The 54,749-nt window shown below is 46.4% G+C and carries 41 protein-coding genes; 32 read left to right on the top strand and 9 right to left on the bottom strand.

Going from position 1 to position 54,749, the window contains the following annotated elements; all coding sequences use genetic code 11:
* The 3 genes from QUB52_RS15850 to QUB52_RS15840 all read left to right on the top strand — a co-directional run.
* The coding region (locus QUB52_RS15850) for a CHAT domain-containing protein (protein ID WP_332976210.1) at positions 1–2,464 on the top strand (2,464 nt) is incomplete at its 5' end.
* 652 nt (positions 2,465–3,116) lie between these two features.
* Entirely contained in the window at positions 3,117–5,012 is a 1,896-nt protein-coding gene (dnaK, locus tag QUB52_RS15845) for a molecular chaperone DnaK (protein WP_332973877.1), read from the top strand.
* 325 nt (positions 5,013–5,337) lie between these two features.
* Positions 5,338–5,850, top strand: a complete 513-nt coding sequence (locus QUB52_RS15840) for a DUF4112 domain-containing protein (RefSeq protein WP_332973876.1) — start codon at positions 5,338–5,340, stop codon at positions 5,848–5,850.
* Between the two features lie 348 nt (positions 5,851–6,198).
* On the opposite strand, the gene QUB52_RS29270 is transcribed toward QUB52_RS15840, so the two are convergent.
* Positions 6,199–6,360 carry a GIY-YIG nuclease family protein gene (locus tag QUB52_RS29270; protein WP_375339792.1) on the bottom strand — a complete coding sequence of 54 codons (162 nt, stop codon included), beginning with the start codon at positions 6,358–6,360 and terminating at the stop codon, positions 6,199–6,201.
* A 577-nt stretch (positions 6,361–6,937) separates the two neighbouring features.
* Here QUB52_RS29270 and QUB52_RS15835 point away from each other — a divergent pair.
* Positions 6,938–7,966, top strand: coding sequence for a hypothetical protein (locus QUB52_RS15835; RefSeq protein WP_265234560.1), 1,029 nt, complete (start codon positions 6,938–6,940; stop codon positions 7,964–7,966).
* A 187-nt stretch (positions 7,967–8,153) separates the two neighbouring features.
* Here QUB52_RS15835 and QUB52_RS15830 read toward each other — a convergent pair whose 3' ends face one another.
* Together QUB52_RS15830 and QUB52_RS15825 are read right to left on the bottom strand one after the other, a co-directional pair.
* The gene (locus QUB52_RS15830; protein WP_265234561.1) at positions 8,154–8,411 is read right to left on the bottom strand and encodes a transporter suffix domain-containing protein; all 258 of its coding nucleotides are present in this window, start codon (positions 8,409–8,411) and stop codon (positions 8,154–8,156) included.
* Between the two features lie 186 nt (positions 8,412–8,597).
* On the bottom strand, positions 8,598–9,416 hold the full coding sequence (locus QUB52_RS15825; protein ID WP_265234562.1) for a carbohydrate ABC transporter permease: 819 nt from the start codon (positions 9,414–9,416) through the stop codon (positions 8,598–8,600).
* Positions 9,417–9,597: 181 nt separating this feature from the next.
* Here QUB52_RS15825 and QUB52_RS15820 point away from each other — a divergent pair, with 181 nt between their 5' ends.
* From QUB52_RS15820 to rdgB, 7 genes are all read left to right on the top strand, one after another.
* Positions 9,598–10,290 (top strand): aldehyde oxygenase (deformylating), encoded by a 693-nt coding sequence (locus QUB52_RS15820; protein WP_265234563.1) that lies wholly within the window; start codon positions 9,598–9,600, stop codon positions 10,288–10,290.
* Positions 10,291–10,433: 143 nt separating this feature from the next.
* Positions 10,434–11,453: a long-chain acyl-[acyl-carrier-protein] reductase gene (locus tag QUB52_RS15815; protein ID WP_265234564.1), complete on the top strand. Its 1,020-nt coding sequence runs from the start codon at positions 10,434–10,436 to the stop codon at positions 11,451–11,453.
* Positions 11,454–11,746: 293 nt separating this feature from the next.
* Positions 11,747–12,727, top strand: a complete 981-nt coding sequence (gene accA / locus QUB52_RS15810) for an acetyl-CoA carboxylase carboxyl transferase subunit alpha (RefSeq protein ID WP_265234565.1) — start codon at positions 11,747–11,749, stop codon at positions 12,725–12,727.
* Positions 12,728–12,971: 244 nt separating this feature from the next.
* Entirely contained in the window at positions 12,972–13,697 is a 726-nt protein-coding gene (locus QUB52_RS15805; protein ID WP_265234566.1) for an SDR family oxidoreductase, read from the top strand.
* Positions 13,698–13,888: 191 nt separating this feature from the next.
* Positions 13,889–14,623 (top strand): GTP cyclohydrolase I FolE, encoded by a 735-nt coding sequence (gene folE, locus QUB52_RS15800; RefSeq protein ID WP_265234567.1) that lies wholly within the window; start codon positions 13,889–13,891, stop codon positions 14,621–14,623.
* A 275-nt stretch (positions 14,624–14,898) separates the two neighbouring features.
* Complete coding sequence (locus QUB52_RS15795) at positions 14,899–16,326, top strand: phosphoglucomutase/phosphomannomutase family protein (protein ID WP_332973875.1); 1,428 nt, start codon at positions 14,899–14,901, stop codon at positions 16,324–16,326.
* A gap of 307 nt (positions 16,327–16,633) precedes the next feature.
* Positions 16,634–17,224, top strand: coding sequence for an RdgB/HAM1 family non-canonical purine NTP pyrophosphatase (gene rdgB, locus QUB52_RS15790; protein ID WP_332973874.1), 591 nt, complete (start codon positions 16,634–16,636; stop codon positions 17,222–17,224).
* Between the two features lie 201 nt (positions 17,225–17,425).
* Here the strand turns inward: rdgB and QUB52_RS15785 are convergent, their stop codons facing one another.
* The gene (locus QUB52_RS15785) at positions 17,426–17,764 is read right to left on the bottom strand and encodes a P-II family nitrogen regulator (protein ID WP_265234570.1); all 339 of its coding nucleotides are present in this window, start codon (positions 17,762–17,764) and stop codon (positions 17,426–17,428) included.
* 352 nt (positions 17,765–18,116) lie between these two features.
* On the opposite strand from QUB52_RS15785, the gene QUB52_RS15780 reads away from it, so the two are divergent.
* From QUB52_RS15780 to QUB52_RS15735, 10 genes are all read left to right on the top strand, one after another.
* Positions 18,117–19,409 (top strand): MFS transporter, encoded by a 1,293-nt coding sequence (locus tag QUB52_RS15780; RefSeq protein ID WP_332973872.1) that lies wholly within the window; start codon positions 18,117–18,119, stop codon positions 19,407–19,409.
* A 338-nt stretch (positions 19,410–19,747) separates the two neighbouring features.
* Positions 19,748–21,583: a biosynthetic-type acetolactate synthase large subunit gene (gene ilvB / locus QUB52_RS15775; protein WP_332973871.1), complete on the top strand. Its 1,836-nt coding sequence runs from the start codon at positions 19,748–19,750 to the stop codon at positions 21,581–21,583.
* Positions 21,584–21,774: 191 nt separating this feature from the next.
* Positions 21,775–22,950 carry an FAD-dependent oxidoreductase gene (locus QUB52_RS15770; protein ID WP_332973870.1) on the top strand — a complete coding sequence of 392 codons (1,176 nt, stop codon included), beginning with the start codon at positions 21,775–21,777 and terminating at the stop codon, positions 22,948–22,950.
* Positions 22,951–23,249: 299 nt separating this feature from the next.
* A complete protein-coding gene (locus QUB52_RS15765; RefSeq protein WP_332973868.1) occupies positions 23,250–25,199 on the top strand; it encodes a serine/threonine-protein kinase in 1,950 nt (649 codons plus the stop codon).
* Positions 25,200–25,270: 71 nt separating this feature from the next.
* Positions 25,271–25,573 carry a DUF433 domain-containing protein gene (locus tag QUB52_RS15760; protein ID WP_332973866.1) on the top strand — a complete coding sequence of 101 codons (303 nt, stop codon included), beginning with the start codon at positions 25,271–25,273 and terminating at the stop codon, positions 25,571–25,573.
* Positions 25,570–25,935 (top strand): DUF5615 family PIN-like protein, encoded by a 366-nt coding sequence (locus tag QUB52_RS15755; protein WP_332973865.1) that lies wholly within the window; start codon positions 25,570–25,572, stop codon positions 25,933–25,935. The genes QUB52_RS15760 and QUB52_RS15755 overlap by 4 nt, the downstream gene beginning before the upstream one ends.
* 12 nt (positions 25,936–25,947) lie before the next feature.
* Positions 25,948–26,193 carry a type II toxin-antitoxin system HicB family antitoxin gene (locus QUB52_RS15750; RefSeq protein WP_332973864.1) on the top strand — a complete coding sequence of 82 codons (246 nt, stop codon included), beginning with the start codon at positions 25,948–25,950 and terminating at the stop codon, positions 26,191–26,193.
* 84 nt (positions 26,194–26,277) lie between these two features.
* Positions 26,278–27,561, top strand: a complete 1,284-nt coding sequence (locus QUB52_RS15745; protein WP_332973862.1) for an FGGY-family carbohydrate kinase — start codon at positions 26,278–26,280, stop codon at positions 27,559–27,561.
* Between the two features lie 173 nt (positions 27,562–27,734).
* On the top strand, positions 27,735–28,079 hold the full coding sequence (locus QUB52_RS15740; RefSeq protein ID WP_265234578.1) for a hypothetical protein: 345 nt from the start codon (positions 27,735–27,737) through the stop codon (positions 28,077–28,079).
* Positions 28,076–28,276, top strand: a complete 201-nt coding sequence (locus QUB52_RS15735) for a hypothetical protein (RefSeq protein ID WP_265234579.1) — start codon at positions 28,076–28,078, stop codon at positions 28,274–28,276. Before QUB52_RS15740 ends, QUB52_RS15735 begins: the two co-directional genes overlap by 4 nt.
* 122 nt (positions 28,277–28,398) lie before the next feature.
* On the opposite strand, the gene QUB52_RS15730 is transcribed toward QUB52_RS15735, so the two are convergent.
* The 3 genes from QUB52_RS15730 to QUB52_RS15720 all read right to left on the bottom strand — a co-directional run bounded on the left by QUB52_RS15730 (position 28,399) and on the right by QUB52_RS15720 (position 31,566).
* Positions 28,399–28,563, bottom strand: a complete 165-nt coding sequence (locus tag QUB52_RS15730) for a hypothetical protein (RefSeq protein ID WP_265234580.1) — start codon at positions 28,561–28,563, stop codon at positions 28,399–28,401.
* 15 nt (positions 28,564–28,578) lie between these two features.
* Positions 28,579–30,924 carry a DNA helicase PcrA gene (gene pcrA, locus QUB52_RS15725; protein WP_332968577.1) on the bottom strand — a complete coding sequence of 782 codons (2,346 nt, stop codon included), beginning with the start codon at positions 30,922–30,924 and terminating at the stop codon, positions 28,579–28,581.
* A gap of 258 nt (positions 30,925–31,182) precedes the next feature.
* Positions 31,183–31,566 carry a YkvA family protein gene (locus QUB52_RS15720; protein WP_265234582.1) on the bottom strand — a complete coding sequence of 128 codons (384 nt, stop codon included), beginning with the start codon at positions 31,564–31,566 and terminating at the stop codon, positions 31,183–31,185.
* A gap of 122 nt (positions 31,567–31,688) precedes the next feature.
* Here QUB52_RS15720 and QUB52_RS15715 point away from each other — a divergent pair, with 122 nt between their 5' ends.
* Entirely contained in the window at positions 31,689–32,423 is a 735-nt protein-coding gene (locus tag QUB52_RS15715; protein ID WP_265234583.1) for an SIMPL domain-containing protein, read from the top strand.
* 55 nt (positions 32,424–32,478) lie between these two features.
* Here QUB52_RS15715 and QUB52_RS15710 read toward each other — a convergent pair whose 3' ends face one another.
* Both QUB52_RS15710 and QUB52_RS15705 read right to left on the bottom strand, forming a co-directional pair.
* On the bottom strand, positions 32,479–32,628 hold the full coding sequence (locus QUB52_RS15710) for a hypothetical protein (RefSeq protein ID WP_265234584.1): 150 nt from the start codon (positions 32,626–32,628) through the stop codon (positions 32,479–32,481).
* A 323-nt stretch (positions 32,629–32,951) separates the two neighbouring features.
* Positions 32,952–34,037 carry a hypothetical protein gene (locus QUB52_RS15705; RefSeq protein ID WP_265234585.1) on the bottom strand — a complete coding sequence of 362 codons (1,086 nt, stop codon included), beginning with the start codon at positions 34,035–34,037 and terminating at the stop codon, positions 32,952–32,954.
* 730 nt (positions 34,038–34,767) lie between these two features.
* Here QUB52_RS15705 and QUB52_RS15700 point away from each other — a divergent pair.
* From QUB52_RS15700 to QUB52_RS15655, 10 genes are all read left to right on the top strand, one after another.
* On the top strand, positions 34,768–35,949 hold the full coding sequence (locus QUB52_RS15700; protein ID WP_332973861.1) for a F420-0:Gamma-glutamyl ligase: 1,182 nt from the start codon (positions 34,768–34,770) through the stop codon (positions 35,947–35,949).
* A gap of 301 nt (positions 35,950–36,250) precedes the next feature.
* A complete protein-coding gene (locus QUB52_RS15695) occupies positions 36,251–37,567 on the top strand; it encodes a GNAT family N-acetyltransferase (protein ID WP_332968582.1) in 1,317 nt (438 codons plus the stop codon).
* Between the two features lie 235 nt (positions 37,568–37,802).
* Positions 37,803–38,270 carry a Holliday junction resolvase RuvX gene (ruvX, locus tag QUB52_RS15690; protein ID WP_332968583.1) on the top strand — a complete coding sequence of 156 codons (468 nt, stop codon included), beginning with the start codon at positions 37,803–37,805 and terminating at the stop codon, positions 38,268–38,270.
* A gap of 302 nt (positions 38,271–38,572) precedes the next feature.
* Positions 38,573–39,148 carry a DUF3727 domain-containing protein gene (locus QUB52_RS15685; protein ID WP_265234589.1) on the top strand — a complete coding sequence of 192 codons (576 nt, stop codon included), beginning with the start codon at positions 38,573–38,575 and terminating at the stop codon, positions 39,146–39,148.
* Positions 39,149–39,755: 607 nt separating this feature from the next.
* On the top strand, positions 39,756–40,880 hold the full coding sequence (gene mltG / locus QUB52_RS15680; RefSeq protein WP_265234590.1) for an endolytic transglycosylase MltG: 1,125 nt from the start codon (positions 39,756–39,758) through the stop codon (positions 40,878–40,880).
* Positions 40,881–41,022: 142 nt separating this feature from the next.
* Complete coding sequence (locus QUB52_RS15675; RefSeq protein ID WP_265234592.1) at positions 41,023–41,544, top strand: YqeG family HAD IIIA-type phosphatase; 522 nt, start codon at positions 41,023–41,025, stop codon at positions 41,542–41,544.
* A 712-nt stretch (positions 41,545–42,256) separates the two neighbouring features.
* The gene (locus tag QUB52_RS15670) at positions 42,257–43,153 is read left to right on the top strand and encodes a helix-turn-helix transcriptional regulator (protein WP_265234593.1); all 897 of its coding nucleotides are present in this window, start codon (positions 42,257–42,259) and stop codon (positions 43,151–43,153) included.
* Positions 43,154–43,741: 588 nt separating this feature from the next.
* Positions 43,742–51,463, top strand: a complete 7,722-nt coding sequence (locus QUB52_RS15665) for a DUF7948 domain-containing protein (RefSeq protein ID WP_332973860.1) — start codon at positions 43,742–43,744, stop codon at positions 51,461–51,463.
* Positions 51,464–51,687: 224 nt separating this feature from the next.
* Entirely contained in the window at positions 51,688–52,185 is a 498-nt protein-coding gene (locus tag QUB52_RS15660) for a hypothetical protein (RefSeq protein ID WP_332968587.1), read from the top strand.
* 71 nt (positions 52,186–52,256) lie between these two features.
* Positions 52,257–54,749, top strand: a 2,493-nt coding sequence (locus tag QUB52_RS15655; protein WP_332973859.1) for a beta strand repeat-containing protein, incomplete at its 3' end; no start/stop codon positions are given.

Raw genomic sequence — 54,749 nt, 5'->3', positions numbered from 1 at the left:
CAGAATCTCCCAACCGCAAGAAGCATTGAAATACTATAACCAAGCTTTACCAATTAGGCGGGAAGTGGGCGATCGCTCTGGGGAAGCTGCTACTTTGAGTAATATCGGTTTAGTGTACGACAGAATCTCCCAACCGCAAGAAGCATTGAAATACTATAACCAAGCTTTACCAATTAGGCGGCAAGTGGGTGATCGCTCTGGGGAAGCTACTACTTTGAATAGTATCGGTGCAGTGTACGACAGCATCTCCCAACCCCAAGAAGCATTGAAATACTATAACCAAGCTTTACCAATTAGGCGGGAAGTGGGCGATCGCTCTGGGGAAGCTCGTACTTTGAATGGTATTGGTGCAGTTTACGACAATATTTCTGAACCACAAGAGGCATTGAAATACTTTAACCAAGCTTTACCAATTATGCGAGAAGTAAAAAATCGCGCAGGCGTTGCTACTACTTTGAATAATATTGGTGTAGTTTACCAAAAAATTGGACAACACCAAGAAGCATTGAAATACTTTAACCTAGCTTTACCAATTCTGCGAGAAGTGGGCAATCGCGCAGGCGTTGCTACTACTTTGAATAATATTGGTGCATTCTACGACAGCATCTCCCAACCCCAAGAAGCATTGAAATACTTTAACCTAGCTTTACCAATTCTGCGAGAAGTAAAAAATCGCGCAGGCGTTGCTACTACTTTGAATAATATTGGTGCATTCTACCAAAAAAATAGACAACCGCAAGAAGCATTGAAATACTTTAACCAAGCTTTACCAATTACGCGGGCAGTGGGCGATAGCTCTGGGGAGGCTACTACTTTGAATAATATTGGTGCATTCTACGACAGCATCTCCCAACCCCAAGAAGCATTGAAATACTTTAACCAAGCTTTACCAATTCTGCGGGCAGTGGGCGATCGCGCGAGGGAAGCTATTACTTTGAGTGGTATTAGTTTAGTGTACCGAGATACGAAGCAACCAACTCAAGCGATCGAATATTTGGAGCAATCCGTAAATATTACCTTAGAAATACGGAGTGGTTTACAACGGGAAAATAGGCAAAAGTTTTTAGAAGATGAAAGAGGAAGCGCAGTTGCCCTCACATCTCTCCTCATCGACCAAAACCAAGCCGATCGCGCTTTTGAATGGGTCAACATCGCCACCACAGCAGACCTCGCCGACTACACCCGCCTCATCGACGCCAAAGTCGCCAACCCCCAAGCACAAACAGCAATAGACGAATGGAATCAAAAAAATCAACAACTGCAATACCTCCAGCGCCAACTCCAAGACAAATTCTCAGAAAATCTCTCCCGACAAATGCGGGAATTGGAAACAGAAGTCAACCGCCAAGCAGAACAAATCTCCCGCAGTTTCCCAGAAGTCGCCGAACTATTTGAAACCAAACCCAAAGACATCGCCCAACTGAAAGCAAGTATCTCACCCGGAACCGTAGTCATTCAACCAGTTTTACTCACAAATTTCAAAAATGTTCCCAATACCGTCGCCATATTTGTCTTGACAAAAGATAGTTTAAGTGTTAAAAAGATTGCGATAAACCCTGAAGAATTCGACAAACTCATCACTCAATACCGCGAACAACTGTCAAGCGAAACAGATTACACAGAAACTAGCCACAAACTATACGACATCCTGATTCGCCCAGTAGAAGACCAAATACAGGCATTCTCTCCCAAACAATTGAGCATCATCGCCACAGGAAAGTTGCGTTATATCCCGTTTGAAGCCCTTTTAGACAAGCAAACCAATAAATACTTAATCCAAAAATATCCCGTCAACTATCTCACCCGCATTTCAACCAGGTCAATTCCCGATTCGACATTACAAGGCGCAGTCTTAGCATTAGGAAATCCCGTCACCCGCGACCCCTACAATTTACCAGCTTCGCCAGATGAAGTTAAAAACATTACCCAAATATTTCCCGGCAGTTTATCCTATATCGGCAATGTCGCCACCCTCGACCAATTCAAAACCCAAGCCTCCCGCTTTCCCTTTCTGCACCTAGCAACTCACGGCTGCTTCCAACCCGAAGGTTGCTGCTTGCCTAACTCTCCAAATTGTCGCAAACCCGACAGAGTGGATTTAGAACCAAATACTATCCTTTTTGCTAATAATGAATTTTTGAATATTAGAGATGCGGCGTTATTAGGATTGCAAAACACCAGACTCCTCACGTTAAGCGCGTGTCAAACAGCTTTGCAAGCGAATTCCAACGGCGAAGAAATATCGGGAATTGCCTATATTTTTGAGCGTGCGGGCGCGAAAGCTGTGATGGCGAGTCTCTGGAGTGTTGATGATTCAGCTACTCAAGAATTGATGGTGGCATTTTATCAAAATATCAATCAAGGGATGAGCAAAGGAGAAGCTTTGCGGCAAGCTAAATTGAGTCAAATCACTCGCCATCCTTATTATTGGTCGCCGTTTATTTTGATTGGCGATGCGCGGTAGTCAGGGCGAACACGGCGGTTGAAACCGCGTCGATACAAACAAAACCCGCCTCCGCGGGTTGAAGACTAGACGGTTAAAATTACGCTATCTTCCTCAGTCCGCGGAGGCGGACATCGTTTGTGTAGACGCGGTTTCAACCGCCGTTTTATCTATCTTCCTCAGTCCGCGGAGGCGGACATCGTTTGTGTAGACGCGGTTTCAACCGTACGTCCTATCTTCTGTGTAGACGCGGTTTCAACCGTACGTCCTATCTTCTATTGGCCATCCAAAAGATCCTATCCCGTAGGGAATCGCCCAAAGGGGCCCAACCAAATTTATACACACAAGACGGCAAATACAACACAACGTATACGGTTTGCCACAATGCCCAAATCGATCGCACGCCGTACATTAGGAAGAGTAAACAAAAGCAGTCCAAAGCTGTAGCAGTAAAAGCCTCACCGATGCAACCGTCCCCCAACAGGTTCGGTAAATACACCTTCATCGCAAGGTCTAACCGCCCGCAGTATAGAGATAAGTACCCTATCGAAGACTGTATTAAAGCAGAACTGACTACCCGTAAACCGCGAGGTAGAATCGCAGTCCTGAATAACCAGACTATCACACAGATAGAAAACCAAAATTTTGTAGATATTGGAGCCGGAACACCCCTATGGGAAAAGTAGTTGGAATTGACTTAGGTACCACAAACTCCTGCGTCGCAGTTATGGAAGGCGGCAAACCCACCGTCATAGCCAACGCCGAAGGGGGTCGCACCACACCTTCCGTAGTAGCCTATGCTAAAAATGGCGATCAACTCGTCGGACAAATCGCCAAGCGTCAAGCCGTGATGAACGCCGAAAACACCTTTTACTCAGTAAAACGGTTTATCGGGCGTCGGGTTGACGAAGTAACCCACGAAACCACTGAAGTTTCCTACAAAGTCCTGAAAGTCGGCAACAGCCTCAAACTAGACTGTCCAGCCCGCGGCAAACAATTTGCTCCCGAAGAAATTTCCGCGCAAGTGTTGCGTAAACTCGTAGAAGATGCCAGCAAATACCTCGGCGAAACTGTTACCCAAGCGGTAATTACAGTCCCCGCGTACTTCAACGACTCCCAGCGCCAAGCTACTAAAGATGCTGGAAAAATTGCCGGTATTGAAGTTCTACGGATTATTAACGAACCTACAGCAGCCGCTTTAGCCTACGGATTAGATAAAAAAAGCAACGAAACCATCCTCGTATTTGACTTGGGCGGCGGTACTTTCGACGTATCGATTCTCGAAGTCGGCGACGGCGTATTTGAAGTGCTAGCAACTTCTGGAGACACTCACCTCGGTGGTGACGACTTCGACAAAAAAATCGTCGATTTCATCGCTAATGACTTCCAAAGAGCCGAAGGAATTGACCTCCGCAAAGACAAACAAGCACTGCAACGCCTGACGGAAGCAGCCGAAAAAGCCAAGATTGAACTGTCGAGTGTTACTCAAGCAGAAATCAACTTGCCGTTTATTACTGCGACTCAAGACGGACCAAAACACTTGGACACCACCTTGACTCGCGGCAAGTTTGAAGAGCTTTGTTCTGATTTGATCGATCGCTCTCGCATTCCCGTAGAAAACGCAATCCGCGACGCCAAACTCGACAAATCTGCAATTAACGAAGTCGTCTTAGTTGGTGGTTCTACACGCATTCCAGCCGTGCAAGAGCTTGTCAAAAAGATCCTCGGCAAAGACCCCAACCAAACGGTAAACCCGGATGAAGTGGTCGCAGTCGGTGCAGCAATTCAAGCTGGCGTGCTCGCAGGCGAAGTCAAAGACATCTTGTTGCTCGACGTTACCCCGCTGTCTCTCGGTGTCGAAACCTTGGGCGGCGTGATGACCAAAATCATTCCCCGCAACACCACAATTCCTACCAAGAAGTCGGAAACATTCTCGACTGCTGTAGATGGCCAAACTAACGTGGAAATTCACGTTTTGCAAGGCGAACGGGAAATGGCCAATGACAACAAGGATTTAGGCACTTTCCGTTTAGATGGAGTTCCCCCAGCCCCCCGTGGCGTACCTCAAATTGAAGTTACATTTGATATCGATGCTAACGGTATTTTGAATGTAGCTGCTAAGGATAAAGGTACTGGCAAGGAACAATCGATTAGCATTACTGGTGCTTCTACTTTGCCCAGCAATGAAGTCGATCGCATGGTGAGAGAAGCCGAATCGAATGCGGCTGCTGACAAGGAACGTCGCGAACGGATCGATCGCAAAAACCAAGCAGACTCCTTAGCTTATCAAATTGAGAAGCAGTTGGCAGAATTGGGCGATAAGGTTCCTGATGCTGACAAGACTAAGGTTGAAGGCTTGATCAAAGACTTGCGGGAGGCCGTCGAAAAAGAAGACGACGCAGCCATCAAGACGCTGACAACCGAGTTACAACAAGCGTTCTACGCAGTCAGCAGCAGCCTGTATCAGCAAGCAGACGGCTCCACTGGCGGCCCGACTGGCGGCCCAACTGGCGGCCCGACTGACGGCGGCGATGACGTGATTGATGCTGACTTTACTGAAGGCAAATAGATCGGGCTTTCCCGGTTAAACTGACCACAGGCAGCTAGAAGCAAGAAACCCGGTTTTGAAGAAAAACCGGGTTTCTGTTTATGAAAAATCATGCAATATTATTTGTAGGGTGCGTCGCCATAAAAAATCCCTAAATTTAATCGACAATCTCATAGCGACGCACCAAGCGACAATAGTTGAGAAAACAAGCCCCAAAAATGTTTTGTTGTAAGACTTGTCATAAATATTATTAGAAAAAATCTTGCTTGAGACATAGTAAAAAAGCTATAATATGCTTCAATAAAAATCATAAAATAGCAGTAATATCGCAATCGAGAGCAATCAAATGTCACGTTCTCCCATACAAACTCCCGCCACAAATACACTCAACAAATCCCAGATTGCATCCTTGCGCCGTCTCCGCCGCATCAGCCACTTACTCGACAATGCAATTCCCATTCCCGGCACCCGTTACCGCATCGGACTCGATCCGATACTAGGACTTATACCGGGCGGTGGCGATTTAATCGGATCAATTTTTGCAGGTTATGTTGTGTTTAAATCCGCGCAACTCGGAGTACCGCAAGAAACCCTAATCCAAATGGCTGCTCACATCGTATTTGATACAGTTGCCGGCACTGTACCGGTTGCTGGAGACTTATTTGATGTTGCTTGGAAAGCTAATGTCAAGAATATAGAATTGCTAGATGCTCATTTAGGTAGCCCGGAACCTAGTAAAAAAGCTGACTGGTTATTTGTCGCGGCTTTGCTGTTAGGTTTGACGTTAATTGTCGGAGGCGTGATTTTCTTGAGTGTGATGCTTTTAGGGTGGTTATTTAGGGCACTGACAGGCGGTTGATTTTGGGGTTTAGGTTATGATTACATCTCAATGTCATTGTGGGCTGTGCGTCGCTATCGCATCACCTTAAAATAGTAAGGCAGAGCCGTCAATGACACAATACGGTTTACTTAAGACGATCCAGGCGGTAAAAAATTATGAAAAATAAATACTCTTGTTTGCTTCGTTCCTCTCTTCGGACAATCTTAAGTGAACCCTATTGGTCAATGACATACAAAAATTTCAAAACTCATCATACAGATCTTGCCATTGTTTGTTGATACTATTAACTAAATCAATTTTCTTTTGTCTAGAACCAGCTTTAATCTGTTTCTCTCGTTCGATCGCGTCATATACATTTTCAAAGATTTAGCAGTAAACTAACTTCGTGATATTGTATTTTTTAGTAAATCCATCTATTAACTTTTCTTTGTGTTCGTAAACTCTTCTCTTTAAATCACTGGTTACACCTGTGTAAAGCACCCTGTTATGCTGATTCGTCATGATGTACACATAATATTGTTTGCTCATAACTGTCGATCAAAGGATGAGTTTTCAGCTTATACTATAGCCTCTGCGATTGCTTCGCGCGGACGCTCGCAATGACAGTTAAGTGATGATGTCATTGCGAGCTCACGAGCGTTGCAATCGCAGGGACTTGAGATTGCCACCGACAACTCGCAATTACAAACATAGTATAATAATTTTTCGATCGCCATTCAGGGCTCTGAGATTGCTTCGTGGGTACATTTGCAATGATAGTTAGGTAATGATGTCCGAAGAGAGCGTCCTCGCGAAGCAATCGCAGGGACTTGAGATTACCACCGACAGGTCGCAATCACAAATACGTAATCATAATTTTTGTGTCTGCGTTTAAGCTTCTGAGATTGCTTCGCGCGGACGCTCGCAATGACAGTTAGGTAATTATAGCCCGTTAGTGAAGCCGTTGAAGCCGATCGCCCTTCATCGTGCAATAATGATATAACCTGCACAAAAACTCTATCAGTAGTGTCAGCCTTGTCACCTTACTACTACAGATAGCGTCTCAAATCTCAACTTGTGCAAATTCCCAATTAAACCGGCTGTCGCTCTACACAATTTTCTCCTAATGGCTGAAGTCCCCCAATCTCCCGCAGAACTTGCCGAAGCCCTCAAAGGCTTGACCGATATCAACTTCCAATTACCAGACCCCGAAGACGAACAAATACCAGACTTCGACTTTGACAATCAGGTTGACAATGCCTGGAAAGTGTGCGATCGTTTCGACTTACAAACCGACATCTGGCGCGGACGCATTCTCCGAACAGTCCGAGACAGAGAAAAAAAAGGCGGCGACGGACGCGGTACCGGCTTCTTGAACTGGCTAAAAGAACGCGAAATTAGCAAAAGTCAAGCCTATTCTTTGATAGAATTAGCTAAAAGTGCCGAAACTCTGATCGACCAAGGAGATTTAGACCCAGAGTCCATTAGAAACTTCAGCAAAAGAGCCTTTGTAGAAACCGCCAAAGCATCTCCCGAAGTACAGCAAATGGTAACAGATGCTGCATCAAAGGGCGATCGTATCACCAGGCGCGAAGTCAAACAACTATCCGACGAATGGATGGCAATGAACTCAGAATTATTGCCAGAAGAAGTCAAAGAAAAAGCATCTAGCGGTTCTCTTCCTTCTCGCTATCTCGCTCCTTTAGTCAAGGAAATGGAGAAACTCTCTCCATCTCACCAAAGCGAAATTCAAAAAGAAGTAGCAGAAAATCCCGACGTAGATACTGTCAAACAACTAACTTCCGACGCCAAGAACTTATCCAAATATCTCGATGCCGCCGCCCAAGTGCAAGCTCTCAATCAGTCTCACTTAGACATGGAAATGGCTTTAGAAGAGTCTTTGCGAGTCGGCTGTTTGGGTACGACTGCTGATGTTGTAAAACAAGCTGCACTGCTCGAACAAACTGTAGTCAAACTCTACACTGTTTGGAAGCGTTTAGGCAGTTTGGCTGATAGATTGTACGTGGATACAGGAGCAAGTACACCGAATTTGCGCTTACTTTTGGGATGCTTGGACAGTCTTTCGGGAGAAAAGATTGAAGTGGATTTTGGAGACGGAGAACGCTCTATTCGTTTGCAAATTATCAGCGAATAGCTCAATCTTGACCGCAGATAAACGCCAATATCTGGGCTAAGTAGGTAAGGGTGAAAAACCTAGTATCTAGTAGGGGCGGGTTTAGCGTATGATCTATGATAAAAGCGAGTTTATCAGTGCAAAACCCGCCCTCCCCACGTAACGTTTATTTGTAACCACCTACTTAACTATCTGCATCAATCCCTGTTCATTTGCGCTTGAAATTTCGGATTTTTTTCCAAAGATAGCGGGGACTCAAATAACGCCGATATTTGGTAACTACTTCTTTCCCCAAAATTACCACGCTCAGCCAAAAACAAACTTCGGCCCCAACAGCTAGAATGATATTAATTGTAGTTTTTTCGGCGAGGCTCAGCGGCATAAACGGCACAATAAACAAGATTGCCACCCAGGGCACGAAAGATGCAATAAATAAAAACCAGCCCAGCTTTTGCAAATTCTGCATATATTTTATTTATTGGACAATTATAGATCAGACCGCGGTTTTAACCGCGCCTAGACAAAGGAAGCCCGAACGAGGGTGTAAAGAAAATAACGTAATTTCAACCGCCGAGTCTTCAACCCACGCACCATCTGGGTTTTGTTTGTATAGACGCGGTTTCAACCGCCCGGTCTTCTTCGGGCCTCCAACTCAATTCTTAATTCCCGTCGCCGCAATCCCACGAATAAACTGCCGCTGACCAGCCAAAAACAGCAACACCACGGGCACAGTCCCAATCACCACCGCCGCCATCAACAACGGCCAACTGCTAGTAAACTGTTCCTGAAACTCAGCTAAAACCAACTGTACAGTCCGCAACTCTGGCCTCGTCGTAAACACCAGCGGCTTAAACAAATCGTTCCACTCGCCGATAAACGTAAACAAAAACAGCGTCACCAAAGCAGGGCGGGCTAAAGGTAACATCACCTGCCACAAAACCTGCCAGCGGTTAGCCCCATCCAGCATTGCCGCCTCCTCCAACTCCACCGGAATTGTCATAAAATACTGGCGTAGCAGAAAAATCCCGAAACCGTTAGCTGCCGTGGGCAAAATCAGCGCCCCATAGGTATTCAGCAAATGCCCCCACTTCAAAACCATGAAAATCGGAATCACCAAAAGCTGAAAGGGAATCACCAGTGTTGCCAAAACCACCAAAACTATGGCTTGTCGCCCCCGAAACTTCAGCCGTGCTAAAGCATAACCTGCCAAAGCAGAAGTCACTACCTGAAAAGCGGTAACTGCGATCGCCACTAGAGTAGAATTAGCAAATGCCAACAAAAAATTCCCCCGTCGCCAAGCCTCCTGATAGTTCGCAAAAGTCAGACTATTGGCCTTGACACCAACACCAGATGGTGATAAGGAAACCCAAAAAACAGCAGCCAGTGGCAGCAGCACCAGCGCAGCCCCCGCCAGCAACAAAACAAAACTCAGCAGCTCCAGTGCTTGAGACCGATCAAAGGATTTACCCATAAACTTGTGAATTAATCTAAAATAATAAGCTTGTGAGGCTCTCAAACCCGATCGCCTCCCAGATTCCCACACAATCGTAAATTTTTAGTCGAAAATAGGTAAAGTGTAGTGCACGCGACCCCCAAAATTTTAAGGGGGTTTGGAAACATCCTACAAGGTTATATCAGGAGACGACATATCTATGCCCCAGCTTGAGGCCAGCCCAACAATTGACTTTCAAACCGAAACTTACAAAGATGCTTACAGCCGCATCAACGCCATTGTGATTGAAGGCGAACAAGAAGCTCACGACAATTACCTGACGCTGGCCGAACTGTTGGCTGACAAAAAAGAAGAGTTAATTGGCTTGTCCAAGATGGAAAACCGCCATAAGAAAGGCTTCCAAGCTTGTGGTCGGAATCTCAAAGTCACACCGGACATGGTATTTGCCAAGGAATTCTTTTCGGATTTGCACAGAAACTTCCAAACTGCCGCGGCGGATGGTCAGATTGTAACTTGCTTGCTGATTCAATCACTAATTATCGAGTGTTTTGCGATCGCAGCCTACAACATCTACATCCCCGTCGCCGATGACTTTGCTCGCAAAATCACCGAAGGCGTAGTCAAAGAAGAATACAGCCACCTCAACTTTGGGGAAGTCTGGCTGCAAGCTCACTTTGAGGAATCCAAAGCCGAACTCGAAGCCGCCAACCGCCAAAACCTGCCCATCATCTGGAGACTGCTAAACGCTGTCGCAGACGATGCCCGCGTCTTGGGAATGGAAAAAGACGCTTTAATCGAAGACTTTATGATTGCCTACGGCGAAGCCCTTGGCAACATTGGCTTTAACAACCGCGACATCATGCGGATGTCAGCACAAGGCCTCGCAGCCTAGTTAAATGGGAAATAAGGAATGGGAAAAAATGAAAATTAAAAATTAAAAAAGAGGCATCTCATTTTTAATTAGCAAATTTTCCTTCTTCCTTCTTCCTTCTTCCTTCTTCCTTCTTCTTCAATCTTCCTTCATTTGACAACTTAATGTTTGGTCTAATCGGTCACTTAACCAGCTTAGAACACGCCCAATCAGTAGCTAACGAGCTGGGCTATCCAGAATATGCCGATCAAGGGCTAGACTTTTGGTGCAGTGCACCGCCCCAGATAGTTGATCATATCACTGTCACTAGCATTACCGGGCAAAAAATAGAAGGCCGCTATGTGGAATCCTGTTTTCTGCCAGAAATGCTGGCCACTCGCCGGATTAAAGCAGCCACTCGCAAAATCCTTAATGCGATGGCACACGCTCAAAAAAACGGGATTAATATCACTGCTTTAGGTGGCTTTTCTTCGATCATTTTTGAGACTTTCAACTTGCAGCAAATTAAGCAAATTCGCAATCTCAAGTTGGAGTTTGAACGCTTCACCACTGGTAACACCCACACGGCTTACATTATCTGCCGCCAAGTAGAAGAAGCAGCCCCCAAATTGGGGATTGAACTTTCAAAAGCTACTGTGGCGGTTTGTGGTGCTACAGGTGACATTGGCAGTGCTGTGTGTCGCTGGCTCAATGTTAAAACAAATGTAGCAGAATTGTTGCTAATTGCCCGCGACAAAGAACGCTTGCAAGATTTGCAATCGGAATTGGGGCGAGGCAAAATCATGAAATTGGAAGAAGCCCTGCCGCAAGCGGATATTGTAGTCTGGGTCGCTAGTATGCCAAAGGGAGTAGAAATTGACCCCAAGACATTGAAGCAACCTTGTTTATTGATTGATGGTGGCTATCCAAAAAATCTAGCAACTCAGGTTCAGCATCCCGAAATTTACGTACTCAATGGTGGCATTGTGGAGCATTCCCTCGATATTGAGTGGAAAATCATGAAGATTGTCAATATGGATGTGCCGGGGCGACAGTTGTTTGCCTGTTTTGCCGAATCAATGCTGCTGGAATTTGAAAAAATGTATACCAATTTTTCTTGGGGACGGAATCAAATTACTGTGGAAAAGATGGAGCAAATCGGTGGAATTTCAGTTAAACACGGTTTCCGACCCTTATTAATGTAATTTTGATCTTAATAGTCAACAGTTAAAGTTGAAGTTGAATTTTAAAGTTTAACTGTTGACTATTGCGTCTGAATCGAAATATTTTTCTGAGAGCAGCCCGATCGCCCTGCTCAGCTTCGAGAGTATAATTCCGATGTTGCGGAATTTGATATCAAGCAAAATTTAAAAATCAAAACTTCCGATTTCCCCCTCTTTTTCAGCATCCCCTAGCACGGTAGGATTGGAAAATAGTCGGAAAATAGTCGGAAAATAGTCGCTCGACTAAACCTTAAAACCCTATAGAAATTATCAGCGTGCCCAACTCAGACCGCAAACCACTACTCCTAGATTTTGAAAAGCCGCTGGCCGAACTCGAAGCCCGAATTCACCAGATTCGCGAACTCGCCGCAGAAAACAGCGTCGATGTCACCGACGAAATTCGCAAACTCGAAGCTCGTTCCGCCCAACTGCGGCAAGAAATTTTCAGCAGCTTGTCCCCCATGCAGCGGCTGCAACTTGCCCGTCACCCGCGCCGCCCCAGTACCCTCGATTACATTCAGGCAATTAGCGACGAGTGGATCGAGCTCCACGGCGATCGACGCGGCGGAGACGACCCGGCCCTCGTCGGCGGAATTGCCCGCATAGACGGGCGTCCCACAGTGATCATCGGCCATCAAAAAGGGCGCGACACCAAAGACAATATCGCCCGCAACTTCGGGATGGCTGCTCCCGGCGGCTACCGCAAAGCTTTGCGATTGATGGAACACGCCGATCGCTTCTCGATGCCAATTTTCACGTTTATCGACACTCCGGGGGCTTGGGCGGGCTTAGAAGCCGAACAGCTTGGACAAGGAGAGGCGATCGCCTGCAACCTCCGAGAAATGTTTCGCCTCGACGTTCCGATTATTTGCACAGTCATCGGCGAAGGCGGTTCCGGCGGAGCCTTGGGTATCGGTGTCGGCGAGCGGCTGTTGATGTTAGAACATTCTGTGTATACCGTCGCCACCCCCGAAGCTTGTGCGGCCATCCTCTGGAAAGACTCTGGCAAAGCCAACTTAGCCGCAGAAGCGCTCAAAATAACTTCCTGGGATTTGAAAAACCTCGGCGTTCTAGATCAGATAGTACCAGAACCTGTTGGTGGCGCTCACTCGAATCCCCTCAAAGCTGCGTCCATGCTTAAACAAGCTTTGTTGGAAAACTTAGCAGAACTAAGTCAGCTTACGGGCCAGCAGCGCCGACAACTCCGATATCAAAAGTTTCGGGACATCGGTGTGTTCACTGAAATTGCTGCTTGAGTCGATCGAGCAGAGAGTTATCAGTCAAAAATCTTTGAACTTCAAGCGAGTAACTCATAACTCGCAACCGATAATTCTGCTAATCCGTCAGCAGTGTTATAATTTCTCAGGTGACACCGGCTTAACAGTTCTTAATGTTTATCTCATAATTAACTGTTATCACCCGCAGCCAACAGCTTGCTAATTTGCCGAAGCAGGCTGCAACGCTTGAAAGATTTGCCGATAGAAAGTATCAGGAAATTTAATGAACGATCGAACAACAAAGCAGGCTCTGATTACCGGAGCGAGCAGCGGTATTGGCAAAGCGACGGCTCTAGCGTTCGCTGCTGAAGGCATAAATCTAGCTTTAGTTAGCCGAAAGTCAGAAAACCTAGAAGCCGTTGCCACAGCAGCCAGAGAATTTGGAGTGAAAGCAGAAGCTTATCCCTTAGACTTGGCAAAAATTGAGCAAGTGCAAAGCGGCATCAGCGCGATCGCCTCTCAATTCGGGCCCGTAGATATCCTAGTCAACAGCGCTGGCATGGGGTATACAGGCTCCTTGACCGAAACATCCCTAACCGACTGGCAGAGTGTCCTAGACCTCAATCTTACAAGCGTCTGGCAGTGCATTTTAGGAATTTTGCCGGGAATGCGCGATCGGCGATCGGGAATCATCATCAACGTTTCCTCGATCGCAGGTAGCCAAGCCTTCCCCAACTGGGGAGCCTACTGCGTCAGCAAATTCGGTCTCATGGCTTTGTCCAAGACTTTAGCAGCAGAAGAGCGAGCTGGCGGAATTCGCGTCACAGCCATTTGTCCAGGTTCTGTCAACACTCCCATGTGGGAAACAGACACCATGCAAGCCGACTTCGATCGCACCGCCATGTTAACCCCAGAAATCGTCGCCCAATCAATTTTGCACGCAATTCAGTTGCCGGCAAGTGCAGTAATTGAAGAAATCACACTCATGTCCAACGCCGGAGTTCTGTGAAATTGAGATTTTAGACTGCTGGATTTTTCATGAATTCAACAATCTTTGAATCTCTCGCTCTATCCCCAAATCAAAAATCGAAAATCGAAAGTCGAAAATCGAAAATAGATAGCTCTATCCCAATCGAAAATCGAAAATCGAAAATCGAAAATCGAAAATCGAAAATAGATTCACCCTCACACCAACTTCTTATGACAATTGCATCGAACAGCAGTTCCAATGGCTCGAACTCAATCTCTACTGACAGCATGAAACTGTTAGAAACCCCAGACAACAACGCCCCGCGCATCAGCACTCGACCCGATCGCAATTCCTCGAACGGTCAAGAATCCAGCGTACCAGTACCCTCGGAAGTAGGGCAGGAAGAAATGATGGCCGCCGTTCGGACGATACTGCAAGGAGTAGGAGAAGACCCCGAACGCGAAGGATTGCTCAAAACCCCGAAGCGGGTAGCAGAAGCAATGCGGTTTCTCACCAGCGGTTACAGTCAATCCCTCGAAGAACTCCTCAACGGCGCGATCTTTGACGAAGGTCACAACGAAATGGTACTGGTGCGAGATATCAGCGTATTCAGTATGTGCGAACACCATATGCTGCCGTTTATGGGCCGAGTTCACATCGCTTACATTCCCAATCAAAAAGTAGTGGGATTGAGCAAATTAGCCAGAATTGCCGAGATGTACAGCCGCAGATTGCAAGTACAAGAACGTTTGACGCGCCAAATAGCCGAAGCAGTTCAAACAATATTGGAACCGCAGGGAGTGGCTGTAGTAATGGAAGCCAGCCATATGTGCATGACAATGCGGGGCGTGCAAAAACCCGGTGCTTGGACGGTGACGAGTGCCATGTTGGGCGTGTTTCAAGAGGAACAAAAAACTCGCGAAGAATTCTTGAATTTGATCCGCCACCAACCGGCATTCTTTTAGTCAGTTGACAGTTGTCAGTTGACAGTTGACAGTTGTCAGTTGTCAACTGTCATTGGGCTGTGGGCTGATTGATGATGACTTTTAACCGCCCAAAAACGGGTACAAGCCCCCGACACTCCATAAATGGAACTCCCAAAATTTAAGAGTCTTGTTCAAGCCCCCAGATTCAAGGCTGCAAGTAAATCTAAAATCTAAAATCTAAAATCTAAAATCGACTGACGATCGACTGCTGAAGCCCATAAAATAGACAAGTGACCTATGGCTTGTGACTAAAAATGAATCCTATTAAATTCGGTACAGATGGCTGGCGCGGCATCATTGCTGACGATTTTACATTCGATCGCGTAGCATTAGTAGCTCCCCTAGCAGCACAAGTTCTCGCACAAACTGGCGGCAACAATGCCAGCAGCGGTACTGTAATTGTCGGTTACGACCGCCGATTTCTGGCTGAAGATTTTGCTCTCGCAGCAGCTAAGGCAGTCCAGAACGCAGGATTTGACGTGTTACTGAGCGATTCTTATGCTCCAACTCCAGCTTTCAGTTTAGCGGCGAAACAATTAAATGCTTTAGGTGCGATCGTCCTGACAGCCAGCCACAATCCCGGCGCATATTTAGGATTAAAAGTCAAGGGCGGATTTGGCGGTTCAGTATCGCCCGAAGTTACGCAACAGATAGAAGCAAAACTCGAAAATCCGGCGACACTCGCAGCAACTCCCGGAAAATTGGAGAATTTCAATCCTTGGCCAGCTTACTGCAAAACCTTGCGGGAAATGGTAGATATTGAAGCGATAAAAGAGGCGATCGCATCCGGCAAAATTACAGTATTTGTAGATGTGATGCACGGCGCGGCGGCGGGCGGCTTAGCTCAAATCTTAGAAGTTCCTGTGCAGGAAGTCAATAGCGATCGCGATCCGCTGTTTGGTGGCGGTGCACCAGAACCTTTACCGCGCTACCTGTCGCAGTTGTTCCGGGTGATGCGGACTCACCAGCGAAAAAGCTCTGGTTTGTCGATCGGATTTGTATTTGACGGAGATAGCGATCGAATTGCAGCCGTTGACTCCCAAGGAAATTTTCTGAGTTCGCAAATCCTAGTTCCCATATTAATCGAACACCTAGCAAAACGGCGCGGCTTCACCGGAGAAGTCATCAAAACCGTCAGCGGTTCCGACATCATGCCCAAAATTGCCCAACTTTACGGCTTACCATTGTTTGAAACGCCGATCGGTTACAAGTATATAGCCGATCGAATGTTAACCACCAAAGTCCTAGTAGGCGGCGAAGAATCAGGAGGAATCGGCTACGGAACCCACATACCCGAAAGAGACGCTTTACTATCAGCCCTGTACTTATTAGAAGCAGTCGTCAAATCCGGCGAAGACTTAAGCCAAATTTATAGCAGACTGCAAAAAGAAACAGAGTTTACCTCAGCCTACGACAGAATCGACCTGCACCTAGCAAACATGGAAGAAAGAGCGCGCTTGCTGTCGCTGCTGCAAAACCAACCATTAACAGAAATCGCCGGCAAAACAGTAGTAGACTGCAACAAAGTAGACGGATACAAATTCCGTTTAGCCGACGGAAGCTGGCTGTTAATTCGATTTAGCGGAACCGAACCAGTATTGCGGCTGTATTCCGAAGCTGCCACATTGAAAGAAGTGATGCACAACTTGAATTGGGCGAAAGGTTGGGCGCATAAAAATTAGAGTTTTTAACCGCAGAGACCACAGAGAACGCAGAGGAAAAGAAGAGATAGAGATGAATAATTCCAATGTCAACGGATTTGATATCACTTATTTCTCCATTCTTCTTCTCTGCGTTCTCTGCGCCCTCTGCGGTTAAAAAAAATCTTTCTTATTCATAAATGAAAGAGTATTACTATAGAATCCACATTCGGCTTCCTCAACTATCACAATCGGTTTTTAGTTGTGTTTATTGAACAATTAAGCTGTAAATTATACTTTAGTACCGTAGATCAAAGGAGAAAAGTTTTTTGAAAGGCATAATCGACTGATGACAAATAATAAATTGCTAATTGTGGCTACGGGCAATCCGGGTAAACTTAAGGAAATGCAGCTTTATCTTCAGGATTTGGGGTGGGAATTGCGCCTGAAACCCGAAGAATTGGAAATTGAGGAGACTGGGGAAACGTTTATTGCTAATGCTTGCTTGAAAGCGTCTGAAATTGCCAAAGCAACTGGCCAATGGTCGATCGCCGATGATTCTGGTTTAATGGTAGATGCACTCGACGGTAGACCTGGGATTTACTCGGCGCGGTACGGTTCAAGCGATGCTGACAGGATATCTCGGCTGCTCAAAGAATTGGGAAACGAAGCAAACCGGGAAGCACAATTTGTTTGCGCGATCGTGATCGCCCGTCCCGACGGTACAATTGCCTTACAAGTTGAAGGAATTTGCCGAGGCGAAATCCTCCACACTCCTCGCGGTACCGGAGGTTTCGGGTATGACCCGATTTTCTACGTACCCGCACAGCAACAGACTTTTGCAGAAATGACGCCCGATATCAAGCGATCGCACTCTCACCGCGGTCAAGCATTCCAGGCTCTTATACCACAAATGGCGAACATTCTCAACCCATATTGAGGAAAAAAGCCAAAACACAGGGTTACTGTGGCATTGGATATTGACACGCTTGGTATCAGAACTAAACAGGAAAGAGGTTTTTCGTTGGCAGTTACCAATGACCAATGCCCAATGACCAATGCCCAATGCCCAATGACCAATGCCCAATGCCCAATGCCCAATGCCCAATGCCCAATACCCAATACCCAATGCCCCAGTATCTTAGATTGCTTCCTGGTTCTTTTCGCCAGTCCGAATCCGGATAATTTGTTCTACAGGAGAGATGAAAATCTTGCCGTCGCCAATCTCGCCCGTGCGGGAAGCCGCGATAATTTTATCAACCACCATGTCAACCTGATCGTTTTCCACAACAATCTCGACCTTGAGCTTTTGCAAGAACTCAACGGTGTACTCAGAACCACGATAGCGTTCAGTCATGCCCTTCTGACGGCCAAAACCTCTAACTTCAGAAACGGTCATCCCTACAATGCCAGCATTGACGAGCGCGATTTTCACTTCGTCAAGTTTAAACGGGCGAATAATAGCTTCAACCTTTTTCAAGTTTCTCACTCCTAACATTACTACTTTCGTTATATTACTTAATCGGCGTGACATCTTTTAAGATCACTGCCAACAGCAACTATTTTGTAAAACATATTACCTTATGTTGTACTCACGATGAAATAATGCAGGTCAACATTTAACAACATTTCCTGATTTTCCGGCGGCGGTGGCTGTGCGGAGCCGATCGCGGTAGAGTGAAAAAGACCCAAGCCCTCCGCCACGGATCTGCTAAAACAGAAAAAGAACCGAGGAGACAGGATTTTTCGCCCGTTTCCGCTTTGCACTCCTTCAAATTTGCACGTATTGCTGAAAACTATAATTGCCAGAAGCGGTCAGTTAAACTATTCCTATGCACCCAGCTAGCCCTCCCCCTGACCGCAGCGGGCTTGATGCCCTACTGAGAAATCGCCCCTTCCTCACCTTGTGGACTGGGCAGTTGTTGGCCCAAGTGGCGGATAAAATCTTTTACGTATTGCTGATTATTCTGCTGAAAACTGGGGATTACCGACCCTGGCCAGTGTCTTGGCAACATTCGGAAAATTCTATGCTGTCAGCCGTGATGATTGCCTACACCCTGCCGGCGATCGTCTTTGGTTCGGCGGCCGGTATCGTCGTAGACCGCTTTTCCAAAAAGCAAATGCTGATCGGCTGCAACGTGATTCGAGCGGTGTTGATTGGATGTTTGCCGTTTTTGCCCAAAACTTTTGTCGTGTTGTTGACAGTCACGTTTTTGGTCTCTATCGTAACGCAATTTTTTGCTCCAGCAGAGCAGGCGGCAATCCCGCTGGCTGTGGGGCGAGAGGGACTGATGTCGGCAAATGCTCTGTTCGCCTCGTCCACAATGGGCGGGATTATTGTCGGAATGACGATCGGCGAACCGATATTTAGTTGGCTTAAACACAGCTACGGGCCAGCTTCTCAAGAGTTTTTCCTGGGCGGGTTGTACATGATCTCCGCAGGTTTGCTTTATGCCATGCACATCAAAGAAAATCGTGGCGGTAGCAGTGGCAAAAATGTTCATCCTTGGCAAGACTTCAAGGAAGGTTTGCGGTATTTGAAGCACAACCGCCTCGTCAGCAACGCGATGGTGCAGTTGACGATTTTGTATTCGGTGTTTGCGGCGCTGCAAGTGCTGGCGATCGCACTTTCAGGCAAAATAGGTCTCAAAGAAACTCAATTTGGGTTTTTGCTGGCTGCTGCGGGAGTCGGAATGGTCTTCGGCGCGGCGTTTTTGGGCCACTGGGGCGATCGAATGCACCACAAACCTTTGCCGTTAATTGGTTTCGTGATGATGGGTTTTGTGTTGGGAATGTTTGCCTTTACGAGACAGCTTTGGCTGGGATTCGGATTGAGTGCTCTGTTCGGTTTTGGCGCTTCCTTAATTAACGGCCCGATGCAAGCTCTGATTCAAGAAAAAACTCCTGAATCAATGCGGGGAAAAGTCTTTGGCTTGGAGAACAATGCGATTAATATTGCTCTCAGCTTGCCTTTAGCACTGACCGGCCCGCTGACGGATGCTGTCAGCAAAGCCGTGGGTTCCGATGATTTGGGCTTGCGGATTGTGCTGATGAGTTTGGGCTTTTTGGTTCCAGTGATGGGCTTGGCAGCTTGGCACCATACCCGCAAAGTCTTAAAGGCTTAAGAGTATCTTTAGATCACACGGCGGTTGAAACCGCGTCTACAAAAACGAAGTCCGCCTCTGCGGACTGGAGAAAATAAGGTAAATTTAACCGTCCGTTTTTTAACCCGCGCACCATCCGGTTTTTGTCTGTCTAGACGCGGTTTCAACCGCCCGGTCTTCTTCTGTTTGTTTTCTTCCTCTGCTGTTTCACAAATTCTCGATCGTCCGATCGCAAACCGTCGCAGCGCGAAACTTTTTGTAAAATATCAGCCGTTAAATTTTCAGACTTTGATTATTGAGATTAAAGTAGTATAAAAGCTTTCATTAAAAATCCTAATTAGTTTAAGGAAGGAAATTCTGTGCAACTAAAAACTAAAGTGGCCATCAAGCGTGCAACGGGTGGATTTGCTTTGATCGACAGCTTGATCCGCCACGGTGTCAAGCATATTTTTGGTTATCCCGGCGGCGCAATTTTGCCGCTTTACGACGAACTATACCGGGCTGAAGAAACTGGCGCGATCAAACACATTCTAGTGCGGCACGAGCAAGGTGCTGCTCACGCCGCCGACGGATACGCCCGCGCTACCGGACAAGTTGGGGTTTGTTTCGCGACTTCCGGGCCCGGCGCAACTAATTTGGTGACGGGGATTGCGACGGCGCACATGGATTCGATCCCGATGGTAATTATTACCGGTCAAGTGCCCCGTCCGGCGATCGGCACTGATGCGTTTCAGGAAACTGATATTTACGGCATTACTCTGCCCATTGTCAAGCATTCCTATGTAGTGCGCGATCCGAGAGACATGGCCCGAATTGTGGCTGAAGCTTTCCACATCGCGAGTACCGGGCGGCCGGGCCCGGTGTTGATTGACGTGCCCAAGGATGTCGGTTTAGAAGAGTTTGAGTATCTGCCGGTGGAACCCGGATCGGTTAGAATTCCGGGCTATCGTCCGACTGTGAAGGGAAATCCCCGCCAGATTAATCAAGCAATCCATTTGCTGAAGGAAGCGAAGCGTCCTTTGCTTTATGTGGGCGGCGGGGCGATCGCAGCGGCGGCCCATGAGGAAATTAAGGAACTCGCCGAGATGTTCCAATTGCCTGTCACAACAACGCTGATGGGCAAAGGCGCTTTTGACGAAAAACATCCTTTGTCGGTGAAAATGCTAGGGATGCACGGCACTGCGTATGCTAATTTTGCCGTTACCGAGTGCGATTTGCTGATGGCTGTAGGGGCTCGGTTTGACGATCGCGTGACGGGAAAATTAGACGAATTTGCAGCGCGGGCGAAGGTAATTCACATCGATATCGATCCGGCGGAAGTAGGCAAAAATCGCGGCCCAGACGTGCCGATTGTCGGAGATGTCCGGCAAGTTTTGATTGATTTGCTGCGTCGCTGTCGGGAAACTGGTGTTTCGGGTACTCCCGGACAAACTGGGGAATGGCTGCACAGGATCGATCGCTGGAAACAGGACTATCCGTTAGTTGTGCCTCACTACCCCGACATTTTGTCTCCGCAAGAGGTGATTTGGGAATTGGCTACTCAAGCGCCGGATGCTTACTACACGACGGATGTCGGTCAACATCAAATGTGGTCGGCTCAATTCTTAAACAACGGGCCGCGCCGCTGGATTTCCAGCGCTGGTTTGGGAACGATGGGTTTTGGGCTGCCGGCGGCGATGGGCGCGAAAATGGCGCTACCCAACGAGCAAGTCATTTGTATTGCTGGCGACGCTAGCATACAAATGAATATTCAAGAGCTCGGAACCTTAGCACAATACGGCATTAATGTCAAGGTTGTGATTGTAAATAATGGCTGGCAGGGCATGGTGCGGCAGTGGCAGCAGGCGTTCTACGGCGAGCGTTATTCGTCGTCGAACATGACTGTGGGGATGCCGGATTTTGTGATGCTGGCTGAGGCATATGGCGTGAAGGGGATGCAGGTTTCAGGGCCGGATGAGTTGGAGGGTGCGATCGCCCAGATGCTCGCTCACGAAGGCCCTGTGCTGATGAACGTTAAGGTAACGCGGGACGAAAACTGCTATCCGATGGTAATTCCGGGCAAGAGTAACGCTCAAATGGTTGGTTTGCCGGAACGCAGCACGTTGCCATCTGCGGAGTTGGTTTATTGTCCGAGTTGCGGCGCGAAGAATGTTTCGAGCAATAAGTTTTGTCCTGAGTGTGGGACGAAAGTTTAAGGGATGAAAGTAGGGACACGGGGGTCAGTCCATAGGTGTCAACAATCGCCTGAAAACAATTGTATCTCTGGTCGATCGCCGAGTCCCAATCCCCCTCGCATCCTTAAGAAGAGGGACGCGAGATCAGACTCCTGTCCCCTCTTTTTAAGGCTAGCCTCTACACACAAGTCCGAAATCTGTCAACACAATTCATGACTGAAACCCCAACTTTCGATATCGCCATTATTGGTGCAGGACCCGGCGGACTATGTGCAGCGCATGGGCTAGCCAATTTAGGTTTTTCGGTAGGTGTGTTTGAACGAGCTAGAGCTTTACGTCCCATCGGCGCTGCCCTAGGGTTAGCAGAAGCCGGGTATAAGGCCTTGGCTCTCATCAATGCCTCGCTCGCTACCCAAGTTCGTGCCGCTTCTGCCAACCCACAGCGACAACTGCTGATGAGACCCAATGGCGAGGTTCTGTTTTCTGATGAATCGCCCTTGGCGGGTACTCCCTTCACTTGGCTAGCGTGGTATAACCTACAAAGCTCATTGCACAACACACTGCCACCTACCGTATCCCTTCACATTAACCATAAGTTTGTCAACTTCACTAAGGTCGCCGATCCGTCCAAGGCTCCCTTACGTTTGCACTTTGAGAATCAGCCCGATGTTGGCGCACGACTGTTAATTGGTGCCGATGGGTATCACTCCGTGGTTCGCGGTCTTACCGTGGGAGATGGTGCGCCTCTGTACACTGGAACCATGACTTGGCGAGGAATCTTGCCCCGTCAAATCCTAGCCCCCCTCGCTGAACCCTTTGCAGAAGGGGCTGGTTTTCAACTGGTGGTAGGAGACCAGAAAAATTTTTGGATTATGGATGCAGGAGCCGAGGGACTGGCTTGGACAGGTACAGCACTCCATCCGACTTCAGAGAAGAGTACCGATGTTTTAGCTATGGTTCTCCAAGTTTTTGACCAATGGACTCCCTTTGTTGAAAGGGTTATTCGCGCAACTGACCCTACCACCATTGTGGAAACTGGCGTGTTCGATCGGGAACCAGTATCCCAATGGGGGGATAGAGAGAGAATCACCTTATTAGGGGATGCCGCTCACCCGATGCGACCGTCATTAGGATTAGGGACTACTATGGCATTTGAGGATGCTGTTGCTTTAACAAAAAAACTCAACGCGCTGAACTTGCAGGATACTCCTTCTGTTGCTAAAGCTCTTACGGACTATGAAGAGGAACGGATTGCGATCACCGCACCGTTACAACTCAAAGCAAGGCAAGGAGGAGAAGCATCCCATGCCTCGGACATAGCTGACCAACTCAAGGCAGGCTTTGAATTAGCCTTAGCTGCTCGTAGACGCAAGGAGAGTTACTCTTAAGCAAAATTTGTTTATATTGAGATAAGGATATTCTCGATCGCTCCTTAGTCAAAGCGCTCGGAAATGCAGGGATTGATGTAGCCACTACTGCTGAAGCGAATAATCAGGCGTTGCACCTATGAAGAGCAATTAATATGGGCAACAGCACAAGGGCGAGTTATCTATACTTTGAATGGGGGTTGAGTTGAGACGGCTTTGGGCAATGCCGTGTCCTTACCTAGATCTGCTGTTCCACATTTAACACCATGTCCGCTGGAATCGCATCGAGAGCTTTAATCTATAATTTATCAGCATATTTTATGAGCCACTGTCTAAACCCTGATTGCCTATGGCAAAACCCGTCTGGCTCTACAAAATTCTGTCAAAAATGTGGGAATAAACTGCTATTGGGCGATCGCTACCGAGCGCAAAAAATCATTGGACAAGGAGGCTTTGGGCGCACTTTTCTCGCTTTTGACGAGTATAAACCCTCAAAACCACCCTGCGTTATTAAACAATTTTACCCCCAAGCTCAAGGCACTTCTAGTATCCAAAAAGCCACTGAGTTATTGGAGCAGGAAGCAGTACGCCTAGAACAATTGGGTAAATATTCTCAAATTCCCGATTTATTAGCATATTTTAGTCAAGATGACCGGCAGTATTTAGTCCAAGAATTCATCGACGGTGAAAATTTAGCCCAAGCACTAGAATCTCAGGGATATTTTCGGGAAACACAGATTCGCGACTTGCTTAAGAATTTACTACCTACCTTCGAGTTCATTCACTCTCGCCAAGTAATTCACCGGGATATCAAACCAGAAAATATTATTCTTAGGCAAGATGGGCAACTGGTTTTAGTTGACTTTGGCGCGGCGAAATATGCGACACAAACTGCTTTATCTGTAACGGGAACGGTGATTGGGACTGCTGGATATACGGCACCGGAACAAGCAGCGGGCAAAGCCATTTATGCTAGTGATATTTACAGTCTGGGTGTCACTTGTCTGTATCTGTTAACTCAGGTTGAACCGATTGATTTATTCGATACAAGCGAGATGGAATGGGTTTGGCGAGAAAACTTAAAAGCATCTGTCAGTTCGGAACTGGGTCTGATTTTAGATAAAATGATAATACCGGCTAGTAAGCGACGTTATCAATCTGCTACTGAAGTTTTGCAGGCTCTTTGTACTCAATCACCTCAACCATCACCTCAAGCATCACCTCAAACACCTCCACCGTCAACAGACTCCCTTAAATCAGCGCTGGGTGTTGACTATACTCGTCTGCGGGATTTATTAGCAGCAGGGAAGTGGAAAGAGGCGGATCAGGAAACACTCAACGTGATGTTGAAAGCTGCTAGACGGGAGAAGGAAGGTTGGTTAAATAACAACGACATTGACAAGTTTCCTTGCGATGATTTACGGACGATCGACCAGTTGTGGGTAAAATATAGTCAGGGTCGCTTTGGCTTTAGCGTCCAGAAAGAAATTTGGCTGTCACTTGGTGGGAAAGTGGATTGGGATACTGAAAAGAAACTAGGCGATCGTGTAGGTTGGCGAAAAGGCCGAAAAAGTTGGTTTAACTACGATGACCTAACCTTTAATTTGCAAGCACCACCAGGCCACCTCCCGTGGGTTCGTTGTTGCGTGCGGGTTGACTTTGGTTTTGTGAGTGGGTGCGGTTGGTGGGGTTTGGTTTTCTTTTCTCGCATCGAGAGTTGTAATCTATCACCTCAAACATCACATCAACCATCACCTCAACCATCACCAGACTCCCTTAAATCGGCACGGGGTGTTGACTATACTTGTTTGCGGAATTTATTAGCAGTAGGGAAGTGGAAAGAGGCGGATCAGGAAACACTCAAAGTGATGCTGAAAGCTGCTAGACGGGAGAAGGAAGGTTATTTTAATAAGGAATCAATTGATAATTTTCCTGGCGATGATTTACGCACGATAGACCAGTTGTGGGTAAAATACAGTCAGGGTCGTTTTGGCTTTAGCATCCAGAAAAAAATCTGGTTGGAAGTTGGTGGTAAAGTTGATTGGGAGACTGAATGCAAGCTAGGCGATCGTGTCGGTTGGAGAAATGACAAAGGTTGGTTGGAGTACGATGACCTGACGTTTAATCTAAAGCAAGCACTACGTGGGCATCTCCCGTCGTGTGCGCGTGTGTTCGCGCAGGGGGGAGAAGCATTGGGTTTGGTTGTTGCGGTGTTGGGCTGGTTGGGGTTGGTTGTGTGGTTCTCTCTTCTCTCGCATCGAGAACTGTAAGCTGTAATCTATACTTTAACTGATATTGACACTCTCATTATTTGAAGAAAAATTAATAAGGAGAAACTACTTTGACAGCAACAATTATAGAAATCGGCACCTTAATTACCCGCGATTTGCAACTTCGTGGTGGCATTCCTATTATCGCAGGCACTGCTACATCCGTGCGACGAATTGCCGCCTTGTACAAACAAGGCAATAATGCTGAGGAGATAGCTAAAGATTTAGATCATCTTACCTTAGCCCAAGTTTATGCTGCACTATCTTATTATCATGCAAATCAAGCAGAGATAGAAGCTGATTTAGCCGCAGAACAAGCAGAATATGAGAGTCTTGCAGCATTAAATAGCCAAAAAAGACCGGAGAAAACATGAGTAAAATTCGGCTGTATTTAGATGAAGATTCACGCAGTCAAAAACTTTTACAAGCTTTACAAAGTCGCAGTGTAGATGTCATTACAGTTTCCGAAGCTGCGATGTTATCTCGGAGTGATGAAGATCAACTGAGTTGGGCTTTTGTTAATCAAAGGGTAATTTACAGTTTCAACGCTAGGGATTTTTATAAAATTCATACCGATTGGTTAGAAAAAGGTGACTCTCATGCAGGAATTATTTTAGGTCAACAAAATTATTCTGCGGGAGAACAAATGCGTCGCCTTTTGAGACTGATTTCTGCTAAGTCTGCGGAAGAAATGCAAAATCAAATAGAGTTTCTCAGTGCTTGGAGTGAAAATTAAGCATATTAATCTATGAATTACTCTTTTTATAAAGATGAGTATCAACTAATGCGTTATGCGATTGTGATTGAAAAAACACCGAATAACTATTCAGCTTACGCACCAGATTTACCCGGATGTGCAGCTACAGGCGCAACCCTTGCAGAAATAAAGCAGCAAATTAAAGAAGCGATCGAATTTCACTTAGAAGGATTGCGAGAGGAAGGTTTACCAATTCCCGAACCAACTACGCTATGTGAATATGTCGAAGCACGATAATCTCAGAAACCCGGTTTCTTGCTGACACACCCTACAACTACTGTTAACTGTCAACTGTCAACTGTCAACTGTCAACAGCTATAAATGAATCTTTATTTGGGAATTGATTTCGGTACTACGGGCGCGCGATCGACAATTATCGACTCCCAGGGTACAATCCATTGCGAGACAGAATACACTTTTGCCAACGATCGCCAGTCGGAATTGCCCTCGGTGTGGCAAAATGCGCTGTGGGCTGTAATTGAGCAAATCCCCCCAACCATCCGCAATCAGGTAAGCGCGATCGCCCTTGACGGCACATCTTCCACTGTCATGCTGTGCGATACTGACGGTATACCCGTATGCGAACCCATTTTATACAACGATGCGCGCGGTGCAGCCGTTACAGAGACGTTGCGCGCGATCGCACCACCAAACCACACAGTATTAAGCGCTACATCCAGTCTGGCAAAACTCCTTTGGTGGCAAAACTTTCGAGGCTTTACCAGCCCGCTTTATTTCCTGCATCAAGCTGATTGGCTGGCATTTTTGCTGCACGGAAAATTAGGAATTAGCGACTATCACAATGCTTTAAAACTCGGTTTTGATGTTGATACTTTGTGCTATCCCGATTGGCTAATCGAGGGAATTGCGGGCGCTGTAACGCCTAAATTGCCGCAGGTTGTCGCACCGGGTACGCCTGTGGGAGAAGTTAGAGTCGAATTGGGCGATCGCTTCGGATTCCCCCCAGATTGTACAGTTTATGCTGGTACAACCGATAGTATTGCAGCATTTCTAGCAAGCGGTGTCAATTCACCAGGAGAAGCAGTAACTTCTCTCGGTTCTACATTAGCCGTCAAACTGTTAAGTTATACCCGCGTAGATGATGCGAAATACGGGATTTACAGTCACAAATTAGGCGATTTGTGGTTGGTTGGAGGCGCTTCTAATACCGGAGGTGCGGTGCTGCGACACTTTTTTACTGATGCTGAGTTAGATAATTATAGCACACAAATCGATCCAGAGCAAGGGAGTTTGCTGGATTATTACCCATTGTTGAAAAAGGGCGATCGCTTTCCGATTAATGACCCGAATTTGCCGCCCAGACTCGAACCGCGTCCCGCTGATTCTGTGGAATTTCTGCACGGTTTGCTAGAAAGTATCGCGCGGATTGAAGCGCGGGGATATCAATTATTGCAGGAGTTGGGTGCAACTCCTTTGACAAAGGTTTATACTGCTGGCGGTGGTGCAAAAAATGCGGTTTGGAGTGCGATCAGAAAGCGTTATTTGAAAGTGCCTGTGGTGACTCCCGTTAATACTGCGGCTGCTTATGGAAGTGCGTTATTGGCGAAGCAGGGAAGTGAATCGATTTTAGATATTAGATTTTAGGATTGAAGAAAGCGACCTCACGGATCAATGCGGAAAATTGTAACGTGGATGCTTTTAGTTAGGTTGAAAAGTGGTAAATTTGGACTGCGATCGCTCTTGATTAAAACTAAAATGAGAGGAAGCAAACATTCTGATATATTGTGTTAAGTTGTTATCCCTAAAAATCAAGGACAATGGCAAAGCTACCTGATGACATCCTGAACACAATTTTCACATTGCAGCGACGGCTAGTGGAAATCCTCAACGAAACAACTGCCACAGAATATATTTTAATGCAGCAGTTTGGCGAGACAGAAGCAACACTCCCCGAACTAGAATCCCTGGATAATGTTAAGGAAAGGTTGAGAAACCCTTACAATCGTTTGTACAGGCTTTTGCAGCAGGTGGCAGAATCTCAACCCGCTGCGACTGCGGATACGTTAAACTTTCTGTATAGAACGATAGAACAAACAGAGGCGGCTGTCGATGCCTCAGAAGCAACTATCCGAGAAATCAAAATGGATTGGAATTTGCAATGAATCAACAACCTAGAATCCCCGACGCTGAAACCAGAAAGCGACACGTTGACAAGATGCGTGAAGTCTGCCAACAGCTTGACGCTTTGACTCTAAACCTGGATGAATTAATCGCCATATTTGAAGCTGACAACCGCCGCCAGCGTCGAGAACGTTTGGCGGGTAAATACAGGCGTGTGGAATCTCAGGTAGTCGAATAAGATATAAGATATTGCATCATTCATTCTTAATAAGTCTTTTATGAACAGGCATCTTGCCTGTTCCACAAAGAGTGAATTTTATTGTGGAAAAGGCCGGAGATCCTGTTAAGCGATAAGATTTCCTACGCGATCGCCTCAAGATGCAGACGGCGGTTGAAACCGCGTCTATACAAACGATGTCCGCCTCCGCGGACTGAAGAAAAAAATGTAATTTTTACTGTAATTTTAACCGCCCATTCTTCAACCCGCGCACCATCCGGGTTTTGCCTGTATAGACGAGGTTTCAACCGCCGGATTTTCTATTACACTCGCTGCAACTTCGCCGTTCTCGGATCGATGATTTTGCGGCCCAAACCTTTAAATTTAATTGCCAGATTAGTTTTATCACCCACTCCCAAAACGTGGGTAATTTCTCCAACTCCAAAAGCATGATGAAAAACCCGTTCCCCAGTTTTCCACTCTGATGGAGAACTCCCAGAATCGGCTGCTGAATTATTAGTCTTTCCCTGCGATGCAGCCGTTTTGGCCGTCTTAGTTTTCTTCGCACTTCCAGCCAGCAAATGTGTCGGTAATTCGCCCAAGAATAGCGAAGGCGTGCAGTGTTCGCGGTATCCTCCCCAGAGGCGGCGTTCGCGAGTGTGGGTAAGAAATAGCAATTCCTGGGCGCGAGTGATGCCGACATAGCACAAACGGCGTTCTTCTTCAACTGCTTTTGGGTCATCCAAACTGCGGAAATTGGGAAATAAACCCTGTTCCATTCCGACTAGAAAGACTACGGGAAATTCTAACCCTTTCGCGGAGTGCAGCGTCATCAGCGACACGCGGGAATCGTCTTCTTTCAAGTCATCTAAATCGGATGCTAAGGATGCTTTTGCTAAAAATGATGTTAGCGTCGGTTCTTCGTTTTGTTCTTCAAATTGGATCACCGCGTTGTACAATTCTCGAACGTTGGCGATGCGATTTTCTGCTTCCTCGGTTCCTTGATTTTTTAAATCGTCAATGTAACCAGAATCTTCGATAATTCCTTGGACAATTTGCGACGCGGGCGTAGTTTCAAGTTTTTGTTGCCAATTACTAATCATTTGGGCAAACTTAATGATAGCTTTTGCCGATCGCCCTGCGAGAGTATTTACAGAAGATTCATCGCTGAGGATTTCCCATAACGGAATCCCCAATTGGGTTCCAGCGTCTTCGATTTTACCAAATGTGGTATCGCCAATGCCGCGGCGGGGAGTGTTGATGATGCGTTTGAGGCTGACGCTATCGTCGGGATTGGCGATCGTCCGCAGGTATGCTAGGATATCTTTGATTTCTTTGCGATCGTAAAACTTCAGGCCGCCGACAATATTGTAGGGAATATCCAAGTACATTAACGCTTCTTCAAAGGAGCGAGATTGAGCGTTGGTGCGGTACAGAATCGCAAAGTTACTCCCGTGTTCGTACTCCGAGTTTTGGCGCTTCAGCGACTGAATTTGACCCGCTACAAATTGCGCTTCATCTATTTCGTTGTCAGCGCGCCATACCACAATCGGAGCTCCGGGTTCGCGAGTCGGCCGCAGAACTTTCTCGATGCGTTCGGTATTGTGTTCGATCAAGTGGTTGGCGGCTTGCAGGATGTTTTCGCGCGATCGATAATTCTCCTCTAATTTTACCATCGTCTGAGTTTTTTCGTCCGACAAACCATCGCCGAAATCCTCTTGAAATTCCAGCAAGATGGTATAATCCGCCATCCGAAAACTGTAAATAGATTGATCGACATCGCCCACCACAAAAATCGAGCGATTTTGCCATTTATCAAACTCTTTCGGGTCAACATTATTTGTGACCAACATCCGAATCAAATCATATTGAGTGCGGTTCGTATCTTGGTATTCATCAACTAAAATATGTCTGAATTTGTGATGCCAATAACTTAATACTTGCTCGTTTTGGGATAAGAGTTTAACCGGAACCAGAATTAAATCGTCAAAATCTAAGCCGTTGTTGGCGGCTAAAGCATCTTGGTAGCGGCTGTAAACATCCGCAATTACGCGCCCTCTGTAATCCGGTTCTGCGGCTAGGAATTCTTGAGGCGACCAACCTTTATTTTTAGCGTTGCTGATGACATAGCGGACTTTGCGCGGGTCAAACTTCTTGTCATCGAGGTTAAGGACTTTGGTAACAATTTGTTTGACGAGAGTTTGAGCATCTGACTCGTCAAAAATTGAAAAATTCTTCTTCCATTGGCGGCCTTTTTCGTCTTGATATTTCTCAATGTCGTAGCGGAGAATGCGGCCACAGAGAGAGTGAAAAGTCCCCATCCAAATCTGTTTGGTGATTTTTTGATAAATTTGCGATCGCAATCTGGTTTGCACATCCGGCGCTAAATCTGCCAAAGGTTTGCCATATTCAGCTTCAGCTTGCTGAGTCGCCAGCAATTTCTCAATTCTTTCTTTCATCTCCCTAGCGGCTTTATTCGTAAATGTCACCGCCAAAATATTTTCGGGATCGACTCGGTTGGTGCGAACTAAGTTTGCTACGCGGTAAGTTAGAGCTCTGGTTTTCCCCGAACCAGCCCCCGCTACTACTAACAGCGGCCCGTTGTAATGGACGACTGCTTGGCGCTGGGATGGGTTGAGGTGGCTGAGGTGATCGGTAGTTTGAGTCATAGCTGAAATGTTAGTTGTTGGATTTTTTTAAGGGATAAATAATACTTAGTATCGGATACGGGGAGTTTTTTTAAGGTTGGGTGCGATCGCTATATAATATAATATCAGATAAGACGGCGGTTGAAACCGCGTCTACACAAACGATGTCCGCCTCCGCGGACTGAAGAAAATTACGTAAAACGTAATTTTCAACGCCTATTCTTCAACCTGCGGAGGCGGGTTTTGTCTGTGTAGCCGCGGTTTCAACCGCCGGGTATTCTAACGTTTCAATATTTGTTTGAGCAAAATAGCTGTTAATATTCCCAAGCCGATCCAAATAGCAATAATTACAGCAGCGGTGGCCCGATTTATCGGTTTTCCTCGCTCTATTTCTGCGGCTGCTTTTTCCCGACACTCGGCTAAAACCTGTGGTGGAATCATCTTGAGTACCAGCCAAATCCCCAAGGGTACAATTATCAAATCGTCCAAGTAGCCGAGAATTGGGATGAAGTCAGGAATTAGGTCGATCGGGCTAAAGGCATACGCAACCGTAACACCCGCTAAAACTCTCGCATACCAAGGTACTCTCTGGTCTATACTGGCTAAATAAACAGCGTAAGTCTCTTTTTTTAGTTGGCGGGCAGCTTGTTTTAAGGATTGCATATAAAAACTAATGACACATGACTAAAAATTTTAGTTGCTAAAAATGTAACAGGCTGAATATTTTGCAATTCCAGTGCGAAGGTAAAGTATAGCATCTGTTGTATGTGAGGAGAATCGACTTTATGAATTCAAATTTGCAACGCGGTACTAGAATCAATTTCCGTAGTCTGCTAACAGCGTTATGTTTAACGTTAACTCTCGTGAGTTTTGTGAGATTAGATCCGGCGGTGGCTCAAGAACAGCGGATCAGAACGCTGACTGTGACTGGGCGGGGTATTGAAGCGATTCCGACAACTCAAACGCAAGTGCGTTTGGGGGTTGAGGTACAGGGGAAAACGGCGGCTGCGGTGCAGCAGGAAGCGGCGAGACGATCGTCCGCTGTGGTAGAGTTGCTGCGATCGCGCCAAGTGGAAAAACTCGAAACCGCCGGCATCAACCTCAGCCCGAATTACAGCAACGAAAACAATCAGCAGCGGATAATAGGGTATACTGCTACAAATACCGTCAGTTTTCGCATCAATACTCAATCTGCCGGCACTTTGCTCGACGATGCGGTGACAGCCGGAGCAACCCGAATTCAAGGTGTGAGTTTTGTGGCCGCCGAAAGTGCGATCGAACAAGCTCAAAAACAAGCACTCAAAAAAGCAACTCAAGATGCTCAAGCGCAAGCAGATGCAGTCCTGAGCGCCCTAAACCTCAAGCGGGGAGAGATTCTAGGAATTCAAGTCAACGGTGCGATCGCGCCGGCTCCTGTGTACCAGAAGTTGGAGGCTCGCAGTGCTAGTTTTGCTACAACGCCCGTGGTGGGAGGGGAACAGGAGGTAGATGCTTCTGTGACTTTGCAAATTAGCTATTAAATAGTGAGGGGTTGAACTGGCCACCTCAGCTTGACCCTAACTATTTCTCGATTTATCAAGCAGCTTTTTCTACAAAAAACTTTAGCCGTTTTAACCATTTCTGCCAGTAGTCGAGCAATTGTTCGCGTCCCAACACAAATATTTCCGTATCTTCGGCCCCAAGAGCCACAACAATCAAAGCCTTAACAATTTTAGCGCCAAACAAAGTTTCACTCTAACTAAGTCGGTGGAAAAATTCATAATTATCTAAGGAAATATTAAGTGGCGTGCTCTGAGTTAAAGTGTAACTGCTCACCGCAACTTTATTGCGGTGAGCAGTTACGACAAATGGCTACAAGCTATTATGAACTATGAACGGAATCTCTCCTTCTTCAGGGGGAGAGTTCCTCAATAAATAGACTGTTCGTTAAACCCTAGGCGATCGCCGTCCTCCTACACAAAAAAGAGTGGACTCTTTTCTCAGATCCACTCTCTGTTAAACTCTCTTAGTGCTAGCTTTAACAAGCTGGAGTTAAGTCCTTAGTTTACCTAGTTCTTAATGATTCTCTTGTCATGAATGACCACTTTGTCCTTGAGTTCAGGACTGCCAGATATCTGAATATCGCTATCCTTATTTCCCTCTGCGGCGGATTCGGCTAGATATTGGGCAGATGGCTTAACATCGTGCGCTGCACCTTTAGCAGATTGGGCTGCATTTTGGGCAGATGACTTAACATCCTGCGCTGCACCTTTAGCAGATTCGGTTGCATTTTGGGCCGATGACTTAACATCCTGCGCTGCACCTTTAGCAGATTCGGATGCGCTTTTAGCAGATGACTTGATTGATTCGGCTGCACTCTTGCCAGATGACTGAAGCGATTCGGTTGCACTTTTTATAGATGGCTCCACTGCCTTCGCTGTATCTTTTACAGTCGATCTAAGATCCTTAGTGGCACCCTCAATTTCCTGAGCTACAGCTTTGGCAGAAGGCTTAACTTCATCGGCAGTGTTCTTAATAGAGTTCGCTGCACTTTGTATAGAAGGCTTGACACCTTCGACTGTCTGCTTTACTGAATCTTTTACTTCTCTAATCGTAGGTTTAACTTCCTCGGATGCGCTCTTGACTGCATTTACTACAGAAGGCTTGGCTTCCTTCACTGTCTGATCGACAGATTCGGCTATACTTTTAATCGAAGGCTTAGTTTCCTCAACAGTCTCCTTGACTGCTTCTGCTGTAGCTTTGATAGATGGTTTAACTTCCTCAGCAGTTTCCTTTGCTACTGTCTCTAGCTCTTCTATAGTGTGTTTAATACCGTCTGCTACAGTGTGTGCGGCATCCCCTAAATTATCTACAGCACGGTTAACAGTATCAGCAGTACCTTTACCAATCATAGCGCCAGCAACTGAGCCTGCTACAGCACCAAGAATGCCCCCAGAGCGAGCACCCAGTATACCACCGACTGCTGCTCCAGCTATCCTCGCACCAAGGCCAGAGCCTGATGATTGATCTTCCTGTGATTCTGCATTTTCGTTAGTCTGAGCCTGAAGCTGCTGGTTCTCGCTATTGTCAACATTCTTTTCCTGGAAGTCAGGATTGGCTTCAGGCTGGTTAAAAGGCTGCTTATTATCAGTCATAAATATCCTTGGGTATTACTGCTACATTTACTAGGTTAACTATATATTTCTCAGAAAGTCTACTGCCTAAGAACTAGATTTTGACTGTTACTTAAGAAGTAGATTCTTAAAGGTACTGACCACTACGGCGCTAGCGGATAGCTGTTCATTCGACCCTGAAGAAGCTGGAAGTGCGGGTTAGCGAAGCCCGCCCCTACGGGGGCTACGCCAACGCAGAGGAGCGCACATCTGGAACAGTCTTAGCTTAGCGATCCAAAAATAACTCATGTATACAGAATTGTTTACTGATTAAATGATTAATAAATATTCTAAAAAAATGTGGAGAGCCAGCTTATAACTTAACGTTTTTAATAATTATATATTATCAAAAACTTTACTATTAAATTATTGAATTAAGTGATTTTTTGGTAGACGTTGCTGATTTACGGTAGGAAAGGCTAAATATGCAAGTCATAGAAACCAGTATCCACAAAAATTCGGGATTTTCAACTGATTTTTTATATACCCTGATTAAGCAACGCTAGATTTTGGAGTGATCTAACTCACGAGGAGAGCTCTTTGAACAGCAACTTGACCGCTTTAGCCACCAGACGCGATCGCACTTACGTGTAATTGGGCATAAGTTCGATCGCCCTCAACAAACTCAGCAAATCCAATTACTACCGGATCGTCACTCAAAGTACCCGATATCGACTACAGTAAACACAAAATATTATTGGCGGTGATTTGAGTGATTGAGAGTTTAGCAACAGGAATCGCAGCAGCAGGTTCGCTGCTAGCATTGGGCGGATTGGGCCTAGAGTTGAACTATCGCCGGACTGGGAGTGCAAATAAACTAGAACTTACAGCCGGAGAATGGCACTTAGCCATAAACGAACCCAATCGCTATCTTTTAGTCGGCGAAATGGAGTTCCGCAACCTGACACAGCGGTTCGAGGTGATGTTGCCGGAAGTGCGCGCACAGGTGAAACTGCTATCAGACGGAAGTTTGGATGGCGTGACTTCCCAGACAAAAGTCATTCCTTGCCACAAAGACGCAAAAGCCCGATCGGACGATTACTGGTTCGGCTATATTGTTAAAGCCCAACAAAACACCAAAATTAAAGTTTCCGTAGACATTCAAGGGCAAGATTTAACCAAATTGCAGTCAGCTTGGGTGCAAATACATTTCATCACCTACGGCCCCGGCGGGCGCATCCCCAAAGTCCGCAACGTAGTAGTCCCGCTGCAATTTCCCAACTCGGACACCGTACCCGTCGCCCGCAATGTCGGAGTTGCAGAAGTCTTACCGATTCGCACGCACATACTGGCCGAACTCGACAATCCCGTGGAAATTGTCAAGCGTTACGTTTTGCCGCGCGCCGAGAAAGGCGATATCGTCGCCCTCGCAGAAACTCCCCTAGCCTTGATGCAGGGGCGCTACCGCCATCCCAGCGAAGTTAAACCCGGATGGGTAGCTAAGCGAGTTTGCTTGTTTTTCTTGCCGATGTCGAGTTTGGCCACGGCTTGCGGGATGCAAACTTTGGTGGATGTAGTCGGGCCTTGGCGCGTAGTTGCAGCATTTGCGATCGGCTCTGTAGCTAAAATATTGGGTAAACCGGGAGTCTTCTACCAACTTGCAGGGGAACAAGCCAGACTAATCGACGATGTTACGGGGACTTTGCCTCCCTTCGACCAATTTATCGTGCTTGGCCCGGACAATCCCCAGCAAGTTGTAGAAGAAATTCAACGAGAAACGGGACTTGCGGCGGCGATCGTAGACGCTAACGACTTAAAAGCAGTTAAGATATTAGCAGCGACCTCCGATTTATCGATCGCATTTTTAGAGCAAGCCTTACGCAGTAACCCCGCCGGGAATGCTGACGAACGAACACCAGTGGTTTTAATTCGACCTCTGCCACAAAAATCTTGAGTTGACAATTGAAAATTGAAAATTCAAAAACACGATTTGAAATTTTTAATTTTCGCTCGACTAAGAAAGGGTGAAGAATTCAAATCTCTAAGTTTTGAAATAAAAACTCAAAACTTCCCTAACTCTTCCCCTTTCTTAAACATATTTGATTTTTTGATTTTCATTGTCCAGTTTCGTGCTATCACGGTTCTCAAGTTTCGTGAGGAACTCGCCAACCAATTACCAATAACCAATTACCAATAACCAATTACCAATAACCAATAACCAATAACCAATTTATACCTCACCTGAGAATTTATATATGACTTCATTTCCCTCTCAAAACCAAAACCAAGTTGTAATTCGCCCGTTTCAGTACCGCGATATCGAGGCGATGGAACAACTGTGCGCGGAAACAGCCGAACAACCAGAAAAACGCAAGGATGCAAGCTGCGACTTGGTACTAGGTAAAAAGTTGCAGCAGATTCGTCGCTGGTACGGACTGCTAAAGCTGTTGAGCTTGTTTCCCAACCCTTGTCAATCCCTGTTTCGGGCCCACGTTGCTGAGGAAGAGGGGACAGTTAAGGGCATAATTCAGATTTCTCCGTTCAACCGCACCCGCAGCACTTGGCGGATCGATCGCGTCGGAGTAGACCCAGAAGCCCGCAGCAAAGGCATTGGTTCGATGCTGATGCGCTACTGCTTCGAGGCAGTCTGGGAGGCACGCACCTGGTTGCTAGAGGTGAATGTGGGCGATAACACTTCCCTGGCTTTGTATCGCCAGAACGGGTTTCAGCCGTTGGCACAAATGACTTATTGGTCGATCGCCCCGGAACGCCTCCAAGAAATGGCCTCCGCGACGCCAGATTTGCCCAACCTGCTGCCTGTAAGCAACGCGGACGCTCAATTCCTATATCAACTCGATACCGCGTCTATGCCACCGTTAGTACGTCAAGTATTCGATCGGCATATTCAAGACTTCAAAACCAGTTTTTTGGGCGCATTGTTTGAAGGTGTCAAACAATGGCTGGGCAAAACAGAGGTAGTCAGCGCCTACGTATTTGAACCGCAGCGCAAAGCCGCGATCGGCTATTTTCAGGTACAGCTATCCCGCAACGGCCAACAGCCACACGTCGCCCAGTTGACTGTACACCCGGCCTACACTTGGCTGTACCCAGAACTGCTATCCCAGATGGCGCGCCTCGTTCAAGATTTCCCAGTTCAAAGCCTGCAACTGGCTTCCGCCGACTATCAGCCGGAACGGGAAGCTTATTTAGAGCAATTTGGAGCCGTGCGTCTGGAACACAGTTTGCTGATGTCGCGATCGGTGTGGCACAAATTGCGCGAGTCCAAATTAGTCTCTCTCGAAGGACTCCAGCTATCAGAAATGCTGCAAAGCTTCCAGCCAACTCGCAAACCAGTACCGGGCCGGATGTCCTGGCTCGGCCCGATGGCTGGAGAAGCCGCAACAGGGCCCGCGTCGTCCGAGATTAAACCCTTTTTGTTAGACTCAGGAAAAAGTCAAGCCGAGCGAGTTAACCCATTGAACAGCCAGAATTCCGAATCAGAAGTAACAGATGCTAGCAGCATTTTGCCTCCTTATTTGCCGGAATTACCTCTAGACGGCGTGCAAGAATAAGACTTAATTCCTGATAGAAAAAAGCAGAAAGTAGAAACTCGAAAAAAAACTACCTTCTGCTTTTTGTTGATATCGAGCCAAAAATACCAATCTTACTTCTGACTTTCTTCCCTTCTTCCCTTCTTCCTTCGCGTTTTTCGCGGCTAAGCGCTTCGCGCAGGCTACGCCAACGCGGTTTGTTAAATCATAATTATTGCCGCGAAAAAGCAGTAAATCTACAAACTAAAATTGATTAATGTCCAACGAAAAATTATGGATTTCTGCCCTCGGATTAGATATCGGCAGCAAACGAGTCGGCATCGCCGGATGTGACGGCACTGGTTTAATCGCTACGGGGATTACTACTCTGGTACGATCGTCCTTCGATCGAGATGTAGCTTACCTCAGAGGGCTCGTGCAAGAGCGGAGAGTGCAAATTTTGGTTGCTGGCTTGCCCTACTCCCTGAACGGAGAAGTGGGCGCTCAAGCCCGAAAAGTCCAGAAATATGCTAGTCGCATCGCCACCGCCTTAGATCTCCCCCTAGAATACGCCGACGAGCGCCTGACTTCTGTTGGCGCAGAGGAACTGATCCGAGATCAAGGGATGTCGCCCTCGCAAAATAAGGGTTTGATCGATCGCAAAGCAGCGGCCTTGATTTTGCAGCAGTGGCTAGACGAGCGCAGGCAAAAGATCGGCGCAATTCCCAATCCTGATAGCTTGTAACACAGGCATGATATCCTAGTTGTGCAAGTTTGCTACGCACACCTGTAAGCGTTGACAGATGGGAGAAAATTCCCCAGAACCTCGGTACTGAAGCAGCACATAATTGTGATTTGTCCTCAGTGTCGCCGGCGGACTCGGCTAAGATTTAAACGCTGCACTCCTCGCCTGTGGAAAATGCCGCGAGTCTCGCGGTTTAAGTTTGTGGAATAGCGATCGCCCGATCGACCAGAAGATCGCCACGAAAACTCCCAGTTGTCAAGCAAACATTACTGAATTATTGACGGAAAATTAAGATACACGCGATGTCCTCATCCCCAAACCGCAAAGAGAATGGCAGTTCCAATGAAGAGTCCGTCACCCTGACGGATGAACTTGGGCGCAAGCTGACTTGCAACATAGAGCATTCGATGAGCCTAGAAGGTCAAGAATACGCTTTGCTGATTCCCATAGACTCTCCCGTAGAAATTTTTACTTGGCACGGAGACGAAACCGACGAAGCAGCAATTCCTGTAGAAGACGAGGCCGAAATTGACAAAATTTTTGATATCGCTACAGTTGTCCTGCAAGAGCAGAACTTGAAGCTACGGCGCACGGCAGTCACACTCACTGTGGTTGGCGAATTGCCGGAATTTCCCGACGAGGATTTGGCGCCTGATGTCGATCCTGATGAGGAGTCGGAGTTTGAGGAACTAATGTGGTTGACCAGCTTCTATCACGAAGAACAGGAATATGCCATTTATACGCCTCTGGACCCGTTCTTTATCTTGGCTAGAATGAATGATGATGGCGAGCCAGAATTACTCTCGGAAGAAGAGTTCCAAAGGCTAGAACCGATGTTACCTATGCTAGAAGATCAATTTTTTGACGAGCTTGATTAAATATTAATTGCAGTCAAAAGGCATGAGGCAAAAAGCAGAATATTTGACTATTTTATAAAAAAGTCAACTGCTCGCCCGATCGAACTTTTGCGAGATTGCACCTTAGCCCTGTCAGCTCAGGCTGTAGAACTGGGCAGCGTGAAGGGGATCTTTTCAAAGGCTAGTATCCGTAACTTTTCGGTCATCAATCGCAGGTCATCAGTCATTAGTCGCTACTTAATCGCCGCTTATCGAGGACAACGGACTTTGACATCCTCCACTGCCTAAAGGCGAGTGGATTCCCAAACCTCACGATTTAAGTTTCTGCTTCATCCACCGTTGCATACCACAGTTAAAAACCATGTACCGTCTTACACAGAGTCCACAGACTTTTATTCCCATTTCAGACTCATCCGATCCCGATCGTCCATCGGTACGGTGTCAGCAAAAGCTTTTTGTACTTGTTGCTTAAAGTTTTTACCTGTACAAGCATTTCTGTACAGAACCCCCTAACTTGAGTTTTCAAGGTGCATTGCCTACTGCTTGATTTTCGCTTTTCGGCAACTTAAGTGTACCACACAAAATATAAAGCCGTCCTTTTAGGACGGGGTTTCTACCCAAATTTTCGATGAGTAAAGAAGAACTGACAAAAGGCAGCGCGCGCGAGAGCCGAAAAGGTACTCGGCAAGTCTCTAAATGGTTGTTTTATCTGGCGTTGCTGCCGGCAATTTGGGGCGTTTGCGCTTGGCAAGGCTGGGCTTGGTGGAGCTGGGCTGCGGCGCCACCTAAAACAGCCACTCAGTCAACTTCCCCAGGACAGGATGCTGCTGTTTCAATCCAAATCCCCCCCGGTACTTCCAGTCAAAAAATCGGCCAGGATTTGGAAGCGGCGGGCTTAATTCGATCGGCAGGAGCATGGAATATGTGGGCCCGCTGGCTGACTATGCAAAACCGCGACGGAGGTTTTAAAGCCGGAACTTACCAACTGTCGCCGACTCAGCCCTTGAGTGCGGTTGCCGAGAAAATTTGGAAGGGTGAAGTCGTACAGCAGAGTTTTACCATCCCTGAAGGGTGGTCACTGCAACAAATGAGCACTTATTTTGAAGCGCAAGGTTTTTTTCCGGCTCAGGATTTTATGGCAGCGGCAAGTCAAGTTCCTTACGCTCAATACCCTTGGCTGCCGAGCGGCTTGCCTCATTTGGAAGGGTTTTTGTACCCGGATACTTATCAGCTAGACGGCGATGCAGTGAGTCCGCAAGCTGTCATTAAACAAATGCTCGATCGTTTTGAGCGGATAGCTTTGCCGGTCTATCAAAAAAATCAGAACAATACTAAGCTTTCTTTGAAAGAGTGGGTGACGCTGGCGAGTATTGTGGAAAAAGAAGCTGTGGTGGCGAGCGAGCGCAATCGCATTTCAGGCGTGTTCAATAACCGTCTGAAACTAAATATGACCTTGGGTTCCGATCCTACAGTTGAATATGCCCTCGGCATTAGGCAAACTAAGGAGAAGCCTTTGACTTTTAAGCAGGTGGAAACGCCTTCTCCTTACAATACTTATATCAATGTAGGGCTGCCCCCAACTCCGATCGCAGCTCCGGGAATTGCCAGTTTGGAAGCGACTCTGACTCCTGAAAATACGGAATATCTGTATTTTATGGCTCGGTACGACGGCACTCACATTTTCAGCCGCACTCAGGCGGAACACGATGCTGCTGTGGCGAAAATTGACCAAAAAGTGCGATCGGGTCAATAGATAGGCAATGACTAATACATAAGTAAAAAGTCAAAAGTTACAAAGCCAAAGCCAAAATCATTGACTTTTGATTTTTTACTTTCTCAATGTTGAACTTTCCATGTCTTATTTCTCAATCTAAAATCTAAAATCTAAAATCATTATGACTTGGGGCAAACTACTACAGCCTGACTTAGTTTTAGGCAATTCGGTCGTAAATTTAACGGCTGATATTCTTGAGAAATATCATATTAAAGGATTAGTATTGGATGTGGACGAAACCCTAGTTCCCATGACAGCAATGAATGCTTCTGAGGAACTCAGCCTGTGGGTGGAAGAAATAAAACCGGTAGTATCGCTGTGGTTGGCGAGCAATAATTTAAGTCAGACTCGGATCGGTAGAATTGCTGAGTCTTTGAATCTACCTTACATCACTGGTGCAGCTAAGCCGTCGCGCCGCAAGTTACGCAAAGCTGTGACGGCGATGAATTTGCCTGTGGAACAAGTGGCGATGGTGGGCGATCGACTTTTTACTGATGTTTTGGCCGGCAATCGTTTGGGTATGTTTACTATTTTAGTCGAGCCAATGGTTGATGCAGGCTATGCGATGCGGAAATATCCGGTGCGTTCTTTTGAAGTTTGGGTGTCTCAAGCTTTGGGGGCATCTCTTGATCACAGAAAGTAGTCATTAGTTATTAGTCGTTATTCATTAAACTGTTGCACATTTAAATTATGGGCGTTGCTGAATTAGGGTATGATACGGGCAAAAATATGAGAGGGGAGCCGCAAATGATTTCTGGGATTTTGATGGGAATTGGAACATCTCCAAATTTGAGATAATGAATTAGTAATTTAGGCGTTGCTTAATCAGGGTATGAAATAAATAATTTTAAAATCCAGAAGCTTTGTAGACGCTGGTTTTTATGAATTGGATATTTAGCCTTTCATACCGTAAATCAGCAACGCCGACAAATCTTTCACCCTGGGTCTGTTCTAAAATTCACGGTTGCTTAAATTTGACACCCGCGGGTTTCCTGTAAAGTGCTTTTGTACTGTTAGGAAACTTTAGCGGGCGTCATTTTATTTGAGATTTGAGATTTGAGATTTGGGGATTTGAGTTCTAAAAGTTAATAATTTCAGTTCTGGACGGATGGGGGGCTAGAAACCCGGTTCTGAGGTCTGCGTGCGCAAGTTTTATAATTGTAGGCGCAACGGCTGCGATGAAAGTGCTGATTATCGACTCCCCTCTCCACCGCTTTATGGTCAATTTCCATTAAATTTTCTTACAAATGCTTGACAAAAAAACCGATAATATATAGATTAATTCCTGGTATTTTTTGTATAACTGCGGGAACTTCAGACATATAGAATAATAGCAACTGCCGCAGGTGCCAGCTATGTCCTCAGAGAAAGCATTAATTCTTGATTTTGCCCAGACAGAGGCGATGAAATTGATTTTGCCGCATCCGGCAATTCTATCTAGTCACGGCGCAAATTGGGAGGGGATTCATGTCGAATATCACCATCAGCCGCCAAACGAATCTCCCGAACACTCTCTCCAACAGCACAGCATTGGCATAATACTCTCTTCAGCTATCGGGGGAGTAGCACTGAACGGGAAACGCTACGGTAGCCAACCCTGCCAAAGTGGAGAGATGTTCATCGCTGCTGCTGGTACTGATTTTCAGTCATACGCAGTTGAAGAACAGGAATTTATGGCGATCGCCCTTGAACCAGACCACTTCGACAATACAGTTCACGAATCCACAAACGGGAATCTCATTGAAATTATACCGCACTGGCAAACCCGCGATCCATTAATTTTCGGCATTGGCTGGGCCCTCAAAACCGAACTTGAATCAGGTGGATTAAACGGTACTCTCTATGTCGATGCACTGAAAAACGCCCTTTCACTTCATTTGTTGCACCACTATTGTGCACAAAAACCCAAGCTACAAGATTTTGCAGGCGGTCTCGATCCTAGCAAATTGCAGATAGTTATTGACTACATCAATGACTATCTCAACCGAGACTTGCACTTAAGCGAACTTGCTAATCTAGTCCACATGAGTCCTTATTATTTCACTCGTTTGTTCAAACAATCTACTGGAATCCCGCCGCATCAGTACGTCACAAAATGCCGGATTGAGAAAGCCAAATTGTTGTTAAAACAGCCAGAATTTTCCATAGCATATATCTCCCAGCAAGTCGGGTTTAAAGACCAAAGTCACTTTAGCAAAACTTTCTGTAAAATCGTCGGTTTGAATCCGAAGAAGTATCGCGATCGACTTTAAATTTAGCAAAAGGAAACAACGCTGTGTTGTGTCCCTACATATAATATTTATTTTCCCATTTGTAGGGACACTCCAAGAGCCCATTGGTGATAACAATCGCCTAAAACCCCTGAGAAATCTCGCTTTTACCTGAGTCTAGATCCCCCTAAATCCCCCTTAAAAAGGGGGACTTTGATCGGACTCTTGTCCCCGCCTTTTTTAAGGGGGGCTAGGGGGGATCTGGCCCTAATCGTCAAACAACACTCTGTGACTGGGTTTGACGTTAAGTTGACACCAATGAGCTCTTGGAGTGTCCTTGACTGCCGTGTCCTTGACAATCGCGTGTTCCGCAGTCAAAGGACACAACAGTGTTGTGTCCCTACATATATGCCTTCAGGACTGGATAATATCTCGATCAATCCACATGATCGTCGATTTGTATGAGAGATTATACCGAGCCCGTAGCCCGTGTTACAATTTTTAATCAAAAATCCGAGAAATTTCGCAAGAAAATTGTATTTTTCGTAAATTATTCGCAAGAATTTACTATACAGCAGAGCTGGTGCTTGTATATACTTAGTCGCATAACATCAACCAGGGGTACCAGCTATGAGCTCTCAAAATCAACAGGCATCTTACGGTCAGATTCCCTTAAGTTTTATTGCAAATGCTGGACAAACTGACCAAAATGTGCAATTTCAGGTAAAAGGTGCCGGTCACAGCATCTTTTTCAGTCCCAACGAAATCTCCTTCACTGCTTTCTCTACACCAACTGAACCGGGAAATCCAGCAACAGCAACTTCTGCGACTGTCCGCAGCAGCTTAGCCAACAGCAACCCCAATCCCACAATTTCCGGCTTGCAACAATTGCCGGGAGTTGCTAACTTTCTCTTAGGCGAAGATTCCAGTCAATGGCACACCAACGTCCCCACATTTAACGGCGTAGTTTATCAAAACGTATATCAAGGAATTGACCGCGTTTTTAAAGGGACAGAAGGACAACTTAAAAGCGAGTTTTTGGTTGCACCTTTGGCAGATCCGAGCCAAATTCGGATGAACTATAGTGGAGTTAGCGATATCCGGTTGCGAGACGACGGAGCACTGATATTAGAAACACCGCTGGGCGAATTAATTGATAACGCACCGATAGTTTATCAAGATATCAACGGACAGCGGGTGAATGTTCCCGCCGCTTACAATTTATTAGGAAACGGTCAAGTTAATTTTACTTTGGGAAATTTTGACCCCACTCAACCCCTCGTTATTGACCCGGTTTTAGCTTACTCGACTTACTTAGGCGGCAGCGGAAGTGAGGGTGCTAACCGCCTCGCGGTAGATAGCACTGGTGCTGCTTACATTATTGGAACTACTGTTAACAATTTTCCTACTACTCCTGGTGCTGTCCAAACTACACCAGGAGGGGGTTTAGTAGATTTCTTAGTTACCAAAATCAATCCTGAAGGAACCGCATTAGTTTACTCTACATATATCGGTGGTGATCGCGATGATTACGGTTTTGGGATTGCGGTAGACAGTCAAGGTAATGCTTATTTAACCGGACAAGTCGATCCGGGTTATCCAACTACACCAGGTGCTTTTCAACCGACAATACCTGGTTACAATACTGGCGTAACAAAACTAAATGCGGCTGGGAATGCTCTAGTTTATTCTACTTTTTTAGGCGGTGGCGGAAATAGTCTCGGCAACGGCATTGCTGTAGATAGTAGCGGGAATGCTTATGTTGCTGGGCTGGCGGGCTCCGGTTTCCCCACAACTCCCGGTGTATCACAGCCTACATCCGGGGGCGACATTGATGCGTTTATTACTAAAGTTAATCCAACTGGCAGTGCTTTAGTTTATTCTACTTATTTCGGCGGTACCGCTCGCGAAGATGCTCAAGCCATTGCCATAGACAATAACGGTAATGCCTACGTTACCGGACTTACTTATTCTTCTGACTTACCGGGGACAGATTTAGGCTTTCAAAATGCCATTTTAGGTGGCTATGATGGTTTTGTCGGTAAATTTGATGCGAATGGTGCGCGCGCTTATTCCACTTATTTAGGTGGCACCGGCGATGATAAAGGTGCTGACATTGCTGTAGATAGTGCTGGAAATGCCTATGTTGTGGGAATTACCACTTCAACTGATTTTCCTATAGCTAGTACGACAATTCAAGCTGCTAATGCAGGTGGTGCTAATGATGCTTTTGTCGTCAAGTTAAATCCTAATGGTGTTAATTTGACTTATTCAACTTATTTGGGCGGCAGCGGAGATGACAATGGCCATCGCATTACGGTAGACAGTGCGAATAATGTTTATGTGACGGGGGATACGACTTCGACTAATTTCCCGATTAAGAATGCTCTTCAAAGTGTCAGCGGTGGCGGCAAAGATGCTTTTGTCACGAAAATTAATTCATCGGGTTCTGCCTTAGTTTATTCTACTTATCTTGGCGGCAGCGGCGACGAGTACGGTAATGGTATTGCGGTGGATAGTTCGGGTGCAGTTTATGTTGCTGGTTCTACTGCTTCTACTAATTTGCCAACAGCAAATCCTTTCCAAGCGGCGAATGGGGGAAGTGCCGATGTTTTTATTACTAAACTAATTCCTGGGGGACCGCAGGTAAAGATTATTGAGTCGGGCGGCAGCACTAATGTTGCAGAAAGTGGCACGACGGATACTTATACAGTTGTTCTGACTAATCAGCCTACTGCAAATGTGGCGATCGCGCTCAACACCGGCACAGAAATTAAGCCGATTGCTGGCCTTAATTTCACTCCAACTAACTGGTTTTTACCGCAAACCGTGACAGTCAGCGCAGTTGATGATACTGTCGCAGAAACTTCGCCGCACGCTGGCCCGATCGCCCATACTGCTATCAGTACCGATGCTAATTATAACGGCGCGACTGCAAGTTTTACAGTTAACGGTACTGCGGGCAATGCTGTCAATGCTAACATCACCGATAACGACATCGCAGGCGTTACCATTACTCCTGCTACTACGACTGCTACGGAAGGCGGTGTCAATGGCAGTTATACCGTTAAATTAAATACTCAACCGATCGCACCTGTGACGATTAACGTGGCTACAGGCAGTCAAATTCAACCAATTACAGCACTGAATTTTACTGCAACTAATTGGAATGTCGCTCAAACTGTGGCGGTGGCTGCTGTTGACGACAATTTAGTTGAAGGAAATCATACAGGTGCGATCGCCCATACTGCTACCAGTAGCGATGTTAAGTATAATGGCGTCACCATTGGGGGTGTCAATGTCGCCATTACCGATAACGATACAGCAGGTTTCAGCGTTGCACCTACGAACATAACAGCTACAGAAGGCGGTGCCACTGGCAGTTACAAAATCCAACTCACAGCCCAACCGACTGCACCAGTTAATATTAGCTTTAATACTGGCAGTCAAATTAGCCCGATCGCCACACCGATTACTTTTGACAGCACTAACTGGAATGTTGCCAAAACTGTGACTGTGACTGCGATCGATGACAATCTAGCACAAGGAACCCACAGCGGCACGATCGCTCACACAGCTACCAGTACCGACGCCAATTATAACGCCAAAGCGATTCCCGATGTGACGGCATCGATTACTGATAACGATAGCCCCGGTGTGTCGATCGTGCAAGCGGCAGGCAGTACAAATATTGCTGAAGGAGGTGCAACCGATACCTATGGCGTAGTTTTGACTACCGCACCTACTGCAAACGTGACGATTAATTTTGACGCGGGTACTCAAATTAGTACGATCGCACCTATCACTTTTACGCCGACTAATTGGAATGTTGCTCAAAATGTGACTGTTAGCGCGATCGATGACAGTATAGCCCAAGGAACCCACAGCGGGACGATCGCTCACACTTCTGTCAGTACCGATACTTTGTATAATGGGCTGACAATTTCTCCCGTGACTGCGACGATTGCTGATAACGATACGGCTGGTGTGAGTGTTTCACCTGCGAGTACAACTGCTACAGAAGGCGGTGTCACAGGCAGTTATACACTCAAGCTAAATTCGCAACCGACGGCACCGGTTACTCTCAGCTTTGATGCGGGAAATCAAATAAGTGCGATCGCCTCTGTTAGCTTCGACTCTACTAACTGGAATGTGGCGAAGTCAGTCACAGTCACGGCTACAGATGATGCGGTTGTCGAAGGAAATCATGCGGGCAGTATTTCTCATAGCGCTGCGAGTGCTGATAGCAAGTATAGTGCGATCGGCATTCCGGTTGTCAATGTCGCCATTACCGATAACGACACTGCGCCAACGCCAACACCACCAGTCACGCCAACGCCAACGCCAACACCACCAGTCACGCCAACCCCAACACCACCAATCACGCCAACGCCAACACCACCAATCACGCCAACGCCAACACCACCAGTCACGCCAACACCAACACCACCAGTCACGCCAACACCAACACCACCAGTCACGCCAACGCCAACACCAATTAGAATAGTGACACCTCCTGGTATTACTGTTAACCCAACAACAGGATTAACGACTGATGAAGGTGGATTAATAGCAACATTTACTGTCCAACCCAATACCAAACCTAGTGCCAATGTCACAATAAATTTAAGCAGTTCTAATGAAGCAGAAGGAAAAATTAATCTGCCATCACTTACCTTCAATTCTGCTAACTGGAACATAGCACAAACTGTAAAGGTAACAGGTGTTGATGACCGTGTAATTGACGGGGACAAAGCTTACACAATTATTACCGCACCTGCTATTAGCAATGACAGCAACTACTCCGGGTTAAATGCAGCCGATGTTGCTGTTACCAATCTTGATAACCAGACCAATACTGCCGCACCGAAAGACGACGCTGGAAACACGGCAAATACAGCCAGTGACATCAATGCAACTACTGTTCTCAGAACTTACAAGGATTCAGTTAGCAGCGCTGACGAAGATTTCTACAAATTCACGATCGGCGCTAAACATGACTTCAGCTTGTTAGTCAACGAATTCACTTCAGATGTGAAAGTTGAATTGCTTGACAGCAGTCTAAATGTCATCTCAACAGCACAAAATTCTGCTGGCAACTCTGCAAAATCAATCAACCGCATTTTGGAAAACGGCACTTACAGGGTTCGAGTTTCTTCAGTTAATGGTGCTGAGACTCCATACAACTTAAACATATCTGCTGTACCTCGCCTTTCAGGTGTCACAACCACAGGGTATCAAGTCCTTTCCTCTACAGCTTCGCCGTCAAATTCAAATACCACAAACTCTTCTAACAGCAGCAACCCCAATTCATTCACGTTCCTGAGTAATAACAACTTCCTTGCTGCCACACCGAATCTTACTAATCTTAACAGCACCAACAATTCTGTTACCACCTTCAACCCTAATGCCACCAGTTCGCTGATTAATAACAACCCGATCGCCCCAGCGAATTTTAATAGTCTTGACGGCCTTGATGATCCCAATCATAATATCCCCGCCAGTGTATCCAGTTCATTGATTAAGCTAGACCAATTCCGCGCTAAACCAAGTTTTTCTGGGATTGACGGCAAGGGTTATTCTATAGCAGTAATAGATACTGGCATTGACTTAAATCACCCATTTTTTGGGCCGGACACCAACTCAAACGGTATCAGCGATCGCATCGTTTTTAACTACGATTTTGCCGACGGCGACGCGGATGCTAGCGACAGAAAAGGACACGGATCGAACATTGCCAGCATCATTGCTTCCCAAGACTCAACTTACACAGGGGTGGCACCAGGTGCTAACATTATCGGCCTCAAGGTCATTCGGGATACGCCTCGTGAGAAAGACGAAAAAAATAAGTTTGCATTTATAGAACAAGCATTGCAGTGGGTATTGGAAAATGCAGACACTTACAAGATTGCCAGTGTCAATATGTCCTTGGGCGATGCTGGAAATTATTCCAGTTCTACTCCAGACTACGGTATAGGAGATGAACTGGCAGCTTTGGCCGCGAAGAATATAATTGTTGTCTCATCATCAGGCAATCGTTACTACCAGTACCGGAACGATCCAGCAGGTGTAAATTACCCTGCCGCCGATCCGAATTCGCTGTCAGTTGCCGGGGTATATAATGACGACATTGGCAGTTACAAATATGACGATTATTTTGCCAATTATGAGCCAGACGCATTACTCACCGCTAATACCACTGCTGCCGATCGCATTCTCCCCATTTCTCAGCGTGGCAACGCATCAAACACAATTTTTGCTCCGGGGGCGCCCGTCACCGGTGCTGGCAAAGATGGCGATTTAAGCACCTATCACGGCAGCAGTCAAGCTACAGCCTACATTAGCGGCATTGCAGTATTAGCCCAACAGTTAGCACAGCAAAAATTGGGCCGCAAACTGACGCCAACTGAGTTCAAAAATCTTTTGAAATCAACGGGTGTCACCATCAATGACGGCGACAATGAAAACGACACTGTTAAACATACTGGTCTTAATTTCAAGCGCGTTAATGTGCTGGCTTTGGGTGAAGCTATTGCTGGAGGAGGTGTTGTTCAGAACCGTCCGCCACAAGAGAAGATTCATTTAGCGTATTACTATAAGGAGTTCAATCAAGACATTAAAAATGTCTACACCGATCCGGATGGCGACTTAATCTCTTACAAATTAACTCTAGAGGATGGTCGTCCTTTAAGCAGCAGTTTCAACAGTCGTTGGCTGGGATTATCTTTCGACTCTAACCAGAACACAATCAAATTTACTGGCACTCCGCCAGAGTTTAATATTAATGGACGACCGTTGAGTTTTGTAAGACCATTTAAGGTTAAGTTAACCGCCACCGATCCTGCCGGTGCTAGCAGTTCTCAAACCTTCAAGATAACGAAACTTAACGGTCGCTGGGTGATTGATAATTACATTGCAGGTGCTAAGGTATTTTTGGATGCCAATAAAAATGGTGTTCTCGATGCTAATGAACCATCAACTAATACTGACGATAATGGTCAATTTAATCTGGATTTTCCCTTCGAGACTTTCGACAAGAACGAAAATGGAGAAATTGATTCAGATGAAGGCAATTTAGTTGCTTTTGGCGGAATTGATACCGCTACGGGTTTGCCTTTGGAAACGCCTGTTACTGCGCCTGCTGATGCTACTGTTGTGACGCTGTTAACCACTCTGATGGTGGATTTAATTGATAAGGGAATTGAGAGTTCGCGCGCCGAATCTCTGGTCAAATCTGCTCTTGCTATTCCGGCTGATGTTGCGATCGCAGATTTCGACCCCATCTTAGCCACCAACGCCAGCGAACCGGGCGGTGTGGAAACTTTGGCAGCAATGGTAAAAGTCCAAAACGTGATCACTCAAACAGCCGGTTTAATTGACGGCGCATCTAGTGCATCTACTAAGGATCTTGTCAAGGCTGTTGTGGGTGCAATTACGGAAAAAATTCAATCTGGTTCTGCCTTAAATCTCAGCAATGCAGCCACTTTAGAACCAATCATTCAGCAAGCCGCTGGTAAAATCCAGCAGATTGACCCCAGTTTCAACATTCAAAAAGTCACCCAAATTACCTCGCAAGCTGCGACAGTAATGGCAACAGCAAATCAACGCATTGATGCGGCTGTCTCTAACCCAGCAGGAACATCAATTCCCCAAGCAGTTGCCCGCGTCCAAAAAGTATCTTTAGGCGCAACAACTCAAGATTTCAAAGCAGTTGGTGCGGGAAGTAAGACAATTTCCCAGTTAGTTACTGAAAATACTGGTACTGCTTTAGATACCAAAATTCAAGCTGTGACATTGCCGGAAGGTTCGGCGGTTCCTGTTGTCACTGGCGGTGTCGAACCTATCAACAATTCTGCCAATTCAATTATCGGCACGAATGGCAATGATAGTCTCACCGGCGGCGGCGATAACGATTTCATCAGCGCCCGACGCGGCAACGATTTGATTGACGGCGACTTGGGGAATGACACTGTTTATGGTGGCAAAGATAATGATACTTTGCTGGGCAATAACGGTGACGATATCCTGTTTGGAAATCTGGGTAACGATTTGCTCAATGGCGGTGATGGCAATGATTTCCTGAGTGGCGGCTTCGGAGATGATACTTTGATTGGAGGCCTGGGGAGCGATAGCTTCCTACTATCTACCAATTCTGGCATTGATACGATCGCCGATTTTGAAGATGGCACAGATTTGCTAACACTCGCCAGCGGCATTACTTTTGCACAATTGGCAATTTCTCAAAATGGCGGTGCAACCTTAATTCGATTGGCGGCAACCGGAGAAATTTTAGCTTCTCTAAATGGGGTGTCTTCGAGTCTGATTGGTGTCGCCGATTTTGGCTCAATATAACCCCCCTAGGGCGTGTTTTCTTGACCCGGAGATCCTCCCCAGCCCCCCCTTAAAAAGGGGGGAGAAAGAGGCTCAAAGTCCCCCTTATTCAGGGGAATTTAGGGGATCTCCGGGGAAGAAACAGTATTAAGTGAACCGTATTGAGTCAGAATTTAATTTAATTTTCTTCACTTAGTTAGCAGCAAATATATCGTTAGGCATTCAATATTAATGAGGTTTTTGATATGAATGAAGAATCACAAACTATCTTCTTTCCTGTTTCTCGGTTTAAGTTGTTCGTGATGTCCATAGTAACGTTGGGATTTTATCAGCTTTTTTGGTTTTACAAAAACTGGCAGCTATTAAAAGCGGAAGATGAAAGCAACATTAGCCCCTTCTGGAGAACTGTATTCGGGGGTTTATTTTGCTATCCCTTACTTGCACAGATTAAAAAATGGGCTAAATCTCGCAGTGTTTATGCCAACTTTAGTCCACTCTGGCTGACTGTTGCTTGGATTGCGATTATCCTGTTTTGTCGGAATCTCCCAAGGCCATACACATTAGCGGGATTACTCTCTGTAATCGCTCTGCTTCCAGTTCAAAAGAGTGTGAATGAACTCAACACTATAATGATACCTTACCACGATCCTAACAGTCGATTTTCGGTATGGAATATATTGACAATAGCTGTGGGAGGCAGCCTGCTTGTACGTGCTATCATCGTGTCGCTGATGCCAGCTTAGGTGCGATTTGCATCAGTTTCACAACTCCAAACATCAAAAATTACTGTTGTTAACTAATAGGTAAATTAATCATGTCTACTTTCAGTGCCACTACCAACTTTCCTGTCGGCGCAAATCCCCAATCCCTGACTGTCGAAAACTTTAATAACGACAATATCCAAGACTTAGCGGTCGAAAGCGGAACGGCTGTTTCCCTATTAATAGGGAACAGCCAAGGAGGATTTGGCACTCCCGCCAACGTGAATCAATCCTCTAGTTACACCCCAATTATAGCGGGCAATTTTAACACTGATAATTTCCTCGACCTAGCCTTAACTAGCTGGTCTGGTGGAGAATTTCCTAGTGGTTCAGTTTACATCTTACCGGGTACTGGTCAAGGGACTTTTGGCAACGCCACTTCCTTTTCGGTTGGGACAAAGCTGCCCAGTGCGATCGGCGTAGGAAATTTTAACGCAGACAACTTATCAGACATAGTTGTAGCAGACATTAATGGCGGCGTTTCCATCGGATTACAAAACGCTCAAGGCAATGGTTTTGCTACGGAAGAAAATATATCTCAGGTAGGGACAACTCCAACCGCGATCGCAGCGAGAGACTTTAACGGCGATGGCAGCCTCGATCTTGCTATCACCAGCAGCGGTTCTAACAACGTTTCCATCCTACTGAACACAGGAGGCGCTGGTGCAGACAGATTTTCAATCCCGGTAAATTATGCAGTTGGGACTAATCCCACATCCATTGCCGCAGGAGACTTTAACAGTGACAACATCCTCGATCTCGCCATCACCAACAGCGTTTCTAACAACATTTCCATTTTACTTGGAACTGGTCAAGGTGTCTTTGGCAGTGCCACTAACTACGCAGCAGGAGGCGATAGTCCGACATCGATCGCAGTTGCCGACTTAAACGCCGACAGCAAACTCGATATCGTCGTGGCTAACAATCAATCAAACAACGTTTCTATTCTAACTGGAACCGGTCAAGGCACCTTTGGCAACCCCATTAACTACGCAGTCGGGACAAATCCAAAAGCGATCGCCATCAAAGATTTTAACGCCGACAACAAACCCGATATCGCCACCGCCAACAGCGGTTCTAACGATGTCTCGATCCTGCTGAATACAACCGTTGAGGTGAATTTCGGTGCCGCCACTTACACTGGCATTGAAGGAACAACAGACACCCTCGTTAATGTCCCCGTCAACATCAGTGGCGGCAATCCCTTCAGCGATGTAGTTGTACCGATCGCAATTAACCCCAGCAGCATTGCCACCCAAAATTCCGACTACACTTTTTCACCTACCACTCTCACCTTCAGTGCAGGTACCAACACCCTCACTCAGAATATAGCAGTCACTGTCAAAGCTGACAATATCCCTGAGAACGCCGAAACAGCGGTGTTCAACTTTGGCACAATTACTGACGGGATTGCGGGTACAACAAATCAAGCGACACTGACAATTGCTGCCAATGATGCCGTAGATTACGCCATTGCTGCTGGTACTGCTAGCATCGCAGAAGGCAACAGCGGCAAAACTCCTGTTACTTTTACCGTGACTCGCAGCGGCGGTATAGATGCTGCCAGCAGTGTAAATTATGCGATCGCAGGAACTGCTACAAACAGCAGCGACTACAATAATATCGGCGGTACTGCTGGGGCAACTGGCGTTACTGGTACGGTTAATTTCGCTGCGGGCGAGACATCCAAAACGATTACTTTAGATGTGTTGGGCGATGCCATAATTGAACCGGATGAAACTATTACTGTTACTTTGTCAAATCCGGTTGCACCCGGCCCGACTCCGACTATTACTACTGCTGCCGCTACAACTACGATCGGTAATGATGACACTGCCGGAGTTACCGTCAATCCTGTCAGCGGATTAGTGACGACAGAAGCGGGTGGCACTGCTACATTTACAGTGAAACTTAACACTACACCGAGTGCTAACGTTGCTATTGGTTTAAGCAGTGACAATCCCGCTGAAGGTACAGTTTCTAGCAACAGTTTAACCTTCACTCCCGCTAACTGGAATGCACCGCAAACTGTAACTGTTACTGGTGTTGACGACAGCCTTGCTGATGGCAGTAAAACTTACAATATCGTTACTGCTGCTGCTGTCAGTACCGATACTAATTACAGCAATTTCAATCCTTCGGATGTCAGCGTCAGCAACAGCGATAATGAAACTCCTGGCATTACAATTAATCCTGCTAATACAACTGCTACAGAAGGCGGTGCGACTGGCAGTTACAGCGTTGAGTTAAATACTCAGCCAACGGCAACGGTAACAGTCAGTTTTGATACGGGGAATCAAATAAGTGCGATCGCGCCCATCACCTTTGACGCTACTAACTGGAATGTGGCGAAGTCAGTCACAGTAACGGCTACAGACGATGCGGTTGTCGAAGGAAATCATGCGGGCAGTGTTTCTCATACAGCTACCAGTACCGATAGCAAGTATAGTGCGATCGCAATTGGGGGTGTCAATGTCGCCATTACCGATAACGACACTGCGCCAACGCCAACGCCTGTTACCCCAACGCCAACGCCTGTTACCCCA

This window comes from Microcoleus sp. A6-C6 (assembly GCF_036705955.1).
GTDB lineage: Bacteria > Cyanobacteriota > Cyanobacteriia > Cyanobacteriales > Microcoleaceae > Microcoleus.
This window is presented reverse-complemented; position numbering and strand designations above follow the sequence as displayed.

What these genes read in the sequence shown, in the direction of transcription:
- QUB52_RS15665 (WP_332973860.1), top strand. Translation starts at nt 43,742, where the DNA reads ATGAGCTCTCAAAATCAACAGGCATCTTACGGTCAGATTCCCTTAAGT.
- QUB52_RS15735 (WP_265234579.1), top strand. Translation starts at nt 28,076, where the DNA reads ATGAATCAACAACCTAGAATCCCCGACGCTGAAACCAGAAAGCGACAC.
- QUB52_RS15745 (WP_332973862.1), top strand. Translation starts at nt 26,278, where the DNA reads ATGAATCTTTATTTGGGAATTGATTTCGGTACTACGGGCGCGCGATCG.
- QUB52_RS15750 (WP_332973864.1), top strand. Translation starts at nt 25,948, where the DNA reads ATGAATTACTCTTTTTATAAAGATGAGTATCAACTAATGCGTTATGCG.
- QUB52_RS15660 (WP_332968587.1), top strand. Translation starts at nt 51,688, where the DNA reads ATGAATGAAGAATCACAAACTATCTTCTTTCCTGTTTCTCGGTTTAAG.
- QUB52_RS15840 (WP_332973876.1), top strand. Translation starts at nt 5,338, where the DNA reads ATGTCACGTTCTCCCATACAAACTCCCGCCACAAATACACTCAACAAA.
- ruvX (WP_332968583.1), top strand. Translation starts at nt 37,803, where the DNA reads ATGTCCAACGAAAAATTATGGATTTCTGCCCTCGGATTAGATATCGGC.
- QUB52_RS15770 (WP_332973870.1), top strand. Translation starts at nt 21,775, where the DNA reads ATGACTGAAACCCCAACTTTCGATATCGCCATTATTGGTGCAGGACCC.
- pcrA (WP_332968577.1), bottom strand. Translation starts at nt 30,924, where the DNA reads ATGACTCAAACTACCGATCACCTCAGCCACCTCAACCCATCCCAGCGC.
- folE (WP_265234567.1), top strand. Translation starts at nt 13,889, where the DNA reads ATGACAATTGCATCGAACAGCAGTTCCAATGGCTCGAACTCAATCTCT.
- QUB52_RS15670 (WP_265234593.1), top strand. Translation starts at nt 42,257, where the DNA reads ATGTCCTCAGAGAAAGCATTAATTCTTGATTTTGCCCAGACAGAGGCG.
- QUB52_RS15685 (WP_265234589.1), top strand. Translation starts at nt 38,573, where the DNA reads ATGTCCTCATCCCCAAACCGCAAAGAGAATGGCAGTTCCAATGAAGAG.
- QUB52_RS15675 (WP_265234592.1), top strand. Translation starts at nt 41,023, where the DNA reads ATGACTTGGGGCAAACTACTACAGCCTGACTTAGTTTTAGGCAATTCG.
- QUB52_RS15805 (WP_265234566.1), top strand. Translation starts at nt 12,972, where the DNA reads ATGAACGATCGAACAACAAAGCAGGCTCTGATTACCGGAGCGAGCAGC.
- QUB52_RS15695 (WP_332968582.1), top strand. Translation starts at nt 36,251, where the DNA reads ATGACTTCATTTCCCTCTCAAAACCAAAACCAAGTTGTAATTCGCCCG.
- QUB52_RS15815 (WP_265234564.1), top strand. Translation starts at nt 10,434, where the DNA reads ATGTTTGGTCTAATCGGTCACTTAACCAGCTTAGAACACGCCCAATCA.
- QUB52_RS15765 (WP_332973868.1), top strand. Translation starts at nt 23,250, where the DNA reads ATGAGCCACTGTCTAAACCCTGATTGCCTATGGCAAAACCCGTCTGGC.
- QUB52_RS15780 (WP_332973872.1), top strand. Translation starts at nt 18,117, where the DNA reads ATGCACCCAGCTAGCCCTCCCCCTGACCGCAGCGGGCTTGATGCCCTA.
- dnaK (WP_332973877.1), top strand. Translation starts at nt 3,117, where the DNA reads ATGGGAAAAGTAGTTGGAATTGACTTAGGTACCACAAACTCCTGCGTC.
- QUB52_RS15715 (WP_265234583.1), top strand. Translation starts at nt 31,689, where the DNA reads ATGAATTCAAATTTGCAACGCGGTACTAGAATCAATTTCCGTAGTCTG.
- mltG (WP_265234590.1), top strand. Translation starts at nt 39,756, where the DNA reads ATGAGTAAAGAAGAACTGACAAAAGGCAGCGCGCGCGAGAGCCGAAAA.
- QUB52_RS15705 (WP_265234585.1), bottom strand. Translation starts at nt 34,037, where the DNA reads ATGACTGATAATAAGCAGCCTTTTAACCAGCCTGAAGCCAATCCTGAC.
- QUB52_RS15755 (WP_332973865.1), top strand. Translation starts at nt 25,570, where the DNA reads ATGAGTAAAATTCGGCTGTATTTAGATGAAGATTCACGCAGTCAAAAA.
- QUB52_RS29270 (WP_375339792.1), bottom strand. Translation starts at nt 6,360, where the DNA reads ATGAGCAAACAATATTATGTGTACATCATGACGAATCAGCATAACAGG.
- QUB52_RS15740 (WP_265234578.1), top strand. Translation starts at nt 27,735, where the DNA reads ATGGCAAAGCTACCTGATGACATCCTGAACACAATTTTCACATTGCAG.
- QUB52_RS15720 (WP_265234582.1), bottom strand. Translation starts at nt 31,566, where the DNA reads ATGCAATCCTTAAAACAAGCTGCCCGCCAACTAAAAAAAGAGACTTAC.
- QUB52_RS15830 (WP_265234561.1), bottom strand. Translation starts at nt 8,411, where the DNA reads ATGCAGAATTTGCAAAAGCTGGGCTGGTTTTTATTTATTGCATCTTTC.
- QUB52_RS15825 (WP_265234562.1), bottom strand. Translation starts at nt 9,416, where the DNA reads ATGGGTAAATCCTTTGATCGGTCTCAAGCACTGGAGCTGCTGAGTTTT.
- QUB52_RS15820 (WP_265234563.1), top strand. Translation starts at nt 9,598, where the DNA reads ATGCCCCAGCTTGAGGCCAGCCCAACAATTGACTTTCAAACCGAAACT.
- rdgB (WP_332973874.1), top strand. Translation starts at nt 16,634, where the DNA reads ATGACAAATAATAAATTGCTAATTGTGGCTACGGGCAATCCGGGTAAA.
- QUB52_RS15835 (WP_265234560.1), top strand. Translation starts at nt 6,938, where the DNA reads ATGGCTGAAGTCCCCCAATCTCCCGCAGAACTTGCCGAAGCCCTCAAA.
- QUB52_RS15795 (WP_332973875.1), top strand. Translation starts at nt 14,899, where the DNA reads ATGAATCCTATTAAATTCGGTACAGATGGCTGGCGCGGCATCATTGCT.